This is a genomic window from Streptomyces sp. NPDC055025 (assembly GCF_053608565.1).
In genome coordinates this window covers 57,423-112,951 of the sequence record NZ_JBSGVS010000001.1, presented here as the reverse complement: position 1 = coordinate 112,951, position 55,529 = coordinate 57,423, and the positions used below count along the sequence as shown (strand labels likewise).

Here is a 55,529-nt window from a genome sequence, read left to right as displayed (position 1 = left end):
TGTTCCAGTATTGGGAAATACGCGCGCAGAATCTGCCAGAAATAACCTTTTCGGCATTTAAGATCCTAAAATGTATGTTGCGAGGGGATGTCTGTGGCCGCGCGGACTACTCCAATCCTGTGACACACGTCGTGGGCTGTGTTATTTGCCGCGAGCCGCTTAATACCGGTCTGCTGAGACGGACTGTGCCAATCTCGCTGACGGCCACGCAACAACTACAGGAGCCGGCCTCGCAGATTCGAGAGTCCATCTTACTTTTTGATATGCATGATCAGGACTCAAAAGGCGGTCTCAGAAGAATGCCACCTAGGATTCCAGCGGCCGCGCTGCCGAAGCGTCGATAGCGGTGAGGACTGCTGCAGGTACGAAAGCAGAGGACCGATGGCCTCATGCCGTACGAGCGCCGTCATGATGTGAGGTCTGCCGACCGACTTCAGTCACGCCTGCGCATCCGCCGGCCCACAGGACATCCTTGACTGCGTATGAAAAAAGTCGGACGATTGGAGTTAGCCTGGACACAGAATGTGTTGACTGAGAGTCTCCAGTGACCATTCCAGGAGCGAAGGAGCGCCGCCGTTGCAACCCCTATAATATCCGCAGCGACTGTCAACTTCTGCGGAGACCGGGCCACCCGACCGGTGACCAACATGGAGAAGCTTACTGACTTTCATCAAGCGAACTCCTTTCCCCCGCCCCTTCAGTGATTAGGCTTTCAGGTTTCATTTAAACTTTCAAGCCCTTCTGCAAAAATTTTTCACATCCAGCACACGGGAGGGTCACAGGTGAGTGGCCGCGCGTGCACATGGGCTTGGCCACTTGTTGCCGTCATGTTTCATGATGGCTGGCGCCAGAGGCGATTGCCATCGAGGCAGCCAGTACGGGCGCAGTTGGCCATAGTGATGCGTCGCAGGACGGAACAGATGCATTCGACCGGAGCAAAGTCGTTTGCCGAAGCGCGACAGCTGAAAGACGATGAGCTAGGCCCTTTCCGGCCGATCTTCGCGGGCCCGGAACGCCTGGCACGGCACCTCGCCGCGTTGCGGGAGTCGCCCGAGTACGTCCGGTCCATCGACGACGCCGATCCTCCGCCTCGCGATGCTCCCCCGCAGCCTGAACGGCACGGGAGGTACCCCCTCCACCAGCCGCCCCGGGCCGATCCACGAAGATCCACCGGACAGGGACCAGCCGCGGTCGTGCGACGTGGCGGCGCATGTCGGCGTTGAGATGCCCCATGTGACGAGCGGGCCATGTGCGGCGGTCGCGCGTCTCTGTGACCAGCGGGTGTGCCTCGCGGTACCTGTTGGAGACGTTCCGTGTCGTGCCGCGACGGGTCTCGCGGGTTCACCACGTGGGCCCAGGCGGGGTTGCGGCATCGGCTCCACCGGACTGTCCTGGACGAACTCGGCGCGCGGGGCGAACTGGACAGGGCACCGGTGGTCTTAATACCGCCCGGGTCCGGGCCCAAGGGGGACAGGCTGACGGGACCGAACTTCGATCGCGGCAAGGTAGGGAGCAAGCCGCACATGTTGTCCGGGGTAAAGGGCGTCCCTTTGTCTGTCGCAATGTCCAGTGCGAGCACCCACGACAGGCCAGCCCTCAAACCGCTGATCTGCGGCATACCCGCTGTGCGCTCGCGACGCAGGTTGCGGCGTCGCCAGCCTTTCACACTCCCTGCGGACGGGTGTATGTGTCTGCTGAACACCTCGTCCAACTGCGCGAACGCGGTCTCGTCCCACGCGTCGCACGTCTTGGGTTCGAACCGGGCGAGCGGTTCGGCCGACGCTGCTGGAGGATCAAGCGGACGGTTGTCTGACTGTCCGGATACGGTCGGCTCACATCCCGGTAGCGTCGAAGGGGTTCCCACGATCTCGCCTTCCTCGGCCCTGCAGACGCCGTTATCTGCTTCAACTCACCAGGCGAGACCTCCTCTTGTGGCCTGTAGCGATGGCGACCTGTGGTGTTCACCAAGCCCAATGAGGGATCATGCTGAATGGCTGACGGCTTTACCGCAAGCCACTATAGGGAGGTTGAGGCCGTCATGGCTTGATGTGATCGCTCTCGGCAACGACCGCAAGTATTTATTGAGCCGTTTCAAACCTGCCGCTCCAGGGTATCGACGGCCGCGGCGATTGATAGCATTCGATTCGGATTGCACCCGGGCCTGCGGAAGATCCACCACGCCTTCAGTCGTGTGACGCCGCTCGACCGGCGCCCGTGCTGTGGCCAGGGCTCGGTTGACGGTTTGCTGAATTGGCCTGAGTTTGTCGTTTAACCTCGATTCTTCAGAGGGCGTTTGATCTAAGAGCTTACAGATCATCAAGGTGTTGCTTCCTGTCGCGTCGCTCGTTGATGTGGTATGCGCATTCCGGACGAGATCCGTACCCAACTCGTGATGAGGTTCGAGGTGTTGTTCCCGCATCTGGATGAGCGGCAGCGACGGCTGCTGATGGCCGCAGAGGCCCGTGTCCTGGGACACGGTGGAGTTCGGGCCGTCGCGCGGGCGGCCTCGGTGAGTGAGACCACGGTCCGCAAGGGCGTGTTCGAGCTGGAGACCGGCGAGGAGCCTCTGGGGCGGGTGCGGCGGCCGGACGGGGGCCGCAAGAGGGTCGCAAATCTTGATCCGGGACTGAGGCCGGCGCTGCTGGCGCTGGTCGAGCCGGACGAGCGCGGTGACCCGACGTCGCCGCTTCGGTGGACGGTGAAGTCGACCCGCACACTGGCGCGGGAGCTGGCCAGGACCGGTCACACAGTCGGTGCGGACACCGTCGCCGACCTGCTGCGTGAGGAAAGGCTTCAGCCTGCAGGCCAACGCCAAGACCATCGAGGGCAGCTAGGCCGTTTCGTTCGGATCATCTGATCGTTGGTCCGGGTGTGCCGTTAACTGATGCGCAGCGGGCGCGGATCGAGCCGTTGTTGCCGGACCGGACACCCAGGCGGGGTGGTCGGTGGCGGGATCACCGTGAGGTGATCGACGCGATCGCGTGGAAGTTCCGGACCGGATCGCAGTGGGTCCATCTGCCGGAGAAATACGGGAACCGGCGCGGGGTCTACAACCGGCTGCGGATGTGGGCCGTCGACGGGACCTGGGAGCGGGTCTTCACCGCGCCGATGGCGCGGGCCGACGCCGATGAGGACCTGAACTGGGCAGTCTCGGTGGACTCCACCATCGTGCGCGCGCACCAGCACGCCGCCGGGGCCCGCAAAAAGGGCCCCGGCCGGCGAGCCCCACGACCATGCCATCGGCCGCTCCCGCGGCGGACCGACCACGAAGATCCACCTGGCGTCCGACGACCGGTGCCGACCCCTGGCCTTCGTCCTCACCGCCGGGCAGGCCGGCGACGCACCCGCGTTCCCCGACGTCATGGCCCGCCTACGCGTCCCCCGCCCTCGCGGGCGGCCCCGCACCAGACCGGACGTGATCCTGGCCGACAAGGCGTACTCCTCCCGCGCCATCCGGGAACACCTGCGCAGACACGGCATCCGAGCGGTCATCCCCGTCCCGGCTGAAGCAGTGGCGCGGCCTGGCCACCCGCTACGACAAGACCGCGACCATCTACCTCGCCGGACTCCACCTCGCAGGCATCTTCATCTGGTCAGCCCGATGATCCAAACGAAACGCCCTAGTCGACCGCGTCCGCCGGGACCGCGTCGCGGCGCACGGCCTCGCCTACGACGAGGGCGGCGAGATCGTCGGGGCGTACGGAGGCGAGTGCGCCGCCGTAGCGGCCCTGGGCGGTACGGGCTCCGTCGATCAGGCAGACCTCGCCAGAAATGGGCTTGCTCCTTGGCGGTGACCGGGCGGCGCGCCTGAGGGAGGGCGAACCGGCCGGTGACGAAGGCGGGTGGGCACAGGATGTCGGCGGCCGGGCAGAGTGTCCCGGGAGGAGGCCGCGGCGGGCGTCGATGTCCGTCCAGCCGCCGGCGGGCGTCCGCGGCAGCTCGGCCGGTACCACCGTCGGGTGGTGAAAAACGCCGCCGCGCTCAGGACTTGGCTCGCGGCACGACCGGCCGGACGCTGGAAAACCCGGCGCCCTCGACGGGTGGTGTCAGGCCTGCTGAATGAGCTTCAGCACCTGGGAGCGCAGCTCCGCGAACTCCGGCAGCGACTTGGTGTGGAGCTGGTCGCGGTCCGGCGGCAGTGGGACGTCGACGACGGCGCGTACGGTGGTGGGCCGACCGGAGAGCACCAGGACGCGGTCGGCGAGATAGACGGCCTCGTCGATGTCGTGCGTGACCAGCACGACGGTGACACCGAAGTCCCGGCGCACCCGAAGGATCAGGTCTTCGAGGTCGGCCCGTGTCTGGGCGTCGACGGACGCGAACGGCTCGTCCATGAGCAGTGCCTCGGGCTGGTAGGCCAACGCCCGTGCGATGGCGACCCGTTGCTGCATACCGCCGGACAGCTGCCAGGGGTACTGGTTCTCGCAGCCTTCCAGGCCCACACCCGCCAGCGCCGCCAGGCCGGCCCGCTGCCGGTCGGCGCGGGCCATGCCGCGCGACCGCAAGGGCAGCGCGACGTTGCCCAGCACGCTCATCCACGGCATCAGCGAGCGGCTGTAGTCCTGAAAAACCACCGCCAGCTTCTCCGGGGGCCGTTCCACAAGGACCTCGTCCATGAGGACGGCACCCTCCGTCGGCGCCAAGAGGCCGCTGAGACAGCGCAGCAGGGTGGTCTTGCCCGCGCCGGACGGGCCGACGACGCAGATGAACTCACCGCTGCGGACCTCGGCGTCGATCCCGCCGAGGACGGGTTTGCCGGAGTACGACTTCGTCAGCCCCTGTACTCGCAGCACCACGGACCGTTCCACGGCACTCGCCTCGGGGGGCGCGTCGTGGGCGTTGTACCCCGTCGGACCTGCCATACCAGTCATCTCCAGTTCATCGGGTGTGTCCGGCCGTCCCCTGCGGGGCGGTCGCGGCCGTGCCGTGTACGCGGGGCTCATCGCCGCTCCAGCCTCTGCATGCCGCGGTGCCACCGCAGCAGGTGGTTCTCCAGGCTGCGGAAGGCGATGTTGACGAGGTAACCGACCATGCCGAGAAACAGCATTCCGGCCCACATGTCGGCGATCGCGAATTCGCGCGAGGCGTGGAGGATGCGATAGCCGATGCCGTTGGTCGAGCCGGCCATCTCGCTGAACACGATCACGGTGATGCCGATGGACAGGGCTGTGCGGACACCGGCGATGATCTGCGGGCTCGCTGCGGGGAGGACTACGCGCAGCAGCCGGTCCCGGCGCCGGAGCCGGTAGCTGGTCGCCACGTCCCGCACCACCGTGTCGACCGATCGCACTCCGTCCACGGTGTTCAGCAGGATGGGCCACACCGTGCCGTACGTGATGAGGCTGACCTGCATTTCAGCTCCGATGCCGAACAGCAGAAGGGCGGCGGGGACGAGTGCGACGCCGGGTGTGGCGCGGGCGAATTCCAGGACCGGCGAGAACGCGTCGGCGAGGAAGGGCACCAGTCCGAGCACGAAGCCGGCCGTGACGCCGATGACGAGGGCGATGCCGAGGCCTGTGGCGAGGTGGAGCAGGCTCGGGACCGCGTCCGAGAGGAAGTGCGAGAACAGCCAGACGCGCCGCAGGGCCGAGACGCTCTCGGAAAGGGGCGGGAAGTACGTCGAGGTGCTGCCGGAGCTGAGCGTCCACCAGAGCGCGACGGCGCTCACCGGCAGTATCAGTTCCAGGCCCACGTCGGAGAGCAGGCGCCGGCGCCGGCCCTTGGGCGTGGGGGTCTTCACCGCGGCGCGGTGGGACGGTAGGCCGAGTGCCATCGCAGTGCCCTCCTCTCCAGTCCGAGCAGACCCTGGTTCAGCAGGATGCCGAGCAGTCCGATGACGACGACGACGGCCCACATGCCGGGGATGTCGCCGCCCTGCTCGAAGATCGTCATCTGAGCGCCCAGGCCCGGTGCGCCGCCGATGAGTTGGGCGGCGCTGGTGAGCAGCAGGCTCATGGTCGCGGCGACCCGGATGCCGGTGGCGACGAAGGGGGCCGCGCTGGGCAGCACGATCCATGTGACGTAGTGGCGGCGCTTGACGCCGTAGGTCTTGGCCATGTCGCGAAGTGCCGGGTCGAGCTGGTGCATGCCGTACATGCTCTGAAGGAGCACCGGCCACAGGGATCCGAAGACGACCAGGACGAGCGTCATCTTCGCGGTGGCTCCGTACTGCAGGAGCGCCAGCGGGATCAGGGCGATCGGCGGGATGGAGCGCAGGAAGTCGATGCTGAAGCGGGACATGCGGTAGAGCAGCCCGCTCGCCCCGAGCAGCAGCCCGAGGGGGATCGCGATGACCAGGGACATCCCCAGGCCGATCGCCCAGGACGAGGCCGTGTCACCGACCGCCGACCACAGGAGGCCGCCGGTGAGCAGCGATCCGAGCGCGCCGGCGATGTCCCGGGGTGCGGCCACCGCGGAGTCCGGGAGGGCGCCGGAGGCGACGAGCACCTGCCAGACGCCGAGGGCCAGAACGGTGCAGAGCACACGTGCGCCGAGCAACGCCGCCCGGCGGCGGGGGGCGGCCCCGCTGTTTCGCGGGGCCGCCCGGCCGGTGTGCCGGGGGTTTCGGGTCATGACACTCATGACTGGGCGGTCAGGAGGTACGGGGCCAGGTCGATCTTGGTGTCGAGAGCGTCGTACGTGACCATCAGGGTCTGCAGAGTGTCCAACGGGGTCCGTTTCAGGGGCTCGTCCGGAAAAGTGGGCAGAGTGATCTTCGCGAGGACGTCGGCGCCGGTCGTCGTCGATTTCTGCGCCACCTTCCTCACCTTCTCCGGGTCATCGCTCAGCGCGGCATTCGCTTCATCCAGGGAAGCCGCGAATTCCTTGACCACTTCCGGGTGACTCTTCGCATAGCTCTCGGATGCCAAATACACGATGTTCGGCACCGTCGGGATCGCCGTGGACATCACCGGCATCAGATCCCTGAGCCCTGCCGCACGCGCCTGGGAGACGAAAGGCTCATTGAGAACCGCGCCGTCGACCTTGCCGCCTTCGACCGCGGCGACCATCTGCGTGAACGACATCTCGACGAAACGCACGTCCTCGGAGCCGCCGCCCTTGGCGTCGATCGCGGCCTGGGCCGCGATCTGGGCCAGCCCGCCGAGGGCGTTGACGGCCACGGTCCTGCCGGAGAGATCCGACGGCTTCCTGATCCCGTCGGAGCCCACGACGAGGACGGTTGTGTCCTTGGCCGGGTCGGAGGTGTTCACACTGCCCTGACCGACGATCCTGACGGGCATCTTCTGCTCGATCGCCTTGATGGCGCCCATCGGGTCGGCCGCTGTGAACTGGATCTGGCCGTTGAGGAGCAGAGGCAGCGCCTGGGCGCCCGAGTTCACCACCTGAGGTGTGGCCTTGAGCTTGTGCTCGGTGAAGGTTCCGTCCTCCATCGCGAGGTAGAGCGACGCGTTGGTCAGCGTGGGCGACGTGCCCACTTTCACCGACGTGACGCCGGTGCCGGTGGATGTCGAACTGGAATCGGCCGTGGATCCCGAGCCGCACCCCGCGAGAAGGGTGACGGCCCCGGCGAACGCGGCGGTGAGAACAGCTGAACGGCAGTGCTTGGTCATGAGGACCTCTTGCGAGTCAGCCCGGATCGAATGCTGAGATGGTCATCAGATTTCACTGCCATGTCAATGGTATTTCCTAGATATATCTGATTCCCTTCATGTCATGGCACTACACGACACCTCGACCGACCTTGGTGCGCCGCCCGGCATCGAGACGCTGTCCGACCTCGGGACACTCAGCTCCTGGGCCGAGCAGAGCTGGCCGGAGCCGGTCCGGACGATGATCCAGGAGGGGGCGGGCTCCAACGCCACGGTCCTCGCCAACGAGCGCGCCTGGGCCGCCTGGTCACTTCGTACGCGCGTGCTGGCCGATGTCTCGCACGTCGACACCTCGGTCACCGTGCTGGGCCGTACGCTCGCGGCCCCGTTCCTCGTCGCCCCGTCCGGTCTGCACACCCTCGTACATCCGCGCGGCGAGGTCGCCACGGCCGAGGGAGCAGCCGGCTTCGGCACCACGATGGTGCTCAGCTCGGGGACCGGCACCCCGATGGAAGAGGTACTCGGCGTGGGCGGCCCCACGTGGTTCCAGTTCTACTGGCGCCGTGACCGCGGCCTGCTGCGCGAGATCCTCGGCCGCGCCGTGGATCTGGGCGCGGAGGCCCTGTGCCTGACGGCGGATCTCCCGGTCCGGCCCCTGCTGGGCGAACGCATGCGGCACGCCGTCGCGCATCTGCCCGGCGACCCGCCCCTGTACGTCCTCGACCGCAGCGCCCACGTCAGGGGCGGCGAGTGGGATCACGACGCCCGGGTCACCTGGAAGGACCTGGACTGGCTCCGGGAGGTGGCCGATGTCCCGCTGGTGATCAAGGGGATCACGACGGCGGAGGACGCCGTACAGGCCGCGGACCGCGGGGTTGACGCGATCATCGTCTCCAATCACGGCGGCCGGGCCCTGGACCTCGGCCGCCCCACGGCACTGTGCCTGCCCGAGGTGATCGGCGCGCTGCGGGGCCGTTCCGACGCGCCCGAAGTCCTGGTGGACGGAGGCATCCGGCACGGACGCGACGCGTTGATCGCCCTGGCACTCGGTGCCCGAGCGGTACTCATCGGCCGGCCCTGCCTTTGGGGCCTGACGGCACACGGAGCGGACGGCGTCCGGGGCGTGCTCGACTTCCTGAAGCGTGAGCTGGAGTCGTGCATGGGCATGACGGGACGAACGTCGGTCGAGGACATCGATCCGAGCACGATCACGGAGGAGACCCGGTGAACACCCCCCGGAGCACCCCGCACACCTTCGACCTCGTCGTGATCGGCAGCGGTGTCGCCGGCCTGTCGGCCGCGGTGGAGGCCGCCGAGGCGGGACTCACCGTCCACGTTCTGGAGGCGGCCGACACCATCGGCGGAGCGTCTGTGATGAGCGGCGCCGCCTGCTTCATCGTCGACACCCCGCTCCAGCGGTCACAGGGCATCACCGACAGCGTCGGCCTGGCCCTGGACGACTGGGTCCGGATGGGCGGGCCGACGGCGGACCTGGAGTGGGCGGGCCGCTACGCCGCCGACAGCGCGCGTGAGGTGTACCGGTGGCTGGCCGATCTCGGCATCGAGTGGCGGGCCCTGGACCAGCCCGAAGGCAACAGTGTGCCGCGCTGGCACGTACCGGCCGGCTGGGGGCGCCGGATCATCGAGGTGCTCGCAGGCCGTGTCCAGAAGCTCGGCGTCGCCATCCGGACCGGCGCCACCGCGGAAGAGCTGTGCTTCTCCGCGGGCCGGGTCACCGGGGTGCGGATCCGCTCCGCCGAGGGTGTGGAGACACTGACCGCAGGCGCGGTCGCCGTGTGCACAGGGGGCTTCATCGGCCGCGTCGAAAAGGTACTGGAGCACGCACCCCGACTGCGCGACCTCCCGCGCGTTCTCGCCGGCGGGTCCCCCACCGCGGCAGGCCTGGGGCACGACCTGCTGGAGTCCTGCGGCGCGCACTTCACCCACCTGGACCACATCTGGGTCTACCCCTACGGCACCCCCGACCCGAGCGACCCCTCGGGCGCCCGCGGGCTCGGCATCCGAGGGGTGACCACGGAGATCTGGTTGAACACCGAGGGGCACAGGTTCCACGACGAATCCCTGCGCGGTGGCTATTCGGGCACCAAGGCTCTGCTCGCCCAGCCTGGACGCACCGCCTGGCTGGTCTTCTCCGCGGCCGAAGCCGACCGCGTCCTGCTGATCGACAACGAGTACTACGGCACACCGGCCGGGCCGAACCCCGAGGCGATGAAGAAGTACTGGGCGGATTCGGCGCACGTCCGCACCGGCGGGGGCCCTGGAGAGCTCGCCCGAGCCGCAGGCCTTCCCGAGGAGGCGGTGATCGGTGCTGTCGGGGCGTTCAACGCGGCCGTGCGTTCGGGTGCCGACAAGGATCCGCTGACCGGCCGCCACCTGGCGGGCCTGCACGAGCTGACGGGGGAACTGACAGCTGTCCAGCTCTTTCCGATGGCCCAGAAGAACCTCGGCGGAGTCCGCACCGGCCCCGGCTGCGAAGTCCTCACAGCCTCGGGTGAGCCGATCCAGGGGCTGTACGCCGCCGGTGAGGTGGCGGGCATGGCCGGCGGGCACATCAACGGGCGCGCCGCACTCGAAGGAACCATGTTCGGGCCCTGTCTGTACTCGGGAAGGCTCGCCGGACGCACCGCGGCCCGGCGCTCGCGGTAGGCCGCGGAGCTCATGGTTGCCGCGGATCGACGCGCGCCATATAACTTAGGCATCGCAGGAGACAGAGGTGGATGGAGTCCATGGCGGTACAGCACAGGACGCTGGTCATGGCAGGGACCGACGAGCCACCTGCCCGCAGACTCTCTCTGACGGAGCAGGTCTACGACCGGCTCAAAGAGGAGATCCTTCAGGTCCGGCACGGTCCCGGCGCACTCCTGCTGGAGCCCGAACTCGCCGCCCGTTACGGCATTTCCAAGACGCCGGTGCGTGAGGCCCTGCGGCTGCTGGTGCAGGACGGATGGGTCGTCGTGATGCCACGCAAGGGCTATCTGGTACGCCCCGTCCATCTGGACGACATCCGCGAGGTGTTCGAAGTGCGCCGGATGGTCGAGCCCGTCATCGCCGGGCAGGCCGCCCACTCGCGCAGCGCCGACGACGTGGCCCGGCTGACGCACCTGTGTTCCGAGCAGTCACGTGACGCGGCGTCGCTCGAGCCGGCGCTGGGCGCGGCACGGTCCTTCCACACGGAATTGGCCGCCATGGCCGGCAACAGCAGGGCACTGGCGATCCTGGTCGACCAACTCGACGAGGTACGGCGGCTGCACCATCTCATGCCCAAGGTCGAGGGCCACATCACCTCGACCGCCGAACTCGGGGCGCACCGGCAAATCCTGGCCGCGGTCGAGGCGAAGGACAGCCACGCGGCCGCACTGTTGATGAACGATCACCTCACCGAGGTGGCCGAGGCGATGGTGGACGCCTTCGCGGGGGTGCGCCGCTGACGATCTCGGCGCCACGGCCCTCTCGGTCAGGCGTCGTCGGGTGAGCGGCAGTGCCGTCCGGCCGGCCCGCTCAACATGCTCCGGCGCCTGTGAGGAGGGGAAAGTTCGCCCCATGGGCCGACCGCTGCCCTGCTTCCGTCGGAAATCCGCCGCCGGTCCCGCGTGGAGCGTCCCTATTCGGATCCGAGTCCCTGGACTTCCTCGAACACGAGCCAGGTACGGGTGGCCCGCACACCGGGAATGTCCTGGATCGACTCCAGAACGACATGCCGCAGCGCGTCGTTGTCGGGTGCCCTGACCAGAACGAGCACATCGTAGTCGCCCCCGACCAGAGCGAAGTTCTCGATGTACGGGATCTCTCCAAGGCGGACCGAGACAACTCGCCAGGCGGTCTGCTCGATGGTGACGGACACGTAGGACGTGGTTCCCAGCCCGAGCTTCCGCGGATTCAGCTGGGCGGTGAAGCCGCGGATGACGCCGTCGTCGGTGAGCCGGCCGATCCGCGCATAGGCGTTGGCCCTTGAGATGTGCACCTGCTCGGCAAGCGCCCGCACGGACATGCGCCCGTCCCGGCGCAGCGCGGCGATGATCGCGCGGTCGATGTCATCGAGACCGGCGGCAGAACGTCCCGCGTCGAAGCTCACCGGACTGTCCACGCTCGACATTTTGTCCTCCACTTCGGAGAGGGTCGGCAATCTCTCTCCGCTTCCCCTCAATGCTTGAACACTTATACCGAAGCGGGCCACGATTCGCGTGTCAAGTGTCCAAAGGAAAGCGGTGTAAGCATGTCCGTGAAGGCACTCCGCCAAGCGGTCGACAGCCTCCTCCCTTCTCTCTCGCCGGTCCGCTTCGTGACACCGGACGGGCGGCCCGTGAAGCCCCCGCCGGGATATGAAGCCCCCTCGGACGAATCGCTGCGCGAGGCCTACCGGCGCATGGTCCTCGGCCGCCGGTTCGACACCCAGGCGACCGCGCTGACCAAGCAGGGGCGGCTCGCGGTGTACCCGTCGAGCCGCGGCCAGGAAGCGTGCCAGATCGCGGGCGTCCTGGCGCTGAGGGATCAGGACTGGCTGTTCCCCACCTATCGCGACTCGGTCGCCCTGGTCTCCCGCGGGATCGACCCGCTCGAGGTGCTGACTCTCCTGCGCGGCGGCTGGCACTGCGGCTACGACCCGGCCGCCACGCGCGTGGCACCCCAGTGCACTCCCCTGGCCACGCAGACGATCCATGCCGTCGGTATGGCGGACGCGCTGCGCCGCAGGGGCGAGAACGGCGTCGCCATGGCGTTCATCGGTGACGGCGGAACCAGTGAGGGAGACTTCCACGAGGCTCTCAACTACGCGGCGGTCCTCAAAGCACCGGTCGTGTTCTTCATCCAGAACAACCGGTACGCGATCTCCGTACCGCTGTCCCGGCAGAGCGCCGCGCCGGCCCTGGCGTACAAGGGCGTGGGCTACGGGGTCCCGTCCGAGCAGGTCGACGGAAACGACCTGGTCGCGGTCCTGTCCGTCCTGCTGGCCGCCGTCGAGCACGCCCGTTCCGGCAAGGGGCCCTTCCTGGTCGAGGCCCACACCTACCGCATGGAGGCGCACACCAACGCCGACGACCCGACCCGTTATCGGGACCGGCGGGAAGTGGAGGAGTGGGAGAGCGCCGACCCGCTGTCCCGCCTGGAGACCTACCTGCGGGGCCGGAGCCTGCTGACCGGCGAGGACATCGAGGCGGTCAAGGAGGAGGCCGAGGCCTTCGCCGCACAGCTGAGGACCGGAATGAACGCCGACATCGAGGTCGACCCGATGGAGCTGTTCGATCACGTCTTCGCCGAACCCACCCCCCAACTGCTCGAACAGCGTGCCCAGCTGGCCGCCGAGTCGCTCTTCCAGGAGGACTGATCCATGGCCTCGATGACGATGGCGCAGGCGCTCAACAGCGCTCTGCGAGACGCGATGCGTGCGGACGGGCAGGTGCTCGTCTTCGGCGAGGACGTCGCCGCGCTGGGAGGCGTGTTCCGCATCACGGACGGGCTGACCGCCGAGTTCGGCGAGGACCGCTGCTTCGACACCCCTCTGGCCGAGGCCGGGATCATCGGCCTGGCCGTGGGCCTGGCCATGGCCGGCTTCCGCCCCGTGGTGGAGATGCAGTTCGACGCCTTTGCCTACCCGGCGTTCGAACAGATCGCCTCTCATGTGGCCAAGCTGCGCAACCGGACCCGCGGCCGGCTCTCCCTGCCCATGGTGATCCGCGTCCCCTACGCCGGCGGCATCGGCGGTGTCGAGCACCACTGTGACTCCAGCGAGGCCTACTACGCGCACACCCCCGGCCTCAAGGTCGTCACCCCGGCGACGGCCGAGGACGCGTACTGGCTGCTGCGCGACGCGATCGACGACCCCGACCCCGTGGTCTTCATGGAGCCCAAGCGGCTGTACTGGTCGAAGGAAGACGCCGGCACCGAGACCCGGCGGGCCGCACCGCTCGGTCGGGCGGCGGTGCGCCGTGAAGGGCGCGACGGCACGCTCGTGGCGTACGGCCCCTGCGTCCCGGTGGCCCTGGAGGCGGCCGAGACCGCCGCGGGGGAAGGCATCAGTCTGGAGGTCGTGGACCTGCGCAGTGTCGTGCCCTTCGACGACACCACCGTGACGGACTCGGTCCGCAAGACCGGCCGTTGCGTCGTTCTGCAGGAGGCCCAGGGCTTCGCCGGTGTCGCCGCCGAGATCACGGCGCGTGTCCAGGAACGGTGCTTCCACTCCCTGGCCGCCCCGGTACTGCGCGTCACCGGCTTCGACATCCCCTATCCCCCGCCGAAACTGGAACACGCCCATCTGCCCAGTGTCGACCGTGTGTTGGACGCCGTCGACAGGCTCCAGTTCGACGACCTGCCCGACACCCGTCACCTGGCGCGGGAGGGCGCATGACGACCACCACGGAACAGCTGTTCCATCTGCCCGACCTCGGCGAGGGTTTGACCGAGGCCGAGATCGTCGAGTGGAAGGTCGCCGTCGGCGACACCGTCGGGATCGACCAGATCGTCGTCGAGGTCGAGACGGCCAAGGCAGCGGTCGAGGTACCGGTCCCCTACGCGGGGATCGTCTCCCGCCTCCACGCCGAGGCAGGCACGTCCGTCGCTGTCGGCGCTCCCCTCATCTCCGTCGGTGGCGTCTCCGTCGGTGGCGCGCCCGCGGCCGGCGAACCGCGGGAGACCGCGGGGCGGGCCGCGGCCGAGCGGTACCGCGAGGAGGAGCGGGCCGGATCGGGCAACGTACTGATCGGCTACGGCACGGGGCATGCCCCGCCGTCGCGCCGCCGACGCCGCCGCGCCGCCGCACCTGGTACCGGCACACAGCAGCAGGCACCGGCGGCGCCGGTGGCGGCCGCCACTCGGCCCGTCGGCGCCGATCTCGCCCTGCGGGTGATCTCGCCGCTCGTGCGCAAGCTGGCCCGTGAGAGCAGCGTCGACATCGCGCTGATCACGCCGAGCGGACCGCGCGGTGTGATCAGTCGCTGTGACGTCGAGCAGGCCATCGCGGCAGCAGCGGTGGAAGTGAACGTGGAGACACCGCCGGCGCCGGCCACGGTTGTCGCCGGTGCCGCGCCGGTGAGCGGCGCCGGCCCCGACGCGCTGCGGATTCCGCTGCGCGGACTGCGTCGCGCCGTCTCCGACAAGCTCACCCGCAGCCGCCAGGAGATCCCGGACGCGACCACGTGGGTCGACGCCGACGCAACCGGCCTGCTGGAGATGAAGAACGCTCTCCGGGCCGCCGACCCCGAGCACGGCATCGGTCTGCTCGCGCTCCTCGCCCGGATCTGCGTGGCCGGTCTGCGGCGCTACCCGGAACTGAATTCGACCGTGGACACCACCGCCGGCGAGATCGTCCAGTTCCCCCATGTCCACCTCGGCTTCGCGGCCCAGACCGACCGCGGACTCATCGTTCCGGTCGTCCGGGACGCCCACCTCATGACCACGGTGGAGCTGGCGGCCGAGTTCAAACGTCTCACCGCTCTGGCGCGTACGGGTTCCCTGCCACTCGACCGCCTGACCGGTGGGACCTTCACCCTCAACAACTACGGTGTGTTCGGTGTCGACGGATCGTCCGCGATCATCAACCACCCCGAGGCGGCGATCATCGGTTTCGGGCGCGTGATCGACAAGCCGTGGGTCGTGGACGGAGCCCTCGCCGTCCGCAAGGTCGTGCAGATCTCCCTCAGCTTCGACCACCGCGTGTGCGACGGCGGTGCCGCGGGCGGCTTCCTCCGCTATGTCGCCGACCGTGTGGAGAACCCGACAGCGCTGGTGGCCGACCTGTGAGCCGCGTCCCGCGCAGGGGCTTCCTGCGGAGGGGCTTCCTGCCGAGTGTCGGTGTCGGGCCGGCGTCCGCCATCTGACTCGCCCTGCGGAGGCCGACTGTCCGTATCCGCGTCTCCACGTTGGCCGGACGGCCCCTGGCCGTCCTGCTGCTGTACAAGGCCCGGAGGCGGCCCGGAAGGTCGGTCCATGGTGACCAGACCGGTGGACGCGAGGCCCCAGGACAACCCCAGGACCAAGGCGGCAGACAGGGCGGCGACGCCGGCCCGCAGACCACTACGGCGTCGGCCGGCCGCCTGGGGCCGCAGCGGTATCGCCCACCCGTAGGCCGAGGGGGCGGTAGCCGACGAAGGCTCGGACGAGTGAGCTGGACGACGGCCGGCCGGGATCTGGCCGACAGGTTCTGTGCGAGGTACACGGGGGAACGGCACGGACATGAGCCTTCCTCTCGATGGCGAACGGTTGGCGAATAGCGAATGGTTGGCGATGGGACGGTTGCGCGGACGGGTGTCGCGCGCGGAGCGCGGCTACGGCTGACCCTGCATGCCGCCGCGGGAGCCTTCTGGCAGCTGGCCGGGCCGGCCGTCGGTGGGCTGTTCGTTCGTGCCCATCTCGCCGGGGCGACCGTCGGTGGGCCGCTCGTTCCCCATCTGGCCGGGGCCGGGGCCTCCTCGCTCCGGGCCGGTGCCGGCATGCGGCTTGGCCGCCAGAAGCCCGGCGGTGACCACCACGGTGGCCAGCGTGGTCGCGATGACGCGGCGTACAGGTCGGTCGTTCATCAGGGGCCTCACAGCGTGAAGGACTCGTGGTGGATGTTCCGCGCCGGCACCCCGGCCTTCCGCAGGCCGTCCCAGGCCGCCGACATCATGCCGGGCGGTCCGCAGAGGTAGACATCGTGCTCAGGCAGATCGGCGACCTCGGCCCGCAGAGCCGCTGCCGTGAGCGGGGAGGGCCTGCCACTGGCGGGCGTGTCCGCGACGCAGCGCAGTTGGTGCCCCCGGCGGAGGGTGATGGCCTCCAGCTCGTGGCGCAGTACGAGATCGGCCTCACTGCGCGCGAGGTAGATCATGGTGAGATCGCCGGGAGCCGCGGGAAGGGTCTCGAACAGCGTGCGCAGTGGGGTGATCCCGACTCCGCCGGCGATGAGCAGCACCTTGGCGCGCTGCCGTCGCGCCGCGGTGAGCGCGCCGTACGGGCCTTCCGCCCAGACTCGGGTGCCGGGCTTCAGGCCGGCCAGTCGTGCGCTGTGGTTTCCCGACCGCTTGACGGTGATGCGCAGGGAGTCGGGGGTCGGCGCGCCGGAGAGCGAGTAGGGGTTGGAGCTCAGGCGCAGCCCCTTGGTCAGGAAGCGCCAGCGAAAGAACTGGCCTGGCTGGGGGGCGAGTTCGTCGAGCCGGGAGCCCTGGAGAACGACGGAGCAGGTGCCGGGGCCCTCCGCGGTCACCGACTCCACACGCAGCCGGTGCCGCAGATTGCGGCGGATCGGTGTCAGCACTCGGTGGTGGAGCACCGCGCCGGCCGCGGCCAGGTAGAGGGTGAACCAGCATCCGCGGGCGAAGGTTCCGCCGAAGGACGCGCCGAGGGCCAGCTGGTGGCCGAACGTCAGGAAGAGTGCCAGATAGGTCGTCAGGTGCAGGAAGTACCACAGCTCGTAAGGGACTCGTCGGCGTACGAGGCCCGCGGACACCAGCCCGACGACGAGGAGCAGGGCTCCGCCGATGGCGGCGGGAAGCAGATAGGGAAACTGCATGGTCATCTGCCATGCGAGGCTCAGTACGGGGGTGCCTCGTTCCAGGGCGCTGCCCCAGAACTCGAAGACGATGTGGAACACGAGCAGAGTGATCGTGTACCGGCCGGCGCGGGCGTGCCAGCGCGCTACGCGGTCGCTGCCGACCATGTGCTCCAGATACGGGATGCGCGCCATGAGCAGAACCAGCAGCGCGCAGGTGTAGCCGGCGACCATGCCGAAGATGTCGCCGGCGCCGATCATCCAGCCGGCCAGGCCGACCACCGCGTGCGATGTGAACCACCACAGGACCAGAACAGCGACGAGGCCGGTCCACATCGCTGCTTGTACAAGGCTCGCCGGGTCGGACGAGCGGGTGTCTTTCCTGGACGCATGGCGATCCGGTTGCGTGCGCACACCGGCTCCGCCGTGAGCTGCGGACATGGCTGACGCCTCCATTTCGTGGCTCGGGGAGGTGCCCACTGTGCCGAGGTGATTTCTGTGTTTCCTCTCAGCCGTCGAGTGGGGCGATGCCATGAGGCGTGGTCTCATCCCTGTCTCAGAATCGGCTGGTAGAGGGATATGCATGGACGTTTCTTCCAACACTTCCCTCAGCCCCGACCGTGGTACTTCCCGCGTCTCCGGGGGGACGCTCACCACGCCGGACGGCACCGCGGTGCGCGTCCTGGTGGTGGACGACTCGCCGGATCTGACCGAGGTGCTCCGCGCGGCGCTGGCCGCGCGGGGGTTCGAGGTCGAGTGTGCCGCGAGCGGGCTCGGGGCCGAGACCGCGGCCCGGGAGTTCCGCCCCGACGCGGTGGTGCTGGACATCATGCTGCCCGACTTCGACGGGCTGACGGTCCTGGCGCGTGTGCGTCGCTTCCTGCCCGATGTGTGCGTGCTGTTCCTCACAGCGAGGGACGCGGTGGAGGACCGGATCTCCGGGATCGCCGCGGGAGGCGACGACTATGTGACGAAGCCGTTCAGCCTCGCCGAGGTGGTGACGCGGCTGCACGGCTTGCTGCGGCGAGCCGGCATGGCTCGGCTGCGCGATGACTCCGCCGCTCTGACCGTTGGGGACCTGGTGCTCGACGAGGGGGCCCGCGAGGTCCATCGCGGCGGCGTCCCGGTCCATCTGACGCCTACGGAGTTCGAGCTGCTGCGCTTCCTGATGCGGCATCCGCGTCAGGTGTTCAGCCGTAGTCAGTTGCTGAAGAACGTGTGGGACTACGACTACGGGGGCAGTGCCCATGTCGTCGAGCTGTATGTCAGTTATCTGCGCAGAAAGATCGACGCGGACCGTCCGCCGATGATCCGTACCGTGCGAGGTGCCGGCTATGCGCTGGATCCCGCGTCGCAGCGGCGGAGGACGTCATGAACGGCGTCTCAGGACGGGGAGCGCGCGGCGGGCGCGGCCCGTGGCGGGCCGGGCCGTCTCGGAGGGTGTGCGTGCGGGGGGTCCGGCCGCTCAGCCTGCGTGCCAGGCTCACCTGCGGCCTGCTGGTGTTGCTGACCGTGTGCTGTGCTGTGGTCGGTGTGGTGGCGTGTGTGGCGTTGCGTGACGTGCTGACGGACCGGTTGGACGAGCAGCTGATCCAGGCCACCGACCGGCTGCCGGCCAGCCTGGGGTCCTCCTCGCAGGCGCGTGCCGCCGGCGCGGGGCAGGGGGACACGCGTGGGCAGATGCAGGGGACGCTCGGCGTTCTCCTGCGTGACGGGACGCTGCTGGACTCCGCGATCGTCGATGCGGGAGAGGGGACAGCCGCGGGACTGAGCTCCGCCGACGTCGTCTCCCTCGCCGCGGTGCGGTGTGACGGGCAGGCCCACAGTGTGCGGCTGAGCGAGGTCGGAAGCTATCGCGTGGTCTCCGTCGAGGGCGACGACGGCAAGACACTCATCACCGGGCTGCCGCTGAAACCTGTGGCCGATGCCACGCGGGAGCTTCAGCTGGTGTGTTCGACGGTCTTCGGGGTCGCTCTGGCGATCACCGGGCTCGCCGGGGTGCTGTGGATCCGCAGGCTGTTGAGGCCGTTGCACGATGTGGCTGCCGTGGCCACCGAGATCACCCGGCTGCCGTTGGCCTCGGGAGAGGTCCGGCTGCCGCCGTTGGCCTCTCACACGGATCCACGCACGGAGGTCGGTGCCGTCGGCGCGGCCCTCAACCGGATGATGGGGCATGTCGAGCAGGCCCTGACGCAACGCCAGCACAGTCAGGAACGGCTTCGCCGGTTCGCCGCCGACGCCGGCCATGAGCTGCGCACTCCGCTCGCCGCCGTGCGCGGGTATGCCGAGCTGTCGCTGGCCGGGACGGCGCCGGTCCCGGCGAAGGTGCTCCGGGCGTTGCGGCGCATCCAGAGGACATCAGCCCACATGGGGGAACTGGTGGACGAACTGCTGTTGCTTGCCCGCATCGACGCGGGACGGCCGCTGGCGCGGGAGAGTGTGGATCTCACGTTGCTGGCGCTGGAGGGGATCGAGGACGCCCGTGCGGCGGGTCCGGACCACGGCTGGTGCCTGGACCTGCCTGAGTCGCCTGTTGTGATCGAGGGCGATCCGCAGCGGTTGCGGCAGGTGCTGGCCAATTTGCTGGCCAATGGCCATCTGCACACTCCCGCGGGGACCCGGGTCACCCTGAGTCTGCGATCCGAGGAGGAGGACGCGAGAGCGCCCGGTGCCGATCATCCGCGGGGCACGGTGCGGCTCACGGTGGCGGACGACGGTCCGGGCGTCCCTGCGGCTCTCCAGGCCGGCATCTTCGACCGGTTCGTACGAGGGGATGACCGGGGCGCGGGAGCGGCGGCCGGGTCCGGGTTGGGCCTGTCCATCGTCGCCGCCGTCGTAGAGGCTCACGGTGGTTCTGTGCGTCTGTCGAGCGGGCCGGAGGCCACCGCCTTCACGGTGCTGCTCCCGGTCGGCGAACCCCATCGTACGGTCGCCGCGGTCAGTCGGTCCGCCAAGGGATGCCCCGCGGCGAAGGAGCGCGCATCCGAGGGCGTACTGGGCCGGCCAGGATGGGAGTCGAACTCCAGGCCCACCAGTCCTTCGTAACCGACGTCCCTCAGGGCGGCCACGATGCGGTCGAAGTCGAGGCTTCCCGTACCCGGGCAAGTGCGCCCCGGAGCGTCCGCGAACTGCACATGCAGAAGGGCGTCCGCGTGCCGCGCCACGGTCTCGGCGGGGTCCTGCCCCGTACGAGCCACGTGGTACACGTCGAGGAGGAGCCCTGTGCCGGGGGCGCCCGCTCTCCGGGTCCGCCGTACGATATCGGCCGCCGCGTCAACACTCGTCAGCAGATACCGGGGGTTGTCCAGCGGGTTGAGGGCCTCCACCAGAACGGAGATGCCGTGGGCGCCGGCATGCCGGGCCGCGAAGAGAAGGTTGTCGAAAGCGGTACGGTGCTGGTCCTCCTCCTTGAGGTGCGGCAGGCGGTTGCCGTACGGCAGGTTGAGCAGATGGCAGCCGACGTCCGAGGCGAATTCGACCGCGGCGACGATGCTCGCCCGGCACGCCTCCTGCCGGGCGGGATCGCTGAGGATGCCGCGCTCACCCGCGGCGAAGTCTCCGGCGTCTATGTTCATGCACACCAGCCGCGTACCCGCCTCGGACAACGCCTCGCGCAGTTCCTCGGCCTGGCCGCGGATAGGACGCACCGAGGTGAACGGCCACCATGTCTCGACCAGCGAGAACCCCGCCGCCGCGGCGGCCTGTATCCGCGGCAGGAGCGGCTGCCCCCGCAACGGGGGCAGCGACAGGTTCAGGGCGTAGCGCTCGCCGACGGCGGTGGTCACCGTCCCGCTCCGCCCAACGTGCGGCGCAGGGCCTCGGAGAAGAGCGCCGCGTGATGGCCGGACTCGGCTTCGCCGTGCATCCAGGCCACATGCCCGTCGGGGCGGACCAGGACCGCTCCGCCGGGGGGCATGCGGTACAGGCGGTCGAACTCCTGTGGATCCACGTCGCATTCGGCGCTCGGCACCTCCAGGGTCCGCAGCGGCAGACGCAGATGCTCACCTGTCCGGACGGCGGCCTCGTGCCAGTCCTGTCCCTCCGGGCCGTACAGCAGGGTGAGGTGGCCGTCGAGAAGATCGAGGAGGGAACGCCGCTCGCTCGCGGGGCGCAGCCACAGGTGTGGTGCCCGTCTTCCTGTGGCGGCAAAGAAGGCGGAGGTGTCGTCGGTGTCCTCCGCGCCGGTGTCCTCCGTGTCCTGGCCGAGTGCGCCGTCGGCGTAGCGGAAGGCCAGGTCCCGTTCCAGGGCGGCGAGGTGTGCGCGCTGGCGGTCGATGGGGTTGCCGGCGGGTTCCTTGCTGATGATGCGCTGCCAGACCGTTTCGAACCGTTCGGCGTTCTGCTTGCTCCACTGGGCGTTGGAGCGGGCGACGGGGCGGCGTTCGGTCTCGTAGGTGTCCAGCAGTTCCCGCGGTGCGAGGCCGCGCAGGACCAGGTCGATCTTCCAGATCAGGTTGTGTACGTCCTGCACGCCTGTGTTGAGGCCGAAGCCGCCGGTGGGCGGGAAGACATGGGCCGCGTCGCCGGCCAGGAAGACGGAGCCGGCCCGGTAGCGAGAGGCGACGCCGGCCTCCACCTTGTAGGTGGCGGCGCTGAGGATGTCGGCGGTGCAAGGTTGTCCGACGGCGGCCTCGATGAGGCCGTGGGCCTGGTCGTCGGTGAGCGGGCCGGGGTGCCCGCTCCGGCTGTCGCGCATGCGGAAGGTGAGCCAGCGTGTGTGTCCGTCGACGGGGGCGACGGTCACGAACCCGCCGTCCTCGGCGGCCGTGAGGAACTGGATGGCGGTGCGGTCGCCGATGACGTCGGAGATGTCGCCGTGCCAGTAGACGCTCTGCCAGTATCCGACGGTCTCTCCTTCCATTTCGATGCCCAGAGCCTCGCGGGTGGAGCCGGCGGCTCCGTCGCAGGCGATCACATACCGTGCGGTGACCTCCTTCGTGTCTCCGCCGTCGGTGGGCCGGAGCAGGACCCGGGTGTGCTCGTCTTCCTGGGTCAACCGGACGACGGTGACGCCGAACTGGGCGTCGACGCCGGCTGTGGCTGCCACTCGTTCGCGCATGACGCGTTCGAGGGAGTCCTGCGGGATGCGGCAGGTACCGACGGGTCCGAGGGTGGTGTCCTCCTGGCCGGGCGGGGTGCTGCCGTACTCCTCGCCCGCGAGGGAGTCGCAGTAGACGAAGCCGTGCCGGGGGTTGTAGGCGGCCTGGGACCTGATCTCCTTCTCCAGTCCCCAGAAGCGGAACAGCTCCATGCCCCGGTCGCGGACGCCGCGGGCCTTGGGGTGGGCGTAGGGCTGGGGGAACTTCTCCACCAGGACGCAGGGGATCCCGTACTGGGAGGCGAGCAGCGCGGCACCGAGGCCGACCGGTCCTCCTCCGATGATCAGGAGGTGGGTGTCGCTCACGGCGTCTTCCCGTCGGCGACCGGGGTCTCCATCACGCCGAGACCGGTGATCTCCATACGGACCACATCGCCGGCGAAGAGGAAGGAGGGCGGGTCCTGGAAGGCGCCGCAGCCGGTGGTCGTACCGGTGTAGATGATGTCGCCGGGCGAGAGTTCCAGCACGTTGCTGAAGTCGGAGATGAGGCCCGGGATGTCGACGATCATCTCGGAGCTCCAGCCGTCCTGGCGCAGTTCGCCGTTGACCCAGCAGCGCAGGTGCAGGTTGTGCGGGTCGGGGATCTCGTCCTTGGTGGCCAGCCATGGCCCGAACGGGGCGCCGGTCGGGATGCCCTTGGCCCGGGTGATCTGGGAGTACAGCGGGCTCAGTTCGATGTCCTTGAAGGCCATGTCCCGTGCGGTGACGTCGTTGCCGATCATGTATCCGGCCACGTGATCGTAGGCGTCCTCCCGGGCGATGCGGTGGCCGCCTCGGCCGATGACGACCGCGATCTCCGTTTCGTAGTCGAGCTGTTCGGTCTCGGCCGGGCGCACGAGGGTGTCGTGGGGACCGATCACGGTGTTGGACGGCTTGAAGATCAGCAGGGGCTCGGAGGGGGACGGGGCGTCCTTCTTCCCCGATGCCTCGTCCACGTGGGACTGGTAGTTGCCGCCCGCGACGATGATCTTCTCGGGCCGCGGTACCGGCGGTCCCAGGCGGGTGGAGGCGACGTCGACGGTGTCGATCGGGTTCTTCATCGCCGCTTCGATGATCGGCTGGAGGTAGGGGAGAAAGGCCAGGATGGCGTTGGTGTCGAGAGTGGGCAGGCCGGCCCTGGCCAGGGCCGACGCCAGCGGCATGACGCGCTGCTCGTCGTCGAGCAGGACGCCGGGCTGTTCGCCGCGGGCGGGTCCGAAGCTGACAATCTTCACGGCTCTTCTCCTCAGGTCAGAAACGGTCGGCGGGCAAGGAATCCACGGACGGCTCGGCCGTGGCGGTGAGGAAGTCGAAGTCGCAGCCCTCGGGGGCCTGGGTGATGTGACGCCGGTACAGGGCGGCGTAGCCGCGTCGAGGGGCGGGCGCGGCGGCCGCGGGGGTGCGGCGGCTCAGTTCGGCGGGGTCCACATCGAGGTCGAGGCGGCCGTCGCCGGCGTCGAGGACGATGGGATCACCGTCGCGGACGAGGGCGAGAGGTCCGCCTTCGGCTGCTTCGGGCGCGACGTGCAGGACGACGGTGCCGGTGGCGGTGCCGCTCATGCGGGCGTCGGAGACGCGCACCATGTCGGTGACGCCCTGGTGCAGAAGTTTTCTGGGGATGGGGAGCTGTCCGACCTCGGGCATGCCGGGGCCGCCGACGGGGCCGGCTCCGCGCAGGACGAGGACGGTGTCCTCGGTGATGCCGAGAGCGGGGTCGTCGATGCGGGCATTGAGGTCGGCCACTCCGTCGAAGACGACGGCCGGTCCGCGGTGCCGCCACAGGCGGGGGTCGGCGGCGGAGCGTTTGAGGACGGCGCCGGCGGGGGCGAGGGTGCCGTGCAGCAGGGCGAGTCCGCCGGAGGCGAAGACCGGGTCCTTCGCGGAGCGCAGGGCGGGGTGTTCCTGTCGCGTCACCCGGTCGAGGACCCGGGCCCAGGTCTCCCCGGTGCCGGCGAGCGCGTCGGTGTGCAGCAGGGGCTGGAGTTCCTTGAGTACGGCGGGCAGGCCGCCGGCCTCTTCCAGGTCCTCCAGCAGATGGGGTCCGGAGGGGCGTACCTGTGCCAGGACGGGTGTGGCGCGGCTCCATTCGTCCATGGAGCGCGTGCCGATGCGGTGGCCGATCCTGCCGGCGATGGCTTCCAGGTGGATGACTGCGTTGGTGGAGCCGCTGATGGCGCACAGCACGCGGAAGGCGTTCTCCAGTGCCGCGGGAGTGACGAAGTCGGTGGGGGTTCGCCCGCCGCGTGCCAGTTCGACGACCCGGCGTCCGGTTTCCTCGGCGAGGGCGGCGCGGGCGCCGCTGGTCGCGGGCAGCAGGCTGGAGCCGGGCAGGGACATGCCGAGAGTTTCGGCGATCATGGCCATGGTGACGGCGGTGCCGAGGACGTTGCAGGTGCCCACGCCGGGCACGATGCCGCCCTCGACGGCCTCCCATTCGGCGTCGTCCAGGTCGCCGGCGCGGCGGCGGTCGGAGAGGGTCCACAGGTCGTCAATGGTCAGGGGTTCGCCGTGCAGGCGACCCGTGGCGCGGGGGCCTGCGGTGAGGAGCACGGCGGGTTTGCCCGCGCTGATGGCTCCCATGAGCTGGGCGGGCACGGTCTTGTCGCAGCCGCCGAGCAGTACGACCGCGTCGATCGGCGAGGAGGTGATCATCTCCTCCACGTCGATGGCCATGAGGTTGCGCAGGTAGAGGGTGCTGGGGCGGATGAACGGCTCGGCCAGCGAGATGGTGGGGAACTCCAGGGGGAATCCGCCGGCGGCGATGACGCCCTGCTTGACCGACTGGGCCAGGTCGCGCAGGCCCGCGTTGCAGGGGTTGAGCTCGCTGAAGGAGTTGCAGATGCCGATGACGGGCCTGCGCCGGATCGCGGTGGCACTGTGTCCGGCTCCTCGCATGAAGGCGCGGTGGATGAATCCGTCACGGTCCGGCGAGGAGAAGACGTCGCCGTTTCCCTTTTTCGTGTCGTTCTGCGACATCAGTGTCCCTCCGCCGTCCGGGCCGGTGCCGGTGCTGGTACGGCGTATTCGCGGTCATATATCCGTGCGAGCTGGGCGATGTCCCGGGTGCCCGAGCCGTCGGCCGTCAGGCGGGTGAAGGCGTCACGGGCGGCCGGGAAGACGCGCAGGGTGAGTTCCTGGTCCGAGGAGAGCTCAGCGACCGCGTCCTGGACGGCGGACAGGCCGCCGATGGTGGCGCCGGTGGGGGTGGCACCGGGGGTCAGGGCCGCGGGAAGGCAGTAGTCCAGCATGGCACTGGCCGCCCACCCCGACATCAGGACGTTCTTGGCGATGTCCGCCGGGAGTTCGAGCCGGTTGATCAGGGCCGCTGCCTCGGCGGCCGCCGCGACGTGGACGCTGACCAGCAGTTGGTTGACGAGCTTCAACTCAAGTCCCGCTCCGGCCGGTCCGACGTGCACGATGTCCCGGCAGTAGGCCGCCAGCAGCCCCCGCGCGGCCTCGACATGCTCGCGCCGTCCGCCGGTCATGCAGGTCAGCTCTCCCGCACGCGCGCGCCGCGGACCTCCGGTCACGGGCGCGTCGACAAAACCGGCGCCCTTCCCGGCCGCGACCGCGGCGAGATCGCGGGCCACCCTGGGGGCGAATGTTCCGTGCTCGACGAGCAGATGTCCCGCTCTGAGTCCGTCGGTGATTCCATCCGGTCCGAGGTAGACGTCCCGGACCGCTTTCTCGTCCAGCAGACAGCCGATGATCAGGTCGCTTCGGATCGCGACGTGAGCAGGGGTTTCCGCGCGTTCGGCTCCTGCTTCGACCAGAGCCGCCACCTTCGCGGGAGTGCGGGCGTGGACGACGACGTGGTGGCCCGCGGCCTGGAGGCGCTGGGCCATCGGAAGCCCCATGACGCCGGCTCCGACGAAGCCGACTACGGGCAACGCGCTCACTTCTGCTCCTTACCTGCACGGGCCAGAGAGATGCCGGGGCCGGAGGCTCGTAACGCGGTGCCGTTGTGTGACCCCCCTGAGGTATGCGACGCGGGGACGGCTCCGTCTTTCTGCATGCCAGAAAGATCGTAGAGTATTAATGAGATGTCAATAGTGTCTTACAGATATATTTCATGGACCTCCGGACGGCCCCCTACGACCAGCACGTGGCCGGACTGCGTCCGCCCGGCTTCGGTCAGCGCCCGGCGAACGCCTCGACCATCGCGGTGGCCACTTCCGCGAGGTGCTCCGCCATAAGCCGCCGCGCCTCGTCCGCGTCGCCTCGGCGGAGGGCATCCAGCAGATCGCGATGCGCGTCCAGTTCGATCGTCGACGTGATGTGGGGTTCGGCCCTGGGCATGAGGTGGTGCAGTCGGCGGACCTCGTCCAGCTGCCGAGCCAGCACCACAAGCACGCGCCGGTTGCCCGCGAGCGCGGCAAGTTCGAGATGGAACGCGCGGGCGACCCTCAGCGCGGACGCGACCTCCTCGCCCGCGTCCGACTGCTCGACGCACAGGCCGGACAACCGCTCCAGCGCCGCCTCCGAGCACCGTGTCGCCGCCAGCGCCGCCAGGTCCGGCTCGATCAGCCGGCGGATCTCGAAGATCTCACGGATGTCGGCCAGGTGAACGGGGCGGACCAGGTATCCCTTGCGGGGTATGACCGTGACCCAGTCGTCCTGTGCGAGCAGGCGCAGCGCTTCTCGCACAGGCGTCTTGGAGACGCCGTAGCGCTCCGCCAGCTCGGGCTCCATCAGCACGTCCCCGGGCCGGCACCGGGCCTCCAAGATGTCCTCCCTGAGCTGCTCGCAGACCTGGTCGGTGAGCGAGAGCCTCCTGTCGGCCGGGCCCGCGTGGGGGTGGACCGCCTTGGTGATCTCCCGGTGTTGGTCTGTCATGCCTCCACCTTAGAGATACGTCAAAAATATGAGTGGAAGCCAAGCGGAATCTCATGCGGACGACCTTCGATCCCTGAGCGTCGCCCACCATCACCGTGAGATCCAGCCCCCTCGCCACTCGGACCCCCACAGGCGACTTGACACGTCCAGTCACAATGATGAAGATGAATTCAGATTCACTAACGAAAGCGGGGACGCGGTGACTGAGTGGACAGCGCGAGGACGACGTTCCGCCGAGGAACTGAAGGCGGCGGCCCTTCGAGTGATCGCCCGCCAGGGCTATCCGGCCACGAAGATCACCGACATCACGGCTGAGGCCGGCAAGTCGGCCGGTGTGTTCTACCGGTACTTCACCGACAAGGACGACCTCATGCGCTCCGTCGCCGAGGACTTCGCCGGCGCCCTGCGCGACCGGGTGAGCAGCGGCCTCGGGGAACGGCACACGATGCGCGACGAGCACGACGTGGCGGAACACGTGCGCGCGTACTGGGACATCTACCGGACCTTCCAGGGCCAGATGACCGGCATCTACGAGGCGTCGCTCATGAGCGTCGAGTTCTCGTCGTACTGGACACGGCTGCACGAGCGCCATGTGGCCACATGGGCCGCCCATCTGGCGGAGGCATGGAGCGTGGAAGCCTCGGACAAGGAATGCGTCCTGGCAGCGCGCGCCCTGGTCTGCATGCTGGAGCACTACTGCCGTACGACGCTGCCGTCCCTCCCGGACCACGCCGACGACGAGGTGCACGTGCGGACGCTCACCCGGCTCGCCGCACACGGCATCCTCCACGGGCGCGCGCACGACGAGTGAATCCGACCGATCCGATCAGCACCTCCCCCAGGAGGACCCCTCATGAAGTTCACCCCACTCACCCACCTGACGGAGATCCAGTCGATCCCCACCTCGGGGGCCAGGGCCGTGGAGCCGTTCGAACTCGACGGCATGCGCCTGCTGGCAATCCCCCAGCTGGCGTACGACGTGCCCGGCGGCAGGATCGACATGAACGGCGGTGACAGCGACACCGACCTGCTCCTGATGCGCCGAGGCGACAAGGAGTACGAACCCTTCCAGCGCATCCCCGCACCCGGCGGTGAGGACGCGGAGTTCTTCCGCATCGGCGAGCGGGCGTTCCTTGCCGTGGCGAGCATCCGCCACGGCAAGGGCCCCTACGCATACACGACCGACTCCCGCGTCCTGGAATGGGACGGCGAGACCTTCGGGCCGTTCCAGTCCTTCCGCGGCTTCGCCGCCAAGCAGTGGAAGCACTTCGCCATCGGGGAGCGGCACTTCCTCGCCCTGGCCCAGGGTGTCGTCGTCCCCGGTCACGAGGCCGACAACCGGCCCTCACAGATCTACACCTGGGACGGCGAGCGCTTCGTCCATCTCCAGGACGTCGACTCCCTGTGGGGTTACAACTGGCACGCCTTCACACTCGACGGCAACCACTTCCTGGCGTACGCCGACCATGTGCGGCCGTCGGTCCTCCTGCGCTGGAACGGCGAGCGGTTCGAGCCCTACCAGGAGCTCGCCGACCGTCACGGCCGGGCCTTCGCCGACTTCACCGCCGACGGCACCACGTACTTGCTCGTCGCCCGGCTCCAGAGCCTGTCGCAGGTCCTGCGCTGGGACGGCAGGAAGTTCGTCGTCCACCAGACACTGCCGGGCCCCGGCGCCCGGGAGTTCGCCGTAGTGCACGGACAGGACGGCACGGTGTACGTCGTGCGCGTCAACTTCGTCCTGGGTACTCCGGCCGACCCGACGACCGCGCTCAACTCGGCCGTCTACCAGTGGCACAACAACGAGCTGACTCTCGTCGAGACGTTCGCCACGACCGGCGCGACGGACGTGGCGGTGATCCCGCAAGAGCACGACCTGCTGCTGGCCGTGTGCAACAGCCTGACCGCGGACATCCGCTTCGCCGGCCGCACCGTCCTGTACCGCTTCACCCGCTGACCTCCTCACACCCCCACCGCACCACGGGAAAGAGCACCATGGCCCCCTACGAAAGCCCCGAGCTCATCGACCTGTTCACCACCTACACGGCCGGCCCCCACAGCATCGGCTCCCGCCTGACCGCCACCGCGGCCCAGGACCAGGCCGACGCCCCCCTCGTCGTCGCCACCGGCGCCGACTTCGCGCTCTACCCGGGCAACGGAAAGCCGCCCACCGTCGAAGGCTTCCGCTTCTCCACCCGCGGCTTCAAGGAACTGGCCGGCATCTCCCACCTCGGCCCCGCGGTCGCCACGCTGGTCCAGTTGCGCGAGAAGTACCACTCCCCCGCCTGGCGCACGGAGGCGGAGCGGCTCCTCAACGAGGTGGAACGCAGCCGCCGGGCCAACAGCGCCGCCCTGTGGCGCGACACCATCGCGGTGGAGGCGTACCGGGGACGTGAGCGGTCCATCGCCGACATGGCCGATCACACCTTCGCGCTCACCGCCCGCTACCTGCGGGCCGGACTGGCCGACGAAGAGGCGTTCAGCTCCGCCACTCTGTGCGGCGAGTACCTCGCCGCCGGGGAGAAGGAGGGGCACGGTTCCATCGACCGGATGATGGTCGCCACCTTCTTCCTCACCGGCCTGGACATCTCACACCGCATCCTGCGCTGGTTCGGCTCGCACGACATCGACTGGGACCGGGCCATGGTGGTGATCGCCGGCAAGCAGGGGCGGCCGACCTCCGGCGTCACCTGGAACACCTCCAGCGTCGCCACCATGATCCTCGGCGCCTCGGGCTACCGCCTTCCCATGGAGCGCCTCTACATGGCCCCGCACGCCCCCACCTTCGCGACTCCGCTGGACGGCGACCTGTCGGAGGTCATCGCCCTGGAAGAGCCCCTGCGGCGCATCTGGTCCAACACCCGTGCCACCGTCGAACTCGGGGAGCTGATGTTCCCCGGGCTCCCCCGCTACGCGCACGGCGTGGTCGAGGTCCCCGATCTGGACGACCACTCGGTCACCGAGATCAGCGAGATGCCCGTCATCCACGGTTCGGACGACTGGCGGTCGATGACCACGCGTCTGCGCATGGTGCTCGAGGACCCCCGCCAGCTGCTGTCCGGCTGCGTCACCGACTACGCCGTCAGCCAGCTGGTCGCCGCCGGCAACGACCCGGCCAGGATCATCGTGCCCGGCCTGGACGGTGTGCTCTACCCCCGCCTGCCCTGAACCGCCCAGGCACGCGGGCAGCCCGATCGCCGCCGCGCCGCCTTCCCCCACCCCGTCTGGAGCACACGACACCCATGCCTCCCCTTTCCTTCGATCAGGCCCGCCACCTCGATGTGGACGGCGGCCGGATCGCCTACTACGAGACAGGCACCGGAGACCAGACCATCGTCTGGGTCCATGGCCTCCCCCTCGACTCCCGCTCCTGGGAAGCTCAGCGGGCACACTTCGACGCGCGATACCGCAATGTCTTCCTGGACCTGCGCGGCTACGGCGCGTCCGACAAGCTCCCCCCTGAACCGCGCGGCGGTGTCACCGCCCTCTACACCTCCGACCTCGCCGCCCTGATCACCTATCTGCGCCTGGAGAAGCCGACCGTCGTGGGCTTCGCCTCGGCCGGACACGTGACCCTTCACTTCGCCGCCCGGCACCCACAGCTGCTCGGCAAGCTCGTCGTCATCAACGGCTCCCCCCGGTTCCGCCGCGGTGACGACTGGCCGTACGGCTTCACCGACACCGGTATCGCCCACTTCACCGACGCCGCACGTGACAACGGCATCAAGGGCATCACCGACGCCGTACTGCGGCCCGACCTCGTCTTCGCCGACGTCGACGCCGCCCGTGCCGCCGAACTGGACACCTGGTTCCGCGAGATGAGCTACAACGCGGGCGTGGAGACGCTCCTCGGGTTCTTCGACGACATCTCCCTGGACGACGACCGGTCGCTCATGGCCGACATCAACGCGCCGACCCTCCTGATGACCAGCACCATCGGCCAGGAGGTGCCCACCGGGGTCTCGCTGTACCTGCGCACCACCCTTCCCAGGGCCAGGCTGGCAGAACTTCCCGGCGTCGACCACTTCGCCTTCGCCACCCGGCCGGCGCTGGTCAACGCCTTGATCGACGCCTTCTTGGACGACTGAGAGGTCGGTTCGTGAGTTGAACCTGCTGCTCGAACCACTCGCCCGGGGCGCCGGGCCGAGCCAGAGCGCTCCGGAGTTCCCGGCCGCACCGTACGACGTGGCGCTCGGAGCAGTGTCGGGCAGAGCCCCGGCCCTCGGTCAACTCCGTTGCGAGCAAGGGCTTTTGACTTGCCGTACGGGTTCGTCCGCGCGCCGGGGCGAGACGTCCCGTGCTCCTCTCCCCCCGGCCCCCTCGCGAGCCTATGATCGCTGCTGAATCACAACAGCCTGGGGGAGGTGGCATCGCTGTGCCGGATCAGATACTCGCCGGCCGGTACCGGTTGGTCCGGCAACTGGGCGAAGGCGGCATGGGGGAGGTGTGGGAGGCGCGGGACGAGGTGCTGGGACGGCTCGTCGCGGTCAAGGTGATCTCGATGCTGGCCGGGGGCGGGAGCAGGGGCGGCGAGGCGCGTGCCAGGTTCCTGCGCGAAGCGCGGATCACCGCCGCCCTCCAGCATCTCAACATCGTGACGATCCATGATCTCGGTGAGACGGAGAGCGACGACGGTGTGGCGCCGTTCCTGGTGATGGAACTGCTCCGTGGCGAAGGGCTCGACGCGGTGATGCGCCGTCGCCGTATCTCCCTGCGGGACGCAGCGCGGTGGGGCGCGGAGATGTGCGACGGGCTCGCCGAGGCGCACGCGGCCGGGATTCTGCACCGGGACATCAAGCCCGCCAACGTCGTCGTCACCGCCTCGGGCACTGTGAAAATCCTCGACTTCGGTATCGCGCGGGCGGCCGATCCGTCCGTGGGAGACCGCCGTCTCACCCAGACCGGCTTCATCGTGGGCACGCCCCAGTACATGGCGCCCGAACAGGCCCGCGGCCACGCGGAACAGAGCAGCGACCTCTACGCGCTCGGCTGTGTGCTCTTCGAGATGATCACCGGCCGGTTGCCGTTCCGGACGCCTGACACGATGAGCTGCCTCGCGGCCCATCTCACACAGGAACCGCCCGCCCCCAGTTCGATCGCGGAAGGAATCCCGCCCATATGGGATGAAGTCGTGCTGACTCTCCTGGAGAAGGATCCCGGCCGGCGGTACGCGTCGGCCGCCGACCTCTCCCGGGCACTGCGGCCGCTCGCTCACGGGTCCGGTCCCACACCGACGGTGGTGGACCCCACCGGGCAGCCGGGCCGGGGCGACGCCCGGACACGTACCGCGCCGGAGTCCCCGCCCCCTCCGCCGATGACCACGCGACGCCTGACAGGTCCTCACCGTGAGCCGTCGGGAGAGTTCACTCCGAGCCACCGGATGACCATGACGGTGGACCAACCGGTCGTCTCGGTCGCCTTCTGCCCAGGCCGCGACTGGATCGTGCTCGGTCTGCACGGCGGGGCCGTCGTCGTCGCCGACCTGCGGGGACGCGAGCGGTACCGGCTCGACCACCGCAGTGGCTGGACGGAGATAGCCATGGCCAACGTGGGGGTGCACCCGGACGGAACCCGACTCGCCACGGCCAGGAAACGGGACAAGTCGCTGCGGATCTGGGACGTCGCCACCGGAAACGAGCTGCAGCGGTTCCCGATCGATGCGAGCACGTATGCCACGGTCTTCAGCCCCGACGGACATCGGATCGCCACCGCGGGTGGCGGCTGGGCGCGGCTGTGGGACGCGCACACGGGACAGCTCCTCGCCAGGACCCGCGGCAGGTCAAGAAACCCGACGGGGGTCGCGTTCAGCCCGGACAGCAGGCGGCTGGCGGTCTCGGGACGCGGAACGGTGTCGATCACCGACGCGGCCGACGGCGAAGGGCTTCTCGACATCTCGCTCGACAACGCCAGGGCGGCGGAGGGCAACGTGTCCTTCAGCCCCGACGGGCGCAGACTGGCGATCCCGGTCCTCATGGGCAGTCCGCCGAAGCTGGGCCTGCACATCGTGGACTCCTTCAGCGGGAGCAAACTCGTCGAGATTCCCTCCGACATCCCCCAGCCCTTGCTCTCCACGTCCGTAGCGTTCGGCCCTCGCGGCGACATGGTCGCGGCCACCCCCAACAGCGAGGCACTCGTATGGGACGCCGTCGCCGGCAAGCTCCTGCTGCGGGTCACCCGCCCCAAGACCGTCTACAACGCGGCCTTCAGCCCCGACGGCACCATGGTCGCAACCTCCAGCATGGACAAGACCGTTCAGATCTGGAACCTCTGATCACCGGACGGGGCAGGGTGGGCCCCTGTTCGCGGCGGAAGCGACCGGAAGGACCTCTGCCGGTCATCGCCGAGGGCTGCGATCAGCGTGGTCGCCTCGTAGCGGTGAACCTGTTCTCCAACTCTGGCGCTGATGGCGCTGATGGCGCTGTCGGTGCGGGGCCCTATCCTCCGGGGAGGTCACAGATAGCATAGGAGTCGCACGATGCAGATCGCGGGTATCGACCTGTACGTGAATCACCCGGTGATGGCCGTCGGATCGACCGAGTGGATCCCCACGACACTCGCTCTCAACAACGAGCCCGCCGCCGCCCCGCGCCGACGACATCGCTGCCCCCGCTCTCGTCCCCCGAGCACGCAGCAAGCACGACACCTCCTCGGTTTGGATCGGAGCGAATGATGAAGGCAGTCCGTTTCAGCCGGTTCGGGGGCCCGGAGGTTCTGGAGATCGTGGATCTCCCCGATCCGCATCCGGGTCCCGGCCGGATCCGGATCGCGGTGCGCGCGGCCGGCGTCAACCCGAGCGACTGGAAGAAGCGCGAGGGCCTGATGGACGAGGAGCTCCCGCAGACCATGGGCCATGAAGCGGCGGGCATCGTCGACGAGCTCGGCGAGGGCGTCACGGACGTGGCCGTCGGCGACCGCGTGTTCGGCTTCTCCGACGAGGGGGCCGCCCAGGCCGAGCTGGCGGTGCTGTCGTCCTACGCGCCGATCCCGCCGTCGCTCGACTTCCCGGGCGCCGCCGCGCTGCCGACCGCCATTGAGACGGCCACGCGCGCACTCGACCAGCTCGGCGTCGCCGGCGGAAGCACGCTGCTCATCAACGGCGCCTCCGGAAACGTCGGCAGCGCCGCCGTTCAACTCGCCGTGGTACGCGGCGCGCGGCGCGTGATCGGTACCGCCAGTCCCGCGAACCACGAATACCTGCGCTCACTGGGCGCCGAGCCCGTCGCCTACGGTGAGGGCCTCGTCGAGCGGGTTCGCGCGCTCGCTCCCGGCGGTCTCGACCTCGCGCTCGACGTCGCCGGCAGCGGCGTCCTGCCCGAACTCATCGAGCTCACCGGTGGCCCGCAGCACGTCCTGACGGTCGCCGACTTCGCCGGCGCGCAGGAGCACGGGGTGGTGTTCAGCCGAGGGGACACCGGCCGCGCGCTCCACGCACTCGCCGAGATCGGCGACCTGGTCGAGGCCGGACGCTTCTCGCTCCCTGCCGCCCAGACCTTCCCGCTCGCCGAGATCGTCCAGGCGCACCGCGTCGGCGAGGACGGTCGCGTGCGCGGGAAGCTCGTGCTGCTGGTCGACCAGGGAAACGAACGAGACCGCGAAACCACTCCTGAGTAAGAAACCGGTGGAAGAGCCCCAGGATTGGCATAAGTGACAGCGGTCCAGCCCAGAGCGCTCGATGACCACTGCTCGTCGCAAGGTCGTCTGGCCGGGTCGGATCTGTCCTGACGCCGGGCATCGGCCGCCTCAGTCCCTCCGGCCGATGGCGACGACGTCTTCGCCGAAGGACGCGGCGAGCGCCCTCGCGATCAGTTCGGGCAGTTTCGTCCGCCCGTTGTCCTCGGCCCAGCGCGTCAGCGCCGTGTGCATCGCGGCCAGGCAAGCGCCGGTCGCCGCCTGGGCGCGGAACACGGCGTCGGGATCGGCCGCGTCGTCCCCGAGGGCGTCGACGATGGCCTGTTGCAGCGCGTACTGGCTGTCCAGGTGCCGGGCCCGCAGCGCGGGCGTCGAGACCATGAGCCGCAGGCAGTCCAGCAGGAACCGTTCGCTCGCCGCCGGTTCGTCCCCGTCGCGGCCGGTCAATACCGTGGCCGCGTCGACGAGTGCGCCGCCGACGCGGCGCACCAGGGGGTGCGACGCGGGCGATGCGGCGACCCGCTCGGCTATGAGCCGGGCGGGCTGGTCGATGAGGACGAGGTCCTCCTTGGTGGGAAAGTGCCGGAACACGGTCATCGCCGAGACGTCGGCGGCCTCGGCGACATCGGCCACCGTCACCGCGTCGTAGCCGCGGTCGGTGAACAGCCGCACCGCGTGCGCCTGGATCACGCGCCGCGTCTCGGATCGCTGTCGCTCCCGCAGGGTTGGTCGCCGCTCACTCATATAGTAGACACTACCATGATGTTAGCGACTAACACATGGATGGGGTGGACGGCATGAGCGATCCGGTCGGCAAGACGGCTCTCGTGACGGGTGCGTCGCGTGGCATCGGGCAGGCGATCGCGGCCCGGCTCGCGGCCGAAGGGGCCATGGTCATCGTGCACTTCGGCACGGACGAGAGCGGGGCGGCGGCGACGGTCGAGGGGATAGAACGCGCCGGTGGAACGGCCCTCGCCGTCCGGGCCGAACTGGGCGTGGACGGTGACGTCGAGACGCTCCTCGCCGGTGTCGAGGCCGGCTTGGCCGGTCGGCCGCTCGACATCCTCGTCAACAACGCCGCGGCCTCGCCGACCGGCCCGCTGGGCGCAACGACCCGGGCGGACTTCGACCACCTGTTCGCGGTGAACGTGCGAGCGCCGTACTTCATCATCGAGCACGCGCTGCCGCTGCTGCGCGACGGCGGCCGGATCATCACGATCTCGTCGGTGGCGACCCGGATGGCCAACCCGGCCCAGACGGCGTTCGCCATGACGAAGGCCGCGGTCGAAACAATGAGCAGGACCCTGGCCAACCAGCTCGGGCCCCGAGGGATCACGGTGAACGCGGTCGCTCCCGGTGCCACCAGGACGGCGACCAACGGAGCCGTTTTCGACGTGCCGGGCCTCACCGAACGGATCGCCGGGATGACGGCGCTCGACCGGCTGGGCGGGCCCGGCGATGTCGCCGACGTGGTCGCCTTCCTCGCCTCCGACGCCGCCCGCTGGATCACCGGCCAGATCATCGACGCGAGCGGTGGCCTGTTCCTCGGTCCACGCGTCTGAAGGCCGAGGCGGACGGAGCGATAGGGGCAAGGAGTGAGGGGACCGCCGGGACGGTGGTGAGCGCCACCACCGCCTGGACTCCCGTATGCCCGGAGCTTTGATCGATCTCCAGTTGCAGACCGGCAACTGGGCCCGTTCGAGTTACGAGCGACCGCGCACGGTGGCGAACCGGGCGAACGCCTCCTGACGCGACCCCTCAGCGATCGAACCAGAACGCGTGTTCAGGCAGACCGTCGTAGACATGAGCCCGCAGGAATGCGGGTCTGGCGAAGTTGTCGGCCTCGCCACGATAGACCGCTACCAGTGAGTTCGGCCCGCGCCACCAGGTGTCAGCCATACCGGCCACCAATGTCACCGGCTCCAAGTCGTCGAGATCAAGGCTTTCCACAGCGTCTCCCGACACCTTGGTGATCTGCCTTGCCCACAGCCCGGCATGGTGGGCAAGAGCCACAGACTCGACCCACCCCTCGATATTGGCATGCAACGGGGTCCACCGATCGCCGTGGATCCCGAACTCGCCATCAGGGCCGATCCGGAAGCTGAACGGGACGGAACAGCGCTGGTCCCCGGCCGTGAACCACCAGCCCTCCTCCGCCGAGCCTTCAGGAGTGTCGACACTGAGCACGCGAGGCCCGCCTTCGTACCGGGGCGCCGGAGGCAGCACAAGCCCGCCCCAACACGCCTCGTACTTCGCCGCCCGGTCGATGACCTCCACAGGAATGCCCAGGTCCAGCCACTTCGCCCGGTAGCGTTCCACGGGCAGCCGCTCTACGCGGATGCCGTTGATGTGAAGAAAAGAGGCGGCCATCCGGCTCAGCCCGTCGGGCACATCGTTGACCATGTAGTTCACACGGCGCAGCCTAATGCGCGCCCGGAACCGGGCAAATGCCTGGCTCGCCCCCAGCGAAACAGGGCGAACGTTGCCTGCTCCGGCGGCTAGGTCATCGCCTTGGCGAACCGCGTGGTCAGCCGGTGGTGCAGCCGCGCAGTATCCGTCCAGGCTACGTAACGGGAGGCGGTCCGGGTGCCGGGGCGCCCCGTGTGGCGGACCGGACAAGTCGCTTCTGTGCCGCACCCGTAGAGAGTCACGCGGGTCACGCGGCGTCATACCAGGGCTTGTTCGCTGCCCAATGCTGGACCCAGCCGGCAAAACCAGGCTCAGCGGTGGTGAACCCGAACTGCTCGCCGAAGGGGACGGCACCGACGTCAGTGATCAGCCAGACGTGCCCTCGGTGAGGTCCGGCGACGACGAGATGCCAGTTCATCGCGCACCCGTCGGTGCCGAGCACGATCGTGCCGTGGTGGTAGACCTGCTCAAGGATCTCGTCGGCGTCCTCGGCCTGGTCCGGGTCTTCCTCCCACATCCATGCCGCCGCCAGCGGGAACGGCCTACTCAGGTCGCGTTCCCGCTCGTCATCACCCCAGTCGCCGGGCAGCTCCGCCACCGGCAACAGGCCGTACTCGGGTGGCCCGGAGTACGAACCGTCCGTTATCTCAGCGACGAAGGTCCGATACGGCTCGGGCAGCACGATTCCGTGCTCTGCCTCGAAGGCGTGGACTGCCTCCCAGCCAAGAGCCGACTCGCCTTCGTCATCGACGCGGAACGCCGCACGAAGCGCCGCCAGCTCGGCAGGGTCAGCCTGATCGATGTTCATGTGGCACAGATACCACCTCGCTGTGACAACGCACCGGGCGTGTCGGTACTCGGTCACGAACCCTGAGGAGTACCGCACGTCTCGAATGTCGCTCCCCGCCAGCCGCGCCGGCGGCTCGTCGTCGACCAGGCCGGAACGGGAGGCGCTGACACGGATCGCGAGCACGTGCCCCGCAGCAGACGTCGACTGCGAGCCCGCCCCCGTGACCGTCCGCCGCCTTCGGACCTGGTCGTGCTCCGCTTCCCGGGTCAGGCGTTTTCGAGCAGCAGGTCGCTCAGCTCCACCGGCTTGGTGATCATGGAGTCGTGACCGGTCTCCAGTTCGTAGACGCGAGACGGCTCGCCGTTCGGCTGGGTCTCCGGGATGGGCCGACGAGTGACACCCTCGGGCGCGCTGCCGACGCAGAGGATGTGAACCCGGGGGATCCGCGCCTGCGCTGGGTTGTCCATCTCGGCCGGCTGCTGGAAGCAGAGGACCGACTCATCTGCGAGTGTGGCCTTGAGCCAGGCGATGTCATCGGGGTCGGTGATGCCGAACAGGCCGAGCGGCGCGGGGAACTCCGGCAGCGGCGGAATGCGCCAGGGCTGGGCGCTGCCGGCGGCACCGTCGATCATGACCTGCGTGAGCGGCATGACATCGATGGCGTTCTCGCCGTGCGTCGGCACCATGGCGTCGATGTACACCAGGCGCGAGACGCGCTCGGGGACCCGGTTCGCCACGCTGGAGATGACCATTCCCGCATAGCTGTGTCCGACGAGGACGATGCCGTTCAGGTCGTGGTCGAGGATGAGGCCGACGATGTCGTCGACGTGGGTGGTGAGCCCGACCTCGGGGCTGAGCAGGTGTGCCTTGTCCCCGTGGCCGGTGAGGGACGGTGTGAAAACGCGGTGGCCCTGTGCGGTGAGCAGCGGGGCGACGCGGCTCCAGGACTGCCCGTCGTGCCAGGCGCCGTGGACGAGGACGTAGGTGGTCGGGTCGGACATGGCTGTTTCCTTAGCGTGGGAGTTGATCAAATGTCAGGTGGAGTTGCAGACCCGCATGCGCGCGTCGGACGCGAATTTCTCGATGGACCCCAGAACGGGACCCCGGAACGCTCGTGTGCGGCAGGTCACCGAGATCGACCTGTCCGATGAACCGGTTGGCCCGGTTGGCACCGGACAGTTCCCTCTGAATCATGAGCTTCTCGGTGGTCTCCTGGGCGCTGCCGACCATGAGGGCGCCGTCGGGACCGGCCGATGTCCACGGTCTCGCGGACTCGTTGCGAGCCGGCGTAACCGGGGACTACGTCGGTGCGGGAGAAGACGCCGAGCTCGACCTCGGCGCCCTTCGGAGTGGTGTGCTGCATGCCTTCGACGTTAGGCAGCCGACAGGTACCTGAAGGTACCCTTCGGCTCATGAGCCTCCGTCCCGGGACCGTCTTCCTCGCCGACTGCCCCGCCCGCCTGGCCATCGAGATCATTGCCAGCAAATGGGCCGTGGTCACGCTCTTCGCGCTGAGCGACGGTCCGCTGCGGCACGGCGAACTGGTCGAGCTGATCGGAGGCGTCTCGCGCAAAGTACTGACCCAGACACTGCGCCGCCTCCAGGACAACGGGCTCGTCGAGCGGCGCGCGTACGCCGAAGCGCCACCACGCGTGGAGTACAGCTTGACCGAGCTCGGGCGCACCCTTGAGGAGCCCATCACCAAGCTCACCGAATGGGCGAGATCCAACGGTGACGCGATCGTCGCCTTTCATGAGGCGGCTGAGGCAGCCGAGGCTGCTGAGGCGAAAAACACCCGGACCGCGCCCTTCGGTCAATCCGGCCGTTTGTCCGGTGTGGCGTCAACTGACGAGCGGTGAGTCCGGATTGAGACGTTGCCGCCGGGCCCGGCACCACGCCACATGCCAATGGAACACGGACGTCAACCCCGCGGGCCTTGCGCCGCTCGGTCCTCCCCAGCAGGTGAGCACGCCGCTCGCGCAGGCGGTGCCACCGGTCCAGGCCCGCGCCACTCCCGGTCGGCCAGGACCAGGGTTGCGGAGCGATGTGGGCCTCCAGCTTGTCGAAGGCGATCCGCTATCGGAGACGATCCGCTCGGGGTCGTCGGTCATTGGGCTTTGCCTCGCGGCCAGATGACTCCTTCCTCCGTGCGGATCGCCAGCCACTGACCCGGGGCCGGCGGGATCGGTGAAGGTGGGGGGGTATCTCGATCCCGCCGGTGACGCCGTATCCGCCCTGCGACGGTGCTGACGCCTTCGGTCGCGGACCGTCGGCAGCGCGCGTCGACCGCCCCGGCCGTCGAGCCAGAGGAACGCGCCCGGCGCCGCCCTCGGCCTTCATATGGGGAATCTGCCCGGAGGCACGGAGCTGTTCATACACATACGCGTAGACGTCGTAGACCGTGGCGTAACCGCCCTCCCCTGACGCGCCGGACCTCAGGCCCTCGATCAGATACCGGGTGAAGGGACTGGCTGTCCGTCCGGTCTCAGCGTCGGAGGACAGACCCGCGTGACTGGAACTGGTCATCACGAACCGGCCCCAGCCGGAGAGCTGGCCGGCGGGATCGGTTCCCTTGACCGTCGCCACACCGCTGAAACAGCAGTCCAGGATCGCGACGATCGACCGCGGCGCGCAGTCGTCGATCAGCTCGTTGATCAGTTCATGCCGTACCGAACGCGTCCGTAACTGATCGGCAGTCGTGTCGCGGGCACACCCCGCAGAGCGGCGCTGTCCGCAGGCGGGGATTCCTTTCCGGGCATGCCGAAAAATGGCGGAGCGGCGGAACGACGGCTTCGCGCCGCTCCGCCTGTGGCTGAAAGGAATTTCAATCAGCTGTCGGATCCGCCGTCGATCGCCGGCGTGGCGCCGGTGACGAAGGCAGTCTCGGGGGAGGCAGGATAGGCGACCACGTGCGCGATTTCGTCGGCCGTACCGTAACGGTTGAAGACGTTCTGCGAGCGCTGGTAGTCGGCGCGGGGCCCATCCCGCCGGGTTCATGTCGGGCAGGTCCTTGTCACGGGCGTACGTGATGGCGACAGCGGGCATCTCGGGCCGCCAGCCGACGGGTTATGGCGGCACCGATCCCCCGGCTGCCTCCGGTGATCAGAGCGGTCTTGCCCTCGAAGGTCGGCGTGAGCGGTCAGACCTCTTCCCTCTGCTTGTCGCTTGCCGGCTGAGCGGCCTCGTCCGTGCGGGCGTGAGTCTCCGGTGCGTCGGCGGACGCGGAACGGCGGATCAGGTCGGGCAGGAGACTGGCGAGGCCGAGTACGGCCATGGCGGCTCCCAGCCAAAGCGGTGCGCGCAGGGCGTAGTTGTCGATGGCCGGCCCGCCGACCGAGGAGCCGGTCCCGTGTCCGCGAACAGATCACGCTCCTGATGACCGGGCATGCCGGGCAGCGCAACGCCACGCTGCCCGGCTCCCGGCTCCCGGCTCCCGGCTCCCGGCTCCCGGCTCCCGGCTCCCGGCTCCCGGCTCCCGGCTCCCGGCTCCCGGCTCCCGGGGGACAGTACTCAGCGGGCGTCGGCTGAGGCGATCCTCGCCGAAACGGACCGGCGCGTGTCTACGCCGTTGCAGAGCACTGTGCCCGTTCCGCACGCGCCCGTCGCAGCGCACGCCCGTATCGGGGCCATCACCCGCGGTCCGCCTGCCGGGCGGACATCACCTCGACCGGTGGTGTTACGGAGCCAGGCGATCCTCCCGACTCCGTTGTTCGATCAGCCGAGTTCCGATGTCGGGCCCGTCGACACGAACGTCGTGGTCGTCCGCCAGCCCATCGCACCGCCCTGCTCCCTGTGCTCCAGCACGGTGCTGCTGGCCGGATCCACGACGAGTACGTGGTGCACGGCCGGGCCCTGCCACTCCACGGCGGTGCCGTGCCGTCCCTCGCTGTCCACCGCCGGTCCGAGCAGTCGTACGCCGTCCATGCCCGCGAGGACATCGAAGAGGGCCGCGCGCAGGTGTGGTCCCGACGGTGCGGTGGCGAGGAGGCTCACGATGCCGTTGTAGAGCGCGCGGTCGCCATCGGCTGAACCGCTGAGGAACCTGGTCCTCAAGGCCTGCGGTTCGGTGGGCAGTTCGGCGAGTTCGTCCCAGGTGACCCGTTCGCGCCCGAACGACCAGGCGGTCTGTCCGCCCCGCCGTTCGTCGAAGGTGCAGAGGCCGCCGTGGCAGACTCCCGACTCCCCGCCCGCGGGGTTGCTGACAGTAACGGAGGTGCGGCTGTACCAGGTCGTCTGCTCGTGGCCCGGCCGCGTGCCCGAGGTGTAGCGCGCGTGCACCTTCCAGTACCGGGCATGGGAGGCCGGCTTCTCCGCCGCCGTGACCGCGACGTCCCGCAGGAAGGTCGCCGCGTTCGCACCGGCGGCCGGGGGCGCGCCGTCCATCCCGGCCACCGGCAGGACGAAGATCCCCGCGGCCACCGCGGCCACGGCAACCGCCGACACCACAAACCGGAGCCGACGCCGACCACGCCCACCGGTCGTAACGGCCGTGTCCGCGGCCATGTCCGCGGCCACGGCCTCCCGTACGGCCCTCCGAGCAGCGTCGACAGCCGCCCCATCCGCCGGCTCCACCCGCCCGGCCGCGCACAACGTCTCGGCGCCGGCAAAGTCCAGGAAATCGGGCTCAAGGTCGCGTGCGTCATCGTCAGTGATCGTGGTCATGCGAGGTCTCCTGTCCGGGGAAGTACGGCGGCCGGTTCAAGCGCCTGGCGCAGCCGCGCGCGGGCGCGGTGCAGTCGGGACCGGGCGGTGCCCGCCGGGATACCGATCACGGCCGCGGCCTCGGTCGGGGTGAGCTGCTCCCACGCGATGAGCAGCAGTAATTCGCGCTCCGCGTGCGGGAGTCGGTCCAACGTGCGGCGTATCGAGGGCGCGACCGCGGCGGCGTCCAGCCGTTCGTCCACCGCCTGCCACGGATCGCTGACGGCATGGCCGTCGCCACCAGCCGCCCCCGGCCGTTCCGGCGGACTGCGCCGCCAGTGCGTGGCCAGCACATTCCTGGCCACTCCGAAGAGCCAGGTGCGAGCCGTGCCACGGGTGGCGTCGAAGGTGGCACGGCTGGTGTACGCCTGCAGCCATACCTCCGCCAGCAGGTCGTCCGCGGCAGCGGGCGCCCGGCGGGCCAGATAGCCGTGCAGGGCGTGGGCATGGCGCTCGACCAGCGGCTCGAAGGCCGCGGGATCACGCGCCGAGCGCACCAGCAGATCGTCGTCATCCGGTTCCATAGGGTCCCCTCCCGTGGGCGCGCCATCGCGGCCACACCCCGTACTTGTCGGCGAGGGCCCGCAGCGTTCGGTCCCCGCCGCCCAGATGGGCGGCCGGCCGTCCTCCCGGGCGATCTGCCGCTCCACGAACGGGTTGTTCACTCGCGCCGGCAGCCGGTCCACCGGCTCCAGTACCTCGTAGATCCGCGGAGCTCATCGACAGCCGCGGTCACCGGATCGAGTACATACGGGCCGTCGTCAATCCCGACCGCCATGGCCGGGCGCCGAGACCTTCGGAGCTGAGCGGGATTTCGGACGATCTCGCACGCGCGCCGCGAGTCCTGCGGCCGGACTGCCCCTACGCGGGGACGAATACCCCTCACGCTATACGCCGCCCAGGAGGAGACCGAGGATCGCGAGCACCGTCGTTCAGGAGGCATGGAAACGTCTTGCCGCCGAACACCCGAGTGGTTCCTCAAGGTGGACGCCGCTCGCGCGGTGGAGACCAAACCGATCAGAGGAACAGCGCCCCGCCACCCGGACCCGCGAACCGATGATGAGAGACGGCGCTCCTTGACGGCGCTCCTTGCGGATGGATCCCAAGACGCGCGCGGAGAATCTCAGGATCGTGGATTTGCTCCGCAACGACCTCGGACGGATCTGCGAGATCGGCAGCGCCGCTGTCCCCTCACTGATGGTGACGGAGTCGTACGACACCGTGCACCAGTTGGTCTCCACGGTCACCGGGACGCTGTGCGACGGCACGTCCACCGTGGACGCGGTACGGGCATGCTTTCCCGGCTGATCCATGACAGGAGCGCCGAAGCTCGACCAGGTAGTGGTGCCAACGGCTGTCCGACGGCATCGGCACGGGGACTCCTTCCGGGGCGGTTCACGGATCCGCGGACAGATGCCCCAGCCCGTCGCGGGCTCGCTCGCCGAGGCGAGGGAGAGCAAGCCGACTCCGGCGGCGCCCCTCCACCACGCCAGGACCGTCAGGTGCGAGTTGGCTGCGAGTTGGGCGCGGGGTGGGTGCGGGTTGGATCGTTCTCGCGCACGACCGTTCAGGCTACGAGCAGGCGGAGACCGAGCTCTGCCGCGTCGAGGGCGACGAGGTCGCGGTTGCGTTCGGCCCACCGACCTGAGGAAAGGTCGTCGCGAAGACTGCTCACCGCCCGCTGCTCGGCCTCCGGCCCGACTCTGGTCCACACCGACACCGCGCGGCGCACCTGTTCGTCCAGATACGCCTCGGGCCGACGCCAGAAGGCCTCGAAGAAGCCGTCGGCGCAGTCCCACGGGATGAGCACCGGCTCCGCGCGGCCCCCGATCGCGCTGGTCAGGTCGGCCAGTGAAGGCCACTCGACGAGAAGGTCGGCGAATTCAGGCAGGTAGTCGCGGGTGAGCCAGAACCTCTCACGTCGGCCGCTATCACTGGCGTCGTACGTGAACACCACCACGCGGCGGGCCACGCGCCGCATCTCCCGCAGCCCGGCGACCGGGTCCTGCCAATGATGAACGGTGCTGAAGGCCATCGCGGCGTCGAAGGACTGGTCCTCGAACGGAAGGCTTTCCGCGGCGGCGGCCACGCACGGCGCCGCGCCCGCGGGACGCTGCGCCCGCATGACCGCCGACGGTTCCACCGCGGTGACATCACGGTCAGGGGGCTCGTAGGAGCCGGTGCCGGCCCCGACGTTCAGTACCGTCCGCGCGTCCCCGAGCGCGTCCCAGACCCTCGCGGCGATCCGCGGCTCGGTGCGCCGCGTCGCCGGGTAGGCGGACCCGATGGCGTCGTACAACTGCGCTCCGAACACCTTCAGTTGTTCCACCGGCGTCGTCCTGATCCCCATTGCCCGTGCCTCCAGTTCCCTGTCTATGGCCGTCACCATGGCAGCGGCGCGGTCGCGTTGTTCCAGCAGCAGGCCGCGCAGCCGGCGCAGGTGCGCGACCGCGTCGGTGGCCGGGTCGTCCACCAGATCCGCGATCTCGCGCAATCCGAAGCCCAGCCGCCGGTAGGCGAGCACCTCCCGCAGTCGCTCCACGTCGCCCGCCGAGTAGGCCCGGTACCCGGCCGCGGTCCGCGCGGACGGCCGTACGAGGCCGATCTCGTCGTAGTGATGCAGTGTGCGAACGCTCACGCCGGCCAGTTCGGCCACACGCCCCACGGTCAGGTGCTCCTCCACACCACCGACTATGCGGCCTGACGCCACGTGAGGGTCAAACACTTCGTCCTCGTCCAACGTCCTCAACGATCTTCGAACATCCGATCCGCGCCTTCGAAAACACGCACCGCGGCGGCGCCGTATCGCCGCCGCGGGCACTGACGGACCCGGCGGAGCGGTTCAGCCATGGGTCAGATCCTGGAGGCCGGCCACGCGCAGCAGTTCCAGCCGCTCGTAGGACCTGCTGCCGGGCCGGGCGGTGTAGACGATCAGCCGCTGGTCGTGCTCCGGGTTCAGCAGCACCTCGCAGTCCAGCTCCAGCAGGCCGACGACCGGGTGCTGGAACCGTTTGCTGTCGGCGCGGCGAACGGCGACGTGGTGGGTGTCCCACAGCGCCGAGAACTCCTCGCTGCGGGCGCGGAGCCGGCGTACGAGCCCTGCCAGCCGCGCGTCGTCCGGGCGGCGGGCCAATGCGGCGCGCAGATCCGCCACCGCCGCGCGGGCGGCGTGGTCACGGTCCTCGGCCGGGAAGAGTTCCCGCGCGGAGGGGTCCATGAAGTAGCGCCAGACGACGTTGCGCTCCGCCTCGGGGCGAACGGACGCGTCACCGCGGAGCGCCTTGGCCATCGCGTTCTGCGCGAGGATGTCGCCGCGGTCGCTCACCACCTGGGCGGGAGTGTCCGTCAGCCGGTCGAGGACGAGAAGCAGGCCGGGGCGGACGTGCTCCGTGGTCGGCCGGTTGCGTGGGGGCTCCTCGCCGGACAGATGGAAGAGGTGGTCCCGTTCGTCGCCGGTCAGCCGCAGCGCGCGGGCGACGGCGGCGAGCATTCGGCGGGACGGGCGGGAGCCCCTGGCCTGCTCCAGTCGCGTGTAGTGGTCGGTGGACATGCCTGCCAGCTGCGCCACCTCCTCGCGGCGCAGTCCGGGGGTGCGGCGCCGCGCGCCCTGAGACAGCCCCACGTCGGCAGGGACAAGCCGGGTACGGCAGTGGCGCAGGAAGTCGCCCAGTTCGGTTCTGTCCACACCTCCACCATGCCCCGGGAAGCCGGACGCAGCCAGGGACCGCCCGTCCCCGGATAAGGACGTCTCTCCCGCCGTCGCCCGCATCGCCGCACGCTGGAAACCGGCTCGGCGGACCGGCGTCCCGACAGACCGGCGTGCCCCGACAGACCGGCGTCTCGGCGGACCGGCGGCGCCCCGCTGGTGCGACGAGACGAGCACCGGACAGGTGTCGCGTGCCACATACGACATCTGCCACGACAGACACATCCGCCTTGCGCGTATCTGTTGACATTGAAGACTATTTATCGCTTTTCATGGAGAAGGAGAGATTTCGCATGCAGTACCGTACGCTCGGCCGGACCGGTATCAAGGTCAGCCCCTACGCACTCGGCGCATTGATGTTCGCCACGTCCGTCGGCAACCCCGACCCCGACGACTCGGCCCGCATCATCCACAGAGCGCTGGACGCGGGAATCAACCTCATCGACACCGCCGACGCCTACGGCGACTCCGAAGAGGTCGTCGGCAAGGCACTCAAGACCCTCAAGGGGCGACGGGACGATGTCGTCCTCGCGACCAAGGTCAGCCGCCCGATGGGTGACGACCCCAATCAACAGGGCGCCTCGCGGCGCTGGATCGTGACCGCGGTGGAGAACTCGCTGCGCCGCCTCCAGACCGACCACATCGACCTCTACCAGATCCAGCGTCCGGACCCCACCACGCACATCGAGGAGACGCTTTCAGCACTCTCCGACCTGATCCACAGTGGGAAAGTCCGTGCGATAGGAACGTCCACGATGCCGGCGTCCGACATCATCGAAGCCCAGTGGGTCGCCGAGCGGCGCGGTCTGGAACGGTTCCACACCGAGCAGCCGCCCTACTCGCTGCTCAACCGCGGCATCGAACGCGAGGTGCTGCCGGTCGCTCAGCGCTACGGGATGGGAACGCTGGTATGGGGCCCGCTCGGGCAGGGACTGCTCACGGGGCGCGTGCGCAAGGGCCGGCAGAACGAACTCCGCCGCGCCGGCTTCTTCAAGCACCTCACCGACGAGCGCCGTCTCGACGCCGTCGAGCAGTTCATCTCGCTCGCCGAGGAGGCGGGCTTGCCGCTGACCCACCTCGCGATGGCGTTCGCGATCGCCCATCCCGGTGTGACCAGCGCGATCGTCGGGCCACGCACACTGAGCCACCTCGACGACCTTCTCGCCAGCACCGATGTGGCCCTCAGCGACGACATCCTCGACCGGATCGACGAGATCGTCCCGCCGGGCACCGACGTCGGAACGCTCGACCAGGCATACGTGCCGCCGGCTCTCCAGCGGACGAGCCTCCGCCGCCGACCCGTCAGCGAACGCACCGCAGCCTGAAGCGTTCCCACGCCGCGGGTCGTAGGCTTCGGTGGGTACGGCTACGTCCAGGTGCCCGTGCTGTGCCAGGTCGAGGAGTTCCGCGGCCCGCGCAGGCGAGTTGGAGATCAGGCATTGCGCCACGCGTCGGTGGCGCACCCGACCTCGTAATGCCACCATCCTTCTTCCCGCCCACGGGCCAGGAGCGCCTTGATCCCGGTGAAGTCGGCGCCGGCCGGTGCGGTGAAGGCCACCATCGGGAAGTCCTCGCTGAAGACCTCGCCCCCGAGCCCGAACACCGCGAAGCGCTGACGCACCGCCTGGGGGCTGCGTCCCAGCGGGCCGGAGGGTATGGGGACAACGCGGAGTGTGCAGTTGCCGGCGGTGCTGACCCGCCCGACGGCCCAGTGGAGCCCCTCGGGGTCGGTCTGGAACCGCACAACATCCCCCTCGGCCACCCCGTTCTGAAGAAAAGGGACGTTCTGCAGGCAGGCCGTATCCGCACTGCGCCTTGTCGCCCACAGGCCCTCCGTGTCCTGGGGGAACCATCCCTCCCGGGGAACGAACCGGAACCAGACCTTGATCTTCTCGACCGAGTACTCCACGACTGTCATCATCACCCGGCCGTCACACGCGTCTTGAACCGGGTCCGAGCTGGGCGATCAGCGATCAGTCGTTGCTGTCAGGAGACTGCCATCCCTTGACCGCCTACTCGCGATGATCAGTCGGCGGGCTTCGCCGGCGGATCAGGCTCAGGCAGGGAGCGGGGCCCTCGGAGCGCTGCCTGTGGAACGTGCCCTGACCTGGAACCACTGATTCACTCACGGACGTCGCGCCAGGAAGACGAACTCTCTTCCTGGTCGGTCGGGTGCGGCGCGAACGTCCTCCAGCACATAGCCGTGCGCGGTCAGGTCCCGCTCGACCTCCTCCCGCTCCCGGAAACGCAGCGTCGAATCCGACGTCAGCACGTGCCCATCCGCAGCGAAGCCATAGGTCCAGCGGAAGGTCACCAGAGGCCGGCTCACCTCGATCAGCTGGACCCAGCTCTCGACGGAGCCGACGCCCGGGATCTCCGTCACGCGGTAGGAGATCTCGCGGGTCCACTCCTCCCAGCCGCGTCGGGCCGGATCGCGGGTCTCGAAGACCAGGCGCCCGCCGGGTCGCAGTGCTTCGTAGGCCCCCCGCAGCGTCTTCTGCCACGCCTGTGGTTCAACGATGGCCTGGGCGACATTCGCTGTCATCGTCGCGAGGTCGACCTGGAGCGGCGGCAGGTCTGTCGCGTGACCGCAGATCCAGTGCACGCGCTCACTGCCCGGTTTGGCCCGAGCGACGTCAAGGGACGCTAAGGCGGGATCGATCCCCACGACCTCGATCCCGCGGTCGGCCAGGAGAAGCGCGAACACCCCGGTGCCGCAGCCGATGTCCAGCACCTGACGCGCCCCGAACTCCTCCGTCATCCGGAGGTAGGCATCGAGATCGCCACGGTCGGGGTCGAGCGGATCGTAGATCGCGGCGAGCCGTGGATGCCCGAAGCATTCGTCGGCCATGAGGCCGAACGTATGCGGAGCTGGTCCCGGCCGGCTACTGAGTTTCGCCGGCGGTTGTGCCGCGGTGTCGAATTCGAGCGGCCCGGACCACTCACGTGCAGGACCACGTCACCAGAAATGTGGCGACCGTCGACGGCGGCGGCATTCTCAGACCAAGCGCAGGCCTCGGTCGGCGAAGGCGATCAGCCACTCGAAGCTCTCGTCGATGTCGACACTCCACTGGAATCCGTTGGCCGCTTGCAATGTGGCGAAGCCGTGGCAGAGGCTGCGGAGCATGCGCAGGGCGTGGTCCACGTCGGACTCCTGGATCTCGTAGCCGCGCAGGACCGCCATGAACGCGCCGAGCAGCCGCTGACTCGCGGTGGCCAGCGGATCGTCCGGGCCGGACGGTTCCGCGCCGATCGTCGCGGCGTACCGGCCGGGGTGTTCCAGGACGAAGGCGCGGAAGGCACGGGCCGCGGCCGCCAGGGCATCGCGGCCCGCGTACCCCTGGACCGCGCCGCCGACGGCGTCGGCGGCCTCGTTCAACGCGAGGACCGCGATACGCTGGTTGAGGTCTTCCTGGCCGCCCACGTGTTTGTACAGGGACGGGGTACGCACGCCCAGCCGCTCGGCCAGCAGACCCATCGTCAGGTTGGCGAGGCCGACCTCGTCGGCGAGGGCGGCACCGGCCGCGGCCACGGCCGCCGGGTCCAGGCCGGCCCTAGGCACGAGCGGCGTCCGATCCGAGCAAGGCGAGCACGAGCGAAACCACCTGATCGGGGAACTGGTCGTGCGGGTAGTGGCCGGCGCCCTCGATCATCTCAAGGCGACCGAGCCCGGACGGCAGGGCATCGACGATGGCCGAACCCTCGGCGTGCGGGTCGGCCCAGTCGGGGTCGAGCGTGCCCATCACGACCAGGACCGGGCAGCGGACGTTGCCGAGCTGCGCGCCGGCGTCGGCCGGGGCGCTGCGGCCCATGCCCTGCATGGCCTTCATCCGGCCCGGCTCGCGCAGCAGGAAGTCGATGCGGCCGAGCCGCTCGTCCCAGTCGGCCGGTTTCACTCCGGGGTAGGCCACGTCGAGGTACGAGCGCCACAGCGGCACGCTGCCGAACGCGCCCGCGCCGAGCAGCCGCAGCATGCCCCGCCGGAAGCGCTTCACCCGCAGGTCGCCGAGGCGGATCGACTGCTTGCGGGTGAACGGCGCCAACTCGACCACAGCGGTGATCAACGAGGGCTCCTGCGCGGCGGCGATGGTGGCGGCGCCGCCGGAGATCGAGTGGCCGACGAGCACCGCCGGGCCGCCCAGGTGGCGGATCACGGCGAGCAGGTCGCCGGCGATGGCGGTGCGGCTCCAGGCCGGCCGGCCGACGCTGGACTCGCCGCAGCCACGGAGATCGACCGCGGCGACCCGATAACCCGCCGCCACCAGCGGCGGGATCACAGCACGGTACGCGGCGCGGCTGTCGCCCATGCCGTGCGCGAGAACGATCAGCGGGCCGGACCCCGCCACCTCGTAAGCGATCGTGCCGTCGTCGACGGCAAGGTACTCGGTCATGACACCCCTCGCATTTGGCTAACTTTGTTAGCTACAAGCTAATCCCATTAACCAATCCTGTCAACGAGGACCAGACCGCCGTGCCGCTGTCCTCGTCCGCCAGGATTGCATCCCTTGTCGAGCCGCTGGCGCGAAAATCCTCGCCACGGTGAGGCACCGATGTCATTTCCGGTGGTGGGCAGTCTTCGTCGGCTGTCGTTGCCGTCCACGTACCGGTTGCCGAGCCCGACCTGGCCGACTTCCTCACGCCGGCAACCGACTGGGCCTTCAGGCACCTGCCTGACCGCTGCGCTCCCGTCGCAGCCGCTCCGGCCCGCGCTCTCGACCTTCCCGCACCGGCCATCCCGCCCGAGCCGTAGGACGGCACCGGGTTCGCCGGCCACGTAGGCAGGTCCCTGGATTGTCATAGCGGGCGACGCGGTGAGCACGTTCGTGTGGGCCCGCCTTGGCACGTCGGCGTACAGGCCGACTCGTGCACTCCAGCCATCGAATTCGGTGGTGGGTTCGGACCGTGTCACAAGGACTCCGGCGATGTGGTGACAGTGCTGGTGCGGGCAACGACGTCGATGAGAACGGGAGGCATCGGACGCGGGCGTGCTCGTGAGCGCGGTTCCGTAGGCACGGCCGCGGTCGACCAGGGCGAGCGTGCGACGTTCGCGGTGCCCAGGGAACTCGTCCCATTCCTCCGGGGCGACAGTGTGGTATTCCTCGGCCGGGCGCAGGGCCCGGCGCCGCGCGATGAGAGCCCGGCGTGCCTCGGTGGCGCCAACGGACGCGTGCCGGCTTGTGCGCCGACTTCATCCACACCCTGAAGTCCCGGACTTCCTCCCGGGGCACGCGGTCCTACTCGACCTTGAGTACCCACACAAGAACCTTCTCCGCATGTTGCGGTCATCGCGCCTGGCGGCACGAAACCACTGGCCCGAGGCTCTGGAGGTTCCGTAGCGTGTCAGTCATGCCAACGCCTGTCCTGTACTGCCGTGATCCGTTGAATCCTCGACGCGTGGATGAACACTTCGCGCGGGAAGCACAGGAGGTGCGCGCCCGTGGCGCGGTGGTTGGGCTGGTCGACCACGATGCGCTGTTGCGGGGTGACGCACAGCAGGCTGTTGCACACGTACCCGCTGGACTGGGGAGTGCCTGGTACCGGGGTTGGATGATTCCGGGCGATCGATACGCCGCGTTGGCCGAGGCGCTGAGCCGACGCGGCACCGCGTTGTTCGTCGCTCCAGATCAATACCGGGCAGCTCACGAACTGCCGGGCTGGTATCCGGTGTTCGTCGACATCACGCCCCCGAGCGTGTGGCGTCCCACCAAACCCGGTGAGATCTTGGCCGCCGAAGACCTGGCTGTTCTCGCCGAGCCGTTGCTGCCGGGCTCGGGAATCGTGAAGGACTACGTCAAATCCCGTAAGCACGAGTGGGAGCAGGCGTGCTTCATTCCCGATCTCGCTGACGGGATGGGGCTGACACGGGTCGTGCGGCGCTTCGTGGAACTGCAGGAGGAGTTCCTTGCTGGTGGAGTCGTTCTGCGCAGCTTCGAGACGTTCTCGAAGCTGGAGTCCGTTGCGGCTGAAGTGCGCGTGTGGTGGCTGGATGGTGAACCCAGATTGGTCACGCCTCACCCGGATAGCCCGTTCGAGCGTGTGCTGGTGCCCGAACTGGACCATATCGGGCCTGCGGTGCGGCGCCTGGGATGCCGGTTCGTCACAACCGACCTGGCCCTCCGCTCGGACGGGGTGTGGCGAGTCGTCGAAGTCGGTGACGGCCAAGTCAGTGACCTTCACCCGTCCAGCGGTCGGGGCGAGTTGGCCGCTCTGCTGGTCGGTCCGTAGCGCTTGCGGAAGCGGTCCCGCGCCAACATCACCCAGACGGTGCAGAGAACTCCGAGCAGTGCCTGGGTATGCCGAGGGACTCATGACGGCCCCAGGTCGAACGCCCGGCATGCCGAGGCTGACCGGCGCGACGCGATCCGGTCGCTGGCTCTCTTCACGTTTGTGGCGAAGAAAGGTCAGTGTGAATGGGGCAACGAACACATGAACGCTCATGCCGGCACGGGGTCCCGTCGGGGCGGGCACATCCTCCCAGTGCGGCTTTGCGCTGGTCGAAGTGCTCTTCGGAGCCAAGTACTCCAGCCGTAGATCGTGATCCGAGCGAGGCGCCGTCGGCGAGCGGCCGTTATTCCAGCCACATCCCGTCGCGCATGATGACTCTCCCGCGTAGTTCTGGCTCGCCGCGCCAAGCGAGCACAGTCCTCGGAACTACCCGTACATACAGAAAGGAACCCTCTTCCACGCGTGGATCCCACCCGAACTTGTCGGCGAACGCCTCCGCTGCGCCTCGGGGCACCTCCTGGTCCGGGAAGCACTCCGCCTCGCCCTGGAGGAGCACCACGTCGTAGGTGTCCGGCAGCGACAGGCGCACGCGCGGCTCTTTGCGGACGTTTCGCGCAGTTGCGGAAGCGGGACTGGTGCACATCCACACTGCTTGCCCATCCCACAAGAACCACAGCGGCACCTGGTGCGGCCCATGATCGGGGTGAGCCGTCGACACCCATACATCCCGCTCGGTAACGAGCCGCTCCAGAGCGTCGCACACGCGCTCCGCCGTCTGGCGATGAACAATTCCTGTGATCTCCATGAGGACCGACCCTAGCCAAGCAGGCGCGAAGCGCGCCTGAGGCGCAGGACCTACTCCCGGCGACCGATGGCCCCCTCAGCCTTCTCGATGAGGGACTCGGCCGGAGACAGGTCACATCTTCGAACCGCAACTGTGCGCTCAGCCGACAGCCGCGCCGAACCACTTGGGCAACTGGCCGAGCAGATCCTCCTGATCTTCACCGACCCACGCCACGTGGCCGTCCGGCCGCAGCAGCGCCGCGGGTACGTCCAGTTCCTCGCCGGCATCGACGACATGGTCGACCCGGTCCGCCCAGCCCGCCACCGACAGCCGGCCGGTCCGGTCGAGCAGCAGCCCGCGGCCGCCGTGCGTCAGCTCGTAGAGGCGCCCCCGCTTCAGCCCCACGTCCCGCATCCGCCGGCCGAGCAGCTCATGCCCCTCGCCGAAGTCGTAGCGGACGTCGACCGCGGTGATCATCCCGGTCACGTACCGGTTCACCTCCTCGAAGTCCATCAGCTTCGCGAACAGTTCCCGCAGCGCGGTCGCCCCCGGATCGGTCCCCAGCAGTGTGATCTGCGCGCGGGTGTTCTCCAGCACACGGGTGCCCACCGGGTGCCGTTCGGTGTGATAGCTGTCCAGCAGCCCTTCCGGCGCCCAGCCGTTCACCTCCGCGGCCAGCTTCCAGCCGAGGTTGAACGCGTCCTGCACGCCGAGGTTGAGCCCCTGCCCGCCGGTCGGCGGATGGATGTGCGCCGCGTCGCCGGCCAGCAGCACCCGGCCGACCCGGTAGCGCTCGGCCTGCCGGGTGGCATCACCGAAACGGGAGAGCCAGCGCGGCGAGTGCGCGCCGAAGTCGGTGCCCGCGAAGGTCCGCAGCCGCTGCTTGAACTCCTCAAGGGTCGGCGCGGCCGTACGGTCCTCGGCCACGCCGTCGGCGGGCACGATGATGCGGTACACCCCCTTGTTCCCGTCCACGTTGGGAATGGCGCCGAACCGCAGTTGGGTCTTACGGACTTCCTCGACGATGGCGGCCACTTTCGCCGGGTCCTCGGTCGCCTCCATATCACCCAGCAGCGTCTCGACCTTGGCGGGTTCGCCGGGGAAACCGACGCCGAGCAGCTTACGCACCGTACTGCGGCCGCCGTCGCAGCCGACGAGGTAACGCGAGCGCAGCCGCGTGCCGTCCGCCAGTTCGACGGTCACCCCGTCCTCGTCCTGGCTCAGCCCGACCACGTCGCTGCCGCGCCGGATCTCGGTACCGAGTTCGAGGGCGCGCTCGGTGAGCAGCCGCTCGGTGACCGGCTGCGGGGTGGCGAGGCCGTACGGGTGAGCCGTGTCCAACCGGTCAGGCCACGGCTTGGGGATACCACCGAAGAGTCCGCCGACCTGGAACTTCTCACTGACCGCGAGGAACCGGTCCAGCAGACCGCGCTGGTCCATCACCTCGACGCTGCGCGCGTGCAGGCCGCGACCGCGGGACTGCTCCGTTGGCTCGGTCAACTTCTCCAGCACGACCACATGCACTCCGGTCAGCCGCAACTCGCCGGCCAGCATCAAGCCGGTCGGTCCGCCGCCGACCACGATCACGTCAATCATCAAAACGCCCATTCAACGAGATTGGATTTCGGCCAGCCGCTCCGCGCAGTCCGGCGGCACGTACACCCGCGCCTCCGCACCTCCGCGCCGATCCCCCGCAACGGCAGCGCACCGCACCGCGAGCCCACCGGCGGTTCGCCGTTGCCGTGCGACCCACACGTCGACAACAGCCCACGCACTTCGTGGATCTGTCATTTCCGCAGGTCCTGGCCTTGGTCGACCATTCTGCGGTACACCCCGGGCCTTGCCACAAGCCCCCCGGTGCGCTATACCTTGAGCATGGCAAGGAGTGGGTAACCTCCTTGCCTTTGCCTTTTGTCGTCCGCTGTTGCTGGGGACGGACAAGCTCCTCCCGTCCAGGGGGACCTCCCATGAGCCTGCGGATGCAACCAGCTTGAGGACATGCTCGTCGCCCGCTGCCCAGACCGGCTGCGACCCGTCCGGGAAACTGGTCAGCCGTGTGTCGGCCGGAACGAGGCGCGCACGCACAGAGTCCTCGGCTCCAGGCCTCCTCCAGGCCTCCTCACCGTCTCGTCAGGAACGACCGCACCGCATCACACTGTTCGTCCGTTTCGGTCTCGGAGCGTGGCGGCCCTCCCGTCCGGCGGCGCAGACTCCGCCGATCTCGTCATCGGCCTTCACGTACAGTTCGGAGACAGCAGGTGTGGTTGATGGATGCTCATGCTCATGGTGGAAGCGAGGTGGGCATTCCGATGCAGGTAGCGGTCGAGCGTCCCGATATGTCGCGTGC

General features: G+C 69.1%; 48 protein-coding genes and 7 pseudogenes (1 of these 55 only partly in view). 24 read left to right on the top strand and 31 right to left on the bottom strand.

Annotated elements, in window-relative coordinates; all coding sequences use genetic code 11:
* Window positions 1-2,091: 2,091 nt before the first annotated feature.
* Window positions 2,092-2,248 (bottom strand): annotated as a pseudogene (locus ACWGDX_RS00520) (IS5/IS1182 family transposase); the annotation flags it as partial.
* Window positions 2,249-2,356: 108 nt separating this feature from the next.
* On the opposite strand from ACWGDX_RS00520, the pseudogene ACWGDX_RS00515 reads away from it, so the two are divergent.
* The 3 pseudogenes from ACWGDX_RS00515 to ACWGDX_RS00505 all read left to right on the top strand — a co-directional run.
* A pseudogene (locus ACWGDX_RS00515) lies at window positions 2,357-2,831 on the top strand (ISAzo13-like element transposase-related protein); the annotation flags it as partial.
* A 40-nt stretch (window positions 2,832-2,871) separates the two neighbouring features.
* Window positions 2,872-3,159, top strand: a pseudogene (locus ACWGDX_RS00510) (transposase); the annotation flags it as partial.
* Window positions 3,160-3,238: 79 nt separating this feature from the next.
* Window positions 3,239-3,511 (top strand): annotated as a pseudogene (locus ACWGDX_RS00505) (transposase); the annotation flags it as partial.
* Between the two features lie 112 nt (window positions 3,512-3,623).
* On the opposite strand, the pseudogene ACWGDX_RS00500 reads toward ACWGDX_RS00505, so the two are convergent.
* The 5 genes and pseudogenes from ACWGDX_RS00500 to ACWGDX_RS00480 form a co-directional block, all read right to left on the bottom strand.
* Window positions 3,624-3,773, bottom strand: a pseudogene (locus ACWGDX_RS00500) (3-oxoadipyl-CoA thiolase); the annotation flags it as partial.
* A gap of 273 nt (window positions 3,774-4,046) precedes the next feature.
* Window positions 4,047-4,862 (bottom strand): ABC transporter ATP-binding protein, encoded by an 816-nt coding sequence (locus tag ACWGDX_RS00495; protein WP_453620741.1) that lies wholly within the window; start codon window positions 4,860-4,862, stop codon window positions 4,047-4,049.
* 77 nt (window positions 4,863-4,939) lie between these two features.
* Window positions 4,940-5,773, bottom strand: a complete 834-nt coding sequence (locus ACWGDX_RS00490) for an ABC transporter permease (RefSeq protein ID WP_453620739.1) — start codon at window positions 5,771-5,773, stop codon at window positions 4,940-4,942.
* Window positions 5,737-6,573, bottom strand: coding sequence for an ABC transporter permease (locus tag ACWGDX_RS00485; protein ID WP_453620737.1), 837 nt, complete (start codon window positions 6,571-6,573; stop codon window positions 5,737-5,739). The genes ACWGDX_RS00490 and ACWGDX_RS00485 overlap by 37 nt, the downstream gene beginning before the upstream one ends.
* A 5-nt stretch (window positions 6,574-6,578) precedes the next feature.
* Complete coding sequence (locus ACWGDX_RS00480; RefSeq protein WP_453620735.1) at window positions 6,579-7,571, bottom strand: ABC transporter substrate-binding protein; 993 nt, start codon at window positions 7,569-7,571, stop codon at window positions 6,579-6,581.
* A gap of 103 nt (window positions 7,572-7,674) precedes the next feature.
* Between ACWGDX_RS00480 and ACWGDX_RS00475 the strand changes: the two genes are divergently transcribed.
* The 3 genes from ACWGDX_RS00475 (at window position 7,675) to ACWGDX_RS00465 (ending at window position 10,999) form a co-directional block, all read left to right on the top strand.
* On the top strand, window positions 7,675-8,778 hold the full coding sequence (locus ACWGDX_RS00475) for an alpha-hydroxy acid oxidase (protein ID WP_453620733.1): 1,104 nt from the start codon (window positions 7,675-7,677) through the stop codon (window positions 8,776-8,778).
* Window positions 8,775-10,217, top strand: a complete 1,443-nt coding sequence (locus ACWGDX_RS00470; protein WP_453620731.1) for an FAD-dependent oxidoreductase — start codon at window positions 8,775-8,777, stop codon at window positions 10,215-10,217. Before ACWGDX_RS00475 ends, ACWGDX_RS00470 begins: the two co-directional genes overlap by 4 nt.
* Window positions 10,218-10,297: 80 nt before the next feature.
* Complete coding sequence (locus tag ACWGDX_RS00465) at window positions 10,298-10,999, top strand: GntR family transcriptional regulator (protein WP_453620729.1); 702 nt, start codon at window positions 10,298-10,300, stop codon at window positions 10,997-10,999.
* 173 nt (window positions 11,000-11,172) lie between these two features.
* Here the strand turns inward: ACWGDX_RS00465 and ACWGDX_RS00460 are convergent, their stop codons facing one another.
* Entirely contained in the window at window positions 11,173-11,664 is a 492-nt protein-coding gene (locus tag ACWGDX_RS00460; protein WP_453620727.1) for an Lrp/AsnC family transcriptional regulator, read from the bottom strand.
* 120 nt (window positions 11,665-11,784) lie between these two features.
* On the opposite strand from ACWGDX_RS00460, the gene pdhA reads away from it, so the two are divergent.
* Genes pdhA through ACWGDX_RS00445 form a run of 3 tightly spaced genes read left to right on the top strand, consistent with a single transcriptional unit; the run spans window position 11,785 to window position 15,302 of the window.
* Entirely contained in the window at window positions 11,785-12,891 is a 1,107-nt protein-coding gene (gene pdhA / locus ACWGDX_RS00455) for a pyruvate dehydrogenase (acetyl-transferring) E1 component subunit alpha (RefSeq protein ID WP_453620725.1), read from the top strand.
* 3 nt (window positions 12,892-12,894) lie between these two features.
* A complete protein-coding gene (locus ACWGDX_RS00450) occupies window positions 12,895-13,911 on the top strand; it encodes an alpha-ketoacid dehydrogenase subunit beta (protein ID WP_453620723.1) in 1,017 nt (338 codons plus the stop codon).
* Window positions 13,908-15,302, top strand: a complete 1,395-nt coding sequence (locus tag ACWGDX_RS00445) for a dihydrolipoamide acetyltransferase family protein (RefSeq protein WP_453620721.1) — start codon at window positions 13,908-13,910, stop codon at window positions 15,300-15,302. Before ACWGDX_RS00450 ends, ACWGDX_RS00445 begins: the two co-directional genes overlap by 4 nt.
* Window positions 15,303-15,826: 524 nt before the next feature.
* Here the strand turns inward: ACWGDX_RS00445 and ACWGDX_RS00440 are convergent.
* A complete protein-coding gene (locus ACWGDX_RS00440) occupies window positions 15,827-16,078 on the bottom strand; it encodes a hypothetical protein (RefSeq protein ID WP_453620719.1) in 252 nt (83 codons plus the stop codon).
* An 8-nt stretch (window positions 16,079-16,086) separates the two neighbouring features.
* Window positions 16,087-17,469 (bottom strand): ferredoxin reductase family protein, encoded by a 1,383-nt coding sequence (locus ACWGDX_RS00435; protein ID WP_453620717.1) that lies wholly within the window; start codon window positions 17,467-17,469, stop codon window positions 16,087-16,089.
* A 142-nt stretch (window positions 17,470-17,611) separates the two neighbouring features.
* Here ACWGDX_RS00435 and ACWGDX_RS00430 point away from each other — a divergent pair, with 142 nt between their 5' ends.
* Both ACWGDX_RS00430 and ACWGDX_RS00425 read left to right on the top strand, forming a co-directional pair.
* Window positions 17,612-18,403: a response regulator transcription factor gene (locus tag ACWGDX_RS00430; RefSeq protein WP_453620715.1), complete on the top strand. Its 792-nt coding sequence runs from the start codon at window positions 17,612-17,614 to the stop codon at window positions 18,401-18,403.
* 71 nt (window positions 18,404-18,474) lie between these two features.
* The gene (locus ACWGDX_RS00425) at window positions 18,475-20,073 is read left to right on the top strand and encodes a sensor histidine kinase (RefSeq protein WP_453620713.1); all 1,599 of its coding nucleotides are present in this window, start codon (window positions 18,475-18,477) and stop codon (window positions 20,071-20,073) included.
* A 14-nt stretch (window positions 20,074-20,087) separates the two neighbouring features.
* Here the strand turns inward: ACWGDX_RS00425 and ACWGDX_RS00420 are convergent.
* The 6 genes and pseudogenes from ACWGDX_RS00420 to ACWGDX_RS00395 form a co-directional block, all read right to left on the bottom strand.
* Window positions 20,088-20,675 (bottom strand): annotated as a pseudogene (locus ACWGDX_RS00420) (TIM barrel protein); the annotation flags it as partial.
* Window positions 20,676-20,809: 134 nt separating this feature from the next.
* On the bottom strand, window positions 20,810-22,432 hold the full coding sequence (locus tag ACWGDX_RS00415) for an FAD-dependent monooxygenase (RefSeq protein ID WP_453620711.1): 1,623 nt from the start codon (window positions 22,430-22,432) through the stop codon (window positions 20,810-20,812).
* Window positions 22,429-23,340 (bottom strand): fumarylacetoacetate hydrolase family protein, encoded by a 912-nt coding sequence (locus tag ACWGDX_RS00410; protein WP_453620709.1) that lies wholly within the window; start codon window positions 23,338-23,340, stop codon window positions 22,429-22,431. Before ACWGDX_RS00410 ends, ACWGDX_RS00415 begins: the two co-directional genes overlap by 4 nt.
* A gap of 16 nt (window positions 23,341-23,356) precedes the next feature.
* On the bottom strand, window positions 23,357-25,081 hold the full coding sequence (locus tag ACWGDX_RS00405; protein WP_453620707.1) for a dihydroxy-acid dehydratase: 1,725 nt from the start codon (window positions 25,079-25,081) through the stop codon (window positions 23,357-23,359).
* On the bottom strand, window positions 25,081-26,004 hold the full coding sequence (locus ACWGDX_RS00400; RefSeq protein WP_453620705.1) for an NAD(P)-dependent oxidoreductase: 924 nt from the start codon (window positions 26,002-26,004) through the stop codon (window positions 25,081-25,083). Before ACWGDX_RS00400 ends, ACWGDX_RS00405 begins: the two co-directional genes overlap by 1 nt.
* A 235-nt stretch (window positions 26,005-26,239) precedes the next feature.
* Window positions 26,240-26,941, bottom strand: coding sequence for a GntR family transcriptional regulator (locus ACWGDX_RS00395; RefSeq protein WP_453620703.1), 702 nt, complete (start codon window positions 26,939-26,941; stop codon window positions 26,240-26,242).
* Between the two features lie 199 nt (window positions 26,942-27,140).
* On the opposite strand from ACWGDX_RS00395, the gene ACWGDX_RS00390 reads away from it, so the two are divergent.
* The 6 genes from ACWGDX_RS00390 to ACWGDX_RS00365 all read left to right on the top strand — a co-directional run bounded on the left by ACWGDX_RS00390 (window position 27,141) and on the right by ACWGDX_RS00365 (window position 34,549).
* A complete protein-coding gene (locus ACWGDX_RS00390) occupies window positions 27,141-27,752 on the top strand; it encodes a TetR/AcrR family transcriptional regulator (protein WP_453620701.1) in 612 nt (203 codons plus the stop codon).
* Window positions 27,753-27,794: 42 nt separating this feature from the next.
* Complete coding sequence (locus tag ACWGDX_RS00385) at window positions 27,795-28,895, top strand: hypothetical protein (protein ID WP_453620699.1); 1,101 nt, start codon at window positions 27,795-27,797, stop codon at window positions 28,893-28,895.
* A 38-nt stretch (window positions 28,896-28,933) separates the two neighbouring features.
* Window positions 28,934-30,106, top strand: a complete 1,173-nt coding sequence (locus ACWGDX_RS00380) for a DUF5624 domain-containing protein (RefSeq protein WP_453620697.1) — start codon at window positions 28,934-28,936, stop codon at window positions 30,104-30,106.
* A 74-nt stretch (window positions 30,107-30,180) separates the two neighbouring features.
* Window positions 30,181-31,026 carry an alpha/beta fold hydrolase gene (locus ACWGDX_RS00375; RefSeq protein WP_453620695.1) on the top strand — a complete coding sequence of 282 codons (846 nt, stop codon included), beginning with the start codon at window positions 30,181-30,183 and terminating at the stop codon, window positions 31,024-31,026.
* A gap of 287 nt (window positions 31,027-31,313) precedes the next feature.
* The gene (locus ACWGDX_RS00370; RefSeq protein ID WP_453620693.1) at window positions 31,314-33,209 is read left to right on the top strand and encodes a WD40 repeat domain-containing serine/threonine protein kinase; all 1,896 of its coding nucleotides are present in this window, start codon (window positions 31,314-31,316) and stop codon (window positions 33,207-33,209) included.
* A 398-nt stretch (window positions 33,210-33,607) separates the two neighbouring features.
* On the top strand, window positions 33,608-34,549 hold the full coding sequence (locus ACWGDX_RS00365) for an NADP-dependent oxidoreductase (RefSeq protein ID WP_453621004.1): 942 nt from the start codon (window positions 33,608-33,610) through the stop codon (window positions 34,547-34,549).
* Between the two features lie 129 nt (window positions 34,550-34,678).
* Here ACWGDX_RS00365 and ACWGDX_RS00360 read toward each other — a convergent pair whose 3' ends face one another.
* Window positions 34,679-35,311, bottom strand: coding sequence for a TetR/AcrR family transcriptional regulator (locus tag ACWGDX_RS00360; RefSeq protein WP_453620691.1), 633 nt, complete (start codon window positions 35,309-35,311; stop codon window positions 34,679-34,681).
* Window positions 35,312-35,364: 53 nt separating this feature from the next.
* Between ACWGDX_RS00360 and ACWGDX_RS00355 the strand changes: the two genes are divergently transcribed.
* On the top strand, window positions 35,365-36,129 hold the full coding sequence (locus tag ACWGDX_RS00355; protein WP_453620689.1) for an SDR family NAD(P)-dependent oxidoreductase: 765 nt from the start codon (window positions 35,365-35,367) through the stop codon (window positions 36,127-36,129).
* Between the two features lie 196 nt (window positions 36,130-36,325).
* Here the strand turns inward: ACWGDX_RS00355 and ACWGDX_RS00350 are convergent, their stop codons facing one another.
* The 3 genes from ACWGDX_RS00350 to ACWGDX_RS00340 form a co-directional block, all read right to left on the bottom strand.
* Complete coding sequence (locus tag ACWGDX_RS00350; protein ID WP_453621002.1) at window positions 36,326-36,970, bottom strand: hypothetical protein; 645 nt, start codon at window positions 36,968-36,970, stop codon at window positions 36,326-36,328.
* Between the two features lie 253 nt (window positions 36,971-37,223).
* Window positions 37,224-37,784, bottom strand: coding sequence for an SMI1/KNR4 family protein (locus tag ACWGDX_RS00345; RefSeq protein ID WP_453620687.1), 561 nt, complete (start codon window positions 37,782-37,784; stop codon window positions 37,224-37,226).
* 248 nt (window positions 37,785-38,032) lie between these two features.
* Window positions 38,033-38,767, bottom strand: coding sequence for an alpha/beta fold hydrolase (locus ACWGDX_RS00340; RefSeq protein ID WP_453620685.1), 735 nt, complete (start codon window positions 38,765-38,767; stop codon window positions 38,033-38,035).
* 191 nt (window positions 38,768-38,958) lie between these two features.
* On the opposite strand from ACWGDX_RS00340, the gene ACWGDX_RS00335 reads away from it, so the two are divergent.
* Both ACWGDX_RS00335 and ACWGDX_RS00330 read left to right on the top strand, forming a co-directional pair.
* Window positions 38,959-39,162 (top strand): hypothetical protein, encoded by a 204-nt coding sequence (locus ACWGDX_RS00335; protein ID WP_453620683.1) that lies wholly within the window; start codon window positions 38,959-38,961, stop codon window positions 39,160-39,162.
* A gap of 16 nt (window positions 39,163-39,178) precedes the next feature.
* On the top strand, window positions 39,179-39,625 hold the full coding sequence (locus tag ACWGDX_RS00330; protein ID WP_453620681.1) for a winged helix-turn-helix transcriptional regulator: 447 nt from the start codon (window positions 39,179-39,181) through the stop codon (window positions 39,623-39,625).
* A 969-nt stretch (window positions 39,626-40,594) separates the two neighbouring features.
* Here the strand turns inward: ACWGDX_RS00330 and ACWGDX_RS00325 are convergent.
* The 4 genes and pseudogenes from ACWGDX_RS00325 to ACWGDX_RS00310 form a co-directional block, all read right to left on the bottom strand.
* Window positions 40,595-40,723, bottom strand: a pseudogene (locus tag ACWGDX_RS00325) (SDR family oxidoreductase); the annotation flags it as partial.
* 182 nt (window positions 40,724-40,905) lie between these two features.
* Window positions 40,906-41,040 carry a hypothetical protein gene (locus ACWGDX_RS00320; protein WP_453620679.1) on the bottom strand — a complete coding sequence of 45 codons (135 nt, stop codon included), beginning with the start codon at window positions 41,038-41,040 and terminating at the stop codon, window positions 40,906-40,908.
* 440 nt (window positions 41,041-41,480) lie between these two features.
* Window positions 41,481-42,428, bottom strand: a complete 948-nt coding sequence (locus tag ACWGDX_RS00315) for a CU044_5270 family protein (protein WP_453620677.1) — start codon at window positions 42,426-42,428, stop codon at window positions 41,481-41,483.
* Window positions 42,425-42,991, bottom strand: a complete 567-nt coding sequence (locus ACWGDX_RS00310; protein ID WP_453620675.1) for a sigma-70 family RNA polymerase sigma factor — start codon at window positions 42,989-42,991, stop codon at window positions 42,425-42,427. The genes ACWGDX_RS00315 and ACWGDX_RS00310 overlap by 4 nt, the downstream gene beginning before the upstream one ends.
* A gap of 571 nt (window positions 42,992-43,562) precedes the next feature.
* Here ACWGDX_RS00310 and ACWGDX_RS00305 point away from each other — a divergent pair.
* On the top strand, window positions 43,563-43,775 hold the full coding sequence (locus tag ACWGDX_RS00305; RefSeq protein ID WP_453620673.1) for a chorismate-binding protein: 213 nt from the start codon (window positions 43,563-43,565) through the stop codon (window positions 43,773-43,775).
* A gap of 259 nt (window positions 43,776-44,034) precedes the next feature.
* On the opposite strand, the gene ACWGDX_RS00300 is transcribed toward ACWGDX_RS00305, so the two are convergent.
* A complete protein-coding gene (locus tag ACWGDX_RS00300; RefSeq protein ID WP_453621000.1) occupies window positions 44,035-45,123 on the bottom strand; it encodes a MerR family transcriptional regulator in 1,089 nt (362 codons plus the stop codon).
* A gap of 186 nt (window positions 45,124-45,309) precedes the next feature.
* The gene (locus tag ACWGDX_RS00295; RefSeq protein ID WP_453620671.1) at window positions 45,310-46,152 is read right to left on the bottom strand and encodes a helix-turn-helix transcriptional regulator; all 843 of its coding nucleotides are present in this window, start codon (window positions 46,150-46,152) and stop codon (window positions 45,310-45,312) included.
* A gap of 314 nt (window positions 46,153-46,466) precedes the next feature.
* Here ACWGDX_RS00295 and ACWGDX_RS00290 point away from each other — a divergent pair, with 314 nt between their 5' ends.
* A complete protein-coding gene (locus tag ACWGDX_RS00290) occupies window positions 46,467-47,498 on the top strand; it encodes an aldo/keto reductase (RefSeq protein WP_453620669.1) in 1,032 nt (343 codons plus the stop codon).
* Between the two features lie 107 nt (window positions 47,499-47,605).
* On the opposite strand, the gene ACWGDX_RS00285 is transcribed toward ACWGDX_RS00290, so the two are convergent.
* The 4 genes from ACWGDX_RS00285 to ACWGDX_RS00270 form a co-directional block, all read right to left on the bottom strand.
* On the bottom strand, window positions 47,606-48,091 hold the full coding sequence (locus tag ACWGDX_RS00285) for a DUF4265 domain-containing protein (RefSeq protein WP_453620998.1): 486 nt from the start codon (window positions 48,089-48,091) through the stop codon (window positions 47,606-47,608).
* Window positions 48,092-48,298: 207 nt separating this feature from the next.
* A complete protein-coding gene (locus ACWGDX_RS00280) occupies window positions 48,299-49,024 on the bottom strand; it encodes a class I SAM-dependent methyltransferase (protein WP_453620667.1) in 726 nt (241 codons plus the stop codon).
* A gap of 147 nt (window positions 49,025-49,171) precedes the next feature.
* On the bottom strand, window positions 49,172-49,705 hold the full coding sequence (locus ACWGDX_RS00275; protein WP_453620996.1) for a TetR/AcrR family transcriptional regulator: 534 nt from the start codon (window positions 49,703-49,705) through the stop codon (window positions 49,172-49,174).
* Window positions 49,706-49,727: 22 nt separating this feature from the next.
* Entirely contained in the window at window positions 49,728-50,564 is an 837-nt protein-coding gene (locus ACWGDX_RS00270; RefSeq protein WP_453620665.1) for an alpha/beta fold hydrolase, read from the bottom strand.
* A gap of 955 nt (window positions 50,565-51,519) precedes the next feature.
* Between ACWGDX_RS00270 and ACWGDX_RS00265 the strand changes: the two genes are divergently transcribed.
* Window positions 51,520-52,398 (top strand): ATP-grasp domain-containing protein, encoded by an 879-nt coding sequence (locus tag ACWGDX_RS00265; protein WP_453620663.1) that lies wholly within the window; start codon window positions 51,520-51,522, stop codon window positions 52,396-52,398.
* A 343-nt stretch (window positions 52,399-52,741) separates the two neighbouring features.
* On the opposite strand, the gene ACWGDX_RS00260 is transcribed toward ACWGDX_RS00265, so the two are convergent.
* Both ACWGDX_RS00260 and rox read right to left on the bottom strand, forming a co-directional pair.
* Window positions 52,742-53,203 carry a pyridoxamine 5'-phosphate oxidase family protein gene (locus ACWGDX_RS00260; RefSeq protein ID WP_453620661.1) on the bottom strand — a complete coding sequence of 154 codons (462 nt, stop codon included), beginning with the start codon at window positions 53,201-53,203 and terminating at the stop codon, window positions 52,742-52,744.
* 138 nt (window positions 53,204-53,341) lie between these two features.
* Window positions 53,342-54,778, bottom strand: coding sequence for a rifampin monooxygenase (rox, locus tag ACWGDX_RS00255; RefSeq protein ID WP_453620659.1), 1,437 nt, complete (start codon window positions 54,776-54,778; stop codon window positions 53,342-53,344).
* A gap of 713 nt (window positions 54,779-55,491) precedes the next feature.
* Between rox and ACWGDX_RS00250 the strand changes: the two genes are divergently transcribed.
* Window positions 55,492-55,529 carry the 5' portion of a protein kinase family protein gene (locus ACWGDX_RS00250; protein ID WP_453620657.1) on the top strand. Its footprint extends 1,057 nt past the window's final position, so 38 of the gene's 1,095 nt are visible here — the first part of the coding sequence; the start codon lies at window positions 55,492-55,494; its stop codon lies beyond the right edge, outside the window.

Excerpts from the sequence above, each read along its gene's own strand:
- ACWGDX_RS00495 (WP_453620741.1), bottom strand. The coding sequence starts at position 4,862 with ATGGCAGGTCCGACGGGGTACAACGCCCACGACGCGCCCCCCGAGGCG.
- ACWGDX_RS00490 (WP_453620739.1), bottom strand. The coding sequence starts at position 5,773 with ATGGCACTCGGCCTACCGTCCCACCGCGCCGCGGTGAAGACCCCCACG.
- ACWGDX_RS00485 (WP_453620737.1), bottom strand. The coding sequence starts at position 6,573 with ATGACCCGAAACCCCCGGCACACCGGCCGGGCGGCCCCGCGAAACAGC.
- ACWGDX_RS00480 (WP_453620735.1), bottom strand. The coding sequence starts at position 7,571 with ATGACCAAGCACTGCCGTTCAGCTGTTCTCACCGCCGCGTTCGCCGGG.
- ACWGDX_RS00475 (WP_453620733.1), top strand. The coding sequence starts at position 7,675 with ATGGCACTACACGACACCTCGACCGACCTTGGTGCGCCGCCCGGCATC.
- ACWGDX_RS00465 (WP_453620729.1), top strand. The coding sequence starts at position 10,298 with ATGGCGGTACAGCACAGGACGCTGGTCATGGCAGGGACCGACGAGCCA.
- ACWGDX_RS00460 (WP_453620727.1), bottom strand. The coding sequence starts at position 11,664 with ATGTCGAGCGTGGACAGTCCGGTGAGCTTCGACGCGGGACGTTCTGCC.
- pdhA (WP_453620725.1), top strand. The coding sequence starts at position 11,785 with ATGTCCGTGAAGGCACTCCGCCAAGCGGTCGACAGCCTCCTCCCTTCT.
- ACWGDX_RS00450 (WP_453620723.1), top strand. The coding sequence starts at position 12,895 with ATGGCCTCGATGACGATGGCGCAGGCGCTCAACAGCGCTCTGCGAGAC.
- ACWGDX_RS00445 (WP_453620721.1), top strand. The coding sequence starts at position 13,908 with ATGACGACCACCACGGAACAGCTGTTCCATCTGCCCGACCTCGGCGAG.
- ACWGDX_RS00440 (WP_453620719.1), bottom strand. The coding sequence starts at position 16,078 with ATGAACGACCGACCTGTACGCCGCGTCATCGCGACCACGCTGGCCACC.
- ACWGDX_RS00435 (WP_453620717.1), bottom strand. The coding sequence starts at position 17,469 with ATGTCCGCAGCTCACGGCGGAGCCGGTGTGCGCACGCAACCGGATCGC.
- ACWGDX_RS00430 (WP_453620715.1), top strand. The coding sequence starts at position 17,612 with ATGGACGTTTCTTCCAACACTTCCCTCAGCCCCGACCGTGGTACTTCC.
- ACWGDX_RS00405 (WP_453620707.1), bottom strand. The coding sequence starts at position 25,081 with ATGTCGCAGAACGACACGAAAAAGGGAAACGGCGACGTCTTCTCCTCG.
- ACWGDX_RS00395 (WP_453620703.1), bottom strand. The coding sequence starts at position 26,941 with ATGACAGACCAACACCGGGAGATCACCAAGGCGGTCCACCCCCACGCG.
- ACWGDX_RS00385 (WP_453620699.1), top strand. The coding sequence starts at position 27,795 with ATGAAGTTCACCCCACTCACCCACCTGACGGAGATCCAGTCGATCCCC.
- ACWGDX_RS00380 (WP_453620697.1), top strand. The coding sequence starts at position 28,934 with ATGGCCCCCTACGAAAGCCCCGAGCTCATCGACCTGTTCACCACCTAC.
- ACWGDX_RS00375 (WP_453620695.1), top strand. The coding sequence starts at position 30,181 with ATGCCTCCCCTTTCCTTCGATCAGGCCCGCCACCTCGATGTGGACGGC.
- ACWGDX_RS00365 (WP_453621004.1), top strand. The coding sequence starts at position 33,608 with ATGAAGGCAGTCCGTTTCAGCCGGTTCGGGGGCCCGGAGGTTCTGGAG.
- ACWGDX_RS00360 (WP_453620691.1), bottom strand. The coding sequence starts at position 35,311 with ATGAGTGAGCGGCGACCAACCCTGCGGGAGCGACAGCGATCCGAGACG.
- ACWGDX_RS00355 (WP_453620689.1), top strand. The coding sequence starts at position 35,365 with ATGAGCGATCCGGTCGGCAAGACGGCTCTCGTGACGGGTGCGTCGCGT.
- ACWGDX_RS00350 (WP_453621002.1), bottom strand. The coding sequence starts at position 36,970 with ATGGTCAACGATGTGCCCGACGGGCTGAGCCGGATGGCCGCCTCTTTT.
- ACWGDX_RS00345 (WP_453620687.1), bottom strand. The coding sequence starts at position 37,784 with ATGAACATCGATCAGGCTGACCCTGCCGAGCTGGCGGCGCTTCGTGCG.
- ACWGDX_RS00340 (WP_453620685.1), bottom strand. The coding sequence starts at position 38,767 with ATGTCCGACCCGACCACCTACGTCCTCGTCCACGGCGCCTGGCACGAC.
- ACWGDX_RS00335 (WP_453620683.1), top strand. The coding sequence starts at position 38,959 with ATGAGCTTCTCGGTGGTCTCCTGGGCGCTGCCGACCATGAGGGCGCCG.
- ACWGDX_RS00330 (WP_453620681.1), top strand. The coding sequence starts at position 39,179 with ATGAGCCTCCGTCCCGGGACCGTCTTCCTCGCCGACTGCCCCGCCCGC.
- ACWGDX_RS00320 (WP_453620679.1), bottom strand. The coding sequence starts at position 41,040 with ATGGCCGTACTCGGCCTCGCCAGTCTCCTGCCCGACCTGATCCGCCGT.
- ACWGDX_RS00315 (WP_453620677.1), bottom strand. The coding sequence starts at position 42,428 with ATGACCACGATCACTGACGATGACGCACGCGACCTTGAGCCCGATTTC.
- ACWGDX_RS00310 (WP_453620675.1), bottom strand. The coding sequence starts at position 42,991 with ATGGAACCGGATGACGACGATCTGCTGGTGCGCTCGGCGCGTGATCCC.
- ACWGDX_RS00305 (WP_453620673.1), top strand. The coding sequence starts at position 43,563 with ATGGATCCCAAGACGCGCGCGGAGAATCTCAGGATCGTGGATTTGCTC.
- ACWGDX_RS00290 (WP_453620669.1), top strand. The coding sequence starts at position 46,467 with ATGCAGTACCGTACGCTCGGCCGGACCGGTATCAAGGTCAGCCCCTAC.
- ACWGDX_RS00285 (WP_453620998.1), bottom strand. The coding sequence starts at position 48,091 with ATGACAGTCGTGGAGTACTCGGTCGAGAAGATCAAGGTCTGGTTCCGG.
- ACWGDX_RS00280 (WP_453620667.1), bottom strand. The coding sequence starts at position 49,024 with ATGGCCGACGAATGCTTCGGGCATCCACGGCTCGCCGCGATCTACGAT.
- ACWGDX_RS00270 (WP_453620665.1), bottom strand. The coding sequence starts at position 50,564 with ATGACCGAGTACCTTGCCGTCGACGACGGCACGATCGCTTACGAGGTG.
- ACWGDX_RS00265 (WP_453620663.1), top strand. The coding sequence starts at position 51,520 with ATGCCAACGCCTGTCCTGTACTGCCGTGATCCGTTGAATCCTCGACGC.
- ACWGDX_RS00260 (WP_453620661.1), bottom strand. The coding sequence starts at position 53,203 with ATGGAGATCACAGGAATTGTTCATCGCCAGACGGCGGAGCGCGTGTGC.
- rox (WP_453620659.1), bottom strand. The coding sequence starts at position 54,778 with ATGATTGACGTGATCGTGGTCGGCGGCGGACCGACCGGCTTGATGCTG.